Origin of the sequence: Fretibacterium sp. OH1220_COT-178 (genome assembly GCF_003860125.1) — a bacterium.
GTDB lineage: Bacteria > Synergistota > Synergistia > Synergistales > Aminobacteriaceae > CAJPSE01.
Window position 1 is genome coordinate 1 of sequence record NZ_RQYL01000017.1, and the last position, 57,671, is coordinate 57,671.

Below are 57,671 nucleotides of genomic sequence, written 5' to 3' on the forward strand. Positions count from 1 at the left end.
GACCGGATGACCACCGGCCTGCCCTCCAGCCGTATCTCTCCGCCGTCGGGCCGGTAGATGCCGAACAGACACTTCATCAGCGTCGACTTACCGGCCCCGTTCTCGCCCATCAGGGCGTGCACGGTCCCCGGACGCACCTTCAGAGAGACCTTGTCCAGTGCGACCACCCCGGGGAACACCTTTGTGATGTCCTTCATCTCGAGAACGTATTCGCTCATTGCCCCATCTCCCTTTTCCGGTTCGACGGCAAATTCGAAAAAACCCGCCGGGATTCGTCCGGCGGGCGCGTTCGGTTGAACGAAGAAGTGCGCAAAAGGACCAGCTTATTCCTTTCCCACAACGGCATTCCGCAGAGTCGCTGCCGGCCGCTTGGCCAAAAGCGAGCGACTTGGCGCATGATGTTCGCCCGCCACCTGCTTCGCTTCGGCATAAGCGCTCGACGCGCCATTCAAGACCTGACGGTCTTGAAGAGGCGGCCGCCTGAGTCGATATGCGGCAACTGATAAAACCTCTAAGCTACCGACACAGCGCACCGCGTTTGGCGGTCGTCTGCTTATGGGCCTCGCTTCGGCATAAGCGCTCGACGCGCCATTCAAGAAGCGACCGACACAGCATCTGCGGGCTTTCAAGCCCGCAGAGAGCTGGTCGTCTGCTTACATAAACTCCTTATAATTCTCGGCCGTCACCTTGACGTAGGGGATCCAGACGTACTTGCCGTCGGTGACCTCGTAGCCGATGGCCTCCTTGTCGATGGCCTTGCCCTGAGCGGCGGCAAAGGCGATCCGCACGGCCGCCCAGCCCTGGTTCTTCGCATCGTTCAGGACCGTGCCCAGCATGGTCCCCTTGCTCATGGCCTCGAGCGCCGGGGCCGTGGCGTCCACCCCCACGACGGGGATGTACTTCTTGGGGTCGCCCATGTTGTACCCCTCGGCCTTCAGGGCCTCGATGGCGCCCAGGGCCATGTCGTCGTTGTTGCCCAGGACCGCCTCGATCTTGTCCAGCCCCACCGCCGCGATGAAGCCCTTCATCTTGTCGGTGCCCTGGACCTTGTCCCAGTTGGCCGTATCGCTGCCCAGCTCCTCGACGTCGAAACCGCCGTCCTTCATGGCCTTGATGGAGTACTCCGTGCGCAGCGTGGCGTCCTGGTGCCCCTGCTCGCCGCGCAGCATGATGTACTGGATCTTGCCGTCCTTGTTCTTGTCCGCATCCGGATTCTTCTTGAAGTAGTCCACAATCAGCTCGCCCGACTGCGTGCCGGACTCCTCCGCCCGCGCACCGACGTACCAGATCTTGTCGTAGGCCTTCATGACCTCCGCGTCCGGCTCGCGGTTGATGAAGACGATCGGCAGCCCCTCGGCCCTGGCCTTCTCCATCAGGGGGCCGGCGGCCGTCCGGTCCACCGGGTTGACGACCAGAGCGGTGACGCCCTTGGTGACGTAGGTGTCCACCTGGTCGTTCTGGACCGGCTGCTTGTTCTGGGAATCCACGATCTCCAGCTCGCCCCCCAGCTTCTCCATCTCCGCCTTCATGTTGTTGCGCACCCCCGTCATGAAGGTGTCGTCGAACTTGTAGATGCAGGCGCCGACCAGAACATCGGAGGCGAAAACAGCCCCCGCGACGCAGAGGATGGACAGGACCGCAACCGAAAACAACAACCCTTTCCTCATGAAATACCCCTCCCTATTCGTTTTTGTCTCGACCCGTAACAACACCCACAAAATTTCCGCCGAAAAACTTCAGCCCGACCGTCCAAACGAGAAAAACGGAATTCGCCGGAACGCTTTATCCCTACCCTCGGCCGGCGACGCCCGCAGACGCGCCAGCCCCCTCCGGAGGCCTAGGCGCCCGATCAATTGCTGCGCGGCCGCGGGATGGGATTGAGGATCACGTCGCCCATCTCCATGGAAGGGCCGGGCTCCCGGTCGGCGCTGACACCGAACTCCTCCGGCAGGCCCACGGGCGATGCCTTGAAGGTCTCGCGCTCCTCCGCCTGCGCCCGGGGGATCCTGAGCTCGGGCGCACTGGCACGACCCCAGCGTTTGAGGGCCGTACTCCGGGCCGAATCCGAAAGGAGCAGAGGGCTCCACCAGAACCGATCCGTGCTCGGCGTGCCGAAGAAGAGCGCGCTCTTGTCCTCGTCCCACCCCTCCGCGATCCTCACACCGAAGGGCCGGGCCCCTTTCCCGGAGGGATCCGGACGCACCGCCGCGAGCCAAGCCAGGGAACCGCCCATCCAGGGAATGCCGCCGGCCCCGTCGTGGACTCCGAGCTCCGAGGCGTTGGCCCTCAGATACTTGCGTGCCGTCGAGTAGGCGGGTACGGGAATGCCCACCCACCAGCTTCCCGAGGACTCGGCGATCCGGACGGAGTCCGGCCAGCCCTCGGGAAGGCTGTCCGCCCGGAGGTAACGCTCCAGGTGGACCGGCTCGGGGAGCCCTTCCGACACGGACCGATGCAGGTTGATCGCCGTCGCGAGCGCGTAGAGCGTTCCCAGCACCCGGTGCACCTCAGGATCGGGCTCGACGCGAACGGCGTGAGCCGGCGCGGCGAGGGAACACAGAAGCAACGCCGCCAATATGCACAAAGCCACAGAGCAGGAGTGTCGCATGGCCGAAGTTCCCCTTTCACAAAACTCGGACGGCCCGGCCGGGTTGCCGGGAAACGGCGCGGAAGACCGCATACGCTTCTTCCGCTCCTCGGCATTCGCCGCAAATCCGTACCGTATTGTTATTTTATCAGTCTTTACATTTTTCCACAAAAAAACCGCGGAACCTGGGGGTTCCGCGGTCCTCGACGGCAGGGAGTCAAAAAACCGTCATCCTTTTCCTTGCCCGCAGAGCACCAGGGTCAGATCGTTGACGTTCGTCCCGGTCGGCCCCGTGACGACCAGTCCGCCCACGGCCTCCAGTGCCGTGTAGGAGTCGTTGTCCGCCAAGGCCCTCTCGATGTCGAACCCCCGCCCCCTCAGCAGTTCGGCCGTGTTCCCGTCCACGATCCCGCCCGCCGCTTCGGTGGGCCCGTCCGTCCCATCGGAGCCGACGGACGCGACGACCGTCCCGGCCAGCCCCGCGATGCCGCGCGCGGCCGAAAGGGCCAGTTCCTGATTGCGCCCGCCCTTGCCCTTTCCGGTCAGACGAACCACCGTCTCCCCGCCCAGAATCAGGGCGCAGGGCGCTGCCGCGGGACGACCCGTCCCATGCACCTCCCGGGCCAGCGAGGCCAGGAACGCTCCGGCCTCCCGGGCCTCGCAGTTCAGGGTCGTGGTGAGGACAAGGGGCGCGTAGCCCCGCTCCTCCGCGGATCTCTCCGCAGCCGCACAGAGGGCGCTCACGCTGCCCGTGACCACGGCCGTGACGTTGTCCAGACGCTTGGGCGTCTCCTGCTCCAGAAGCCCGATCAGACGGGGACGCAGCGAGAGGCCGTACTTGCGCACGATCGCCAGGGTCTCCTCCGCCGTGGAGGCATCCGGCCAGGCGGGCCCGGAGGCGATGCTGTCCAGCCGGTCGCCCAGGACGTCGGAGAGCACCACCGCATGGACGTGTGCGGGGGCGGCCAGATGTGCGAACCGGCCGGCCTTCACGGAGGAGAGACGTTTGCGGACCCGGTTGATCTCCACGATGTCGGCCCCGCAGGCAAGCAGCTGCTCCGTCACGTCGACGAGATCGTCGAGCGACACCCCGTCCAGCGGACGTTCGAAGAGCGCGGACCCGCCGCCCGAGACGAGAAACAGCACGGTATCGTCGGGCCCGAGCTCCCGCACGTGGGCGAGGAGGGCCTCCGTGCCCCTCAGGGTGTTCTCGTCCGGAAGAGGATGCCCGGCCTCGAAGATATCGAGCCCGGCGATGGGCCCCATCGAGTGCCCGTACTTGGTGACGACCGCGCCGCCGGCGAGCTCCGGCCCCAAAAAATCGGCGGCGGCCCTTGCCATCCGCCACGCCGCCTTGCCGATGGCCGCGACGACGATACGGCCCCGGCCCCGTCGCGTCGAGAATTCCCGAGACGCCAGGGCCTCCCTCACGGCGTTCTCGGGCAGCACCCTCCCGATGGCCTCCCGGACGATGTGCATCGCATCCCGACGCAGGGAATCCACGTTTTGCCGTCCTATCTCGTCCCCCTCCTCTCGAAGGCCCCGAGCACACGGGCCATGACCTCCTCCGAGCCGAAGCTCCCCGCCTTGGCCGGGCCAGACCCCGGGTCTATTGGTGCTCGCCCTTCAGGTAGCGATGAAAAGCCTCGTTGCACCACACCCGGTTTGTATGTAAGCAACCCCAAATTATTCTACAGTTTAACAGTAATGTTTTCGACAACCTTATCCTCCGCTACCAGAGTTGGAATGGCCAACATTGTTGCATGAACTGACACAACCGGCACATCTCCTGCATGTAAAATATTCTCGCTAGATTATAAATTCAAGACCATTTTTGTGACCCCAAGCGGCCGCACCCTTTACCGAGTTAATGTGTAAGTTTAAAATGGGTTCCTCGCCTCAATTTTGGTGTCCGTCGAGAAGTTCCTGCACTTCTGCAACTGTACAGCAATTTGCGTGTGCCAGAGTATTGCGACAGCAACGTAAGAAATCGATGCGTTTTCTAAGGCTTTCATCCGGGAGATACAGCATATACATTCGATCTGCTTTTCTTTGGTGAAGCATATAATGCAGCCCACCGAGGTCAAGATCCTCCGGGGTTTCGACTTCTTTCTCGTATTGCTTCATAGGGCACCCCCCGGAGGATAATTCCTTTAAAGCAACATCGATTTCATCGCGTAGCTGCTGGATAACCCCCATGCGTTCAATCTCAATAAGCGGGAAAAGTACCTGCACTTGTGCCGTCCATAGCCTTTTCTTCAGTTCGGCGACATTTCCCTGCCGTGAGCAGGCAAGAATATGAGTGCTCGCAACGTTACTACCTCTGCGCTCAAACTCTGGCATATCCGCGACACACCGTACCCTCTCCAACGGTTCTTCGTGTTTGAAATCCGTGGTGCCGATCAACCTTTCAGAAACTTCGGCATCCATTCCGCACAGGAGGGCGGCAACATTTGCAATATACTTTTTCCAGTTGTCGCCATAAGGAAATCGTCCGTCCGGATCATCCAGGACAAAACTGTTAAAAAGCTGCAAATCGTAGCCGCCAACGTAATCGCTGAATTTAATACTTTTCAATTGTTTTCTGTTGGGAACAAAAACGTTATCCTTTACCTCCAGCACAAAAAGACCATCTTCAACGGAATGTACTGTATATTTGCTACAGAACTCTATCCACTTTGAAGCACGGTTACCATCAAGCCCCTTAACCCACACGACACAATTTTGAAGGGCCCTATTCTGGACAAGGTAATCCTGGATTGTGACTCCGGCACTCTCACGATACCCGTTTCGTACGGTAGGGTCACGAACAATATTCTCCAGAAGGTACCTGCCGGGTTCCCTATCTCTGGAACATTCTTCGTCATCGTCCAGAAACTGAATGAGTGTATTTGTTGAATTGGCGTGTTGTTTAAATTCCGATTCAGAAATTTGACGCATGGAGTGGCGCCACGGCAAATCTTCCGGAACCGTCAGCACGACCGTGTTTTTATCAAGCAATGCATCTACTGTCTTCAATATGACCGTATGGGGTCCCGTAATACTGTTCCACCAGAAATTTGCCCACTGATCACTTGTCATCATGAGAGACCTCTGCTTTGTTGTTGTCACGAATGTCCTTCTCAATGCTTTCTATGCTGGCTCCTACATAATCGATGAAAGCATGACGCCGCATACGATACGCGACAGACGGGTTGGAATCTTGCCTGGGTTTACTTAAAATCCCCATATCAACCATTTCGTCCAGAAGTACTGTCTGCTCTGAAGAACTTTTTTCCTTCAGGCAATGGATATCATAGGAAGTCACGACCTGTTTGATGTCATCAACCGTAAACCCAAGGCGGCGTTCGCCAGCATAATAGTAATGCAATAAAACGATGCAACGGGCAAGCATGGAATAATGTTCGTCGAGGTCAAGTGACCACTGAAACTTATCACGGATGCTCCTGTTTAAATCCGCAGAGTTCATAATGGAGCCAAGTTGAGCCTCCTTGAGAGGGAATGGCGGGTTGTTGTTGACGTTATAATATTTTTCGTAGTCATCCATGAATGTCTGTACAAGGGTATAGCCGAAGAACTGGAGAATTCCTGGATAGTAATTTGTGTTTGTAAGGATGGTTTCCAGGTGCGGATTTTCAATCTGGAACCCGAGATAGCGCAGCGGCCTTGACAGCAGTTGTATGGCATCGATTGGAGAAAGCGGCTTGATGCAAAGCGAACTCCCTAACTGCCCAAATATACCATTGAGCGCCGTGGCATTTTTAGCGCGACAAACATTATGGAGCCCGGCCAGCACGAATTTGAAGTTATTTTTTGTAACACGTTTTAATTCAATCAATGGCTGCAGAGGGGCATATTTAACCTTACTGATGGCCTCCAGAAAGTTGTCAGCCTCATCTATAAGGAGCAGCATTGATGCAATCTTGTGTTTACGGAACATCGCGCCAATCTGGTCGCATAACCCCTTCAATGTATTGCACGAGGTGAAAGACAACCCCGTTTTTCCCGTAATGTCGCCACAGAGTTTTTCCACAAGCGGTCCTTCCTGCTTGTAATCCTTGATATCGCTGAACACCGCATAAGCCTGATTTTCAGGGGCATGGAAACGGCTTTCAGCACGCTGGAGCAGGGCTGTCTTGCCAAGCTGGCGACCGCCATAAACCACGCAAGCCCCTGTTGGCTGCAGGATTGAGGCAAGTTCACTGCGGCGTCCAAAGAACATCTCCTCTGCCACTGCCCCACCGTCACGCAAAAACGGCTGGTATGTTGTGTATGGCAACGTACACTTAAGCATGGAAGGAAGGCGTTCGGCAGACTGGTGCATAGCAAGATACAGTACAAGCACCCGGTCAATCAACAAAAACGGGCGCTGCCACGATGTCTGTGTATGGAACGTCTCAGCCACCTGTCTGCGCTCCGCCTTATCGAGGAAATGGTCGATAAGGACGATAACAGGCCCACTGGGGTTCTTCATAGAAGCTAGAATCTCTATGATCTCCCTGGCAGGATGCTTCCCGTACAATACGAGAACAGAAAGCGGCGACTTCATCTGTGTTCCGAAAGCAGCAATAGGATGGTTATAATCCGTCCGATTTGCGTCTACCTTTGTTACAAGAAGGCTATATTGCTCTTCCTTCGTACCTGATATTTTTTTGATTCCATTCACTGTAAAACCTAGAGATGAAAAGAATGCCCTGAGCTGACTGTCCGTACCCGCAATATCCTTGCTTACAGGCCAGTTCTCAAGAAAGGTCTGACTGTCATCCCTCAACCTGCTGGTCCAATCGCCGGATGTTGTTTTCGCCTTCATGGCCTGAATAACATAGTCTACTCCAAATTTTTTCAGCGGTTTCCCCGTGTTGCGACGACATGTGTTATAAATAGGCTCGAAGCTTTCATCGGAAAGGAATTCAGACAATCCCTCGCCGCTATCCTGCGTTGCCGTCAATTCATCCTCCGAAAACTGCGTCTCACCGTTATCAAAGCGATTGATATACTCCTCAGCAACAGTAAAGTTTTTGTCCTGCTCCAGCAGCCTTTCAGCCTCTTCCAGAAGCAATGATGTTCCATCTGCATGCAATCTGGCCCTGCGTTCCGACAGATCTTTACGCAGCTCGGACTGCCGTTGCGCAGTAAAATCCTCAATTTGCTGTCCCAGGGCATGCAGAAACTGCCCCCAGCAGCCAAAATCTCTGGGCTCGTCCACATCCTGCTCAGGGGTTGGGAAGAAGTTCTCTCTGTACATTTCCAGGATGTCAAACAGGTTTTCCTTGGAGTCCTCATCAATGCGATAAAAGGTGTAATCCAGTTCAAGGCGATCCTTGAATTCTTTTGTCCTGATTTCCGCCGTTTTTCGGGCACTGATTATGTCCTGTCTGGAGACAGTATGTCCCGGACCGCTCAGATAGTTTTCAATCATCAACAGTTGATGCAGATTATCCTGCATGGAAGAGCCCCGTCTGAACACCTCATCCCTTGCTTCTTTCAGGCTGAGGACCGGCGCGGTGATATGGCGCAACACATTGCGCCAAGGTTCATAGTATTTAACATCGCACAACGACTCGTCCATGACGGGAATACCATCATCGTCCAGAGAAATGATCCCTGTGGACAATAAATCCGCAAAGGGCAAGGTCTCCTCACGATCACCCTGCAGGCGCCGCCGCATAAGATCAAGCATACGGAGCAGAATACACGGTTCGTCTGATCTATACATTGGCGTGAGGTCAGCAGTTAGCTCATTGAGGACACTCAGAATCTCCGTCCTCAGGTTGTAGATTCTGCCGGTATTGTAATGACGGTTCTCTACATCTTCGATTTCGCACCATGTTTTCATAAGTCTCAGACGCCTGTAAAAGGCGTTCAAGATTTGCTGCTTTGCAACGTATTGTAAAGATGTAAGCCTGATCATATTGTTTCCCAGTCTGGTCCTGGCCCATTCCTGATCAAGTTTTTGATCAATTTTTTGTTCTGACAGCTCAAGCGAAGAATCCTCACCCTCATCGCAATACTCAGCAAGGACACTTTTAACAAGCTCTTTTTCGCTTCTGCGGTTTTCGTGTATGATCTCTAAGCAGGTATAAAGATCGCTGCTGTGGCCAAAACAGGCGCTGCACATTTCGGGCAGGCCATTGATTTTAATTCCAACAGCCGTTTTTCTGTGATGCATCAGTGTCTCTGCCTCGGATTGCAGCCTCTCCACAAATGCAGTGCTCTCTGCCTTGTCCCCCAAAAGGCTTAGTACAGTATCTGTAAAACCATCCGCAACTGTATCTTTGACATTACAAAGTGTGTTGAAAAGAGACTTAAGCGCTGGGTAGGACGGGAAAACAGAGTCATAATCTGACAGCAATTGATCCGCCTGGGACCATAACGTGTAATCACGCGTCTGATTGGGGAACAAAAGTCCATACAGATAAGCAGAAAGCATCATACTTTCTGTCTTATTCATGGGGGTGGGGAATGCGTTAAGCAAGTTTATCCCCGTATAATCGACATTGTCCAACGGCAGATTTGTCGCCAGCAAAAGCTGCTGGTAAAGTTTTTTGCTCTTGGGGTAGTTTTTCTCAAACGAAGCCGCCTTGGCGAGAAGGATTGCCCTGGTTATTCCACGATAGTTGACCTCGGATTCAGGTTCATTCCCCGCGCTTTTTAGCAGTGCGAAGATTAACTCCTCCATAAGATCATCGTCAGGAAGAACTTGGGCATCCAGGATAATCTGTGATGCCTTTACTACATCACCATTTCCCAGGGCATCATAGATCGTCTCAAGAGTTGTTGCCTCCCCTTCTGGGGCCTCCTGCCTTTTTTCCGGACTTTCCAGAGCAGCAGGTTCTCCGGTCGAACTAACGTCGGTAGCAGGTTCTTCTGCCTTTTTTGTTTGTCCAGGCATTTTGTTGACAGCGTCAGTAATGTTATCGGGTTCAACCGCATTTGCGACATCAGAAACTGTATCACAGCATCGGGTCAATTTACCATGATTGAAGATGAAGCATTCACGGTTTTTGTAGAAGCTGTCGTTTACTTCCTCCAGAGTATCCGCTATGATCAGGATATTCTCCGCACTGTCTTTAGCATCGCAGACAGACTCAATTATCTGACAGCTGAAGTTTTCCCCTTCCCAGGGGACAACGACGGAGAAATGATTCTCTTTCCATGATATTGAAGCAGTAATCTTGTTGTATTCCTCCCTGGACAGCTGTTCCTTCATCCCATGCAAGTAATTTAACAGCAAATTGTTCTGGCTGACAGCAGAATTTAAGGTATTCTTTTCGATGGTATCACCGCCATGCAGTGGATGATGGCCTAAAGGCAGTGCCCAAAAACTCCTCCCAGACTTACTCAACTTAAGGTTGACGATTGTACTTTTTGCCAGACATCTATGTCCATAGTGTGTCAGACAATAAACGTCCCGCTCCGGTTGCTGAGCATCCGTTTCATAAGCAACAAGGCAGTTCTTTGCGATTAACTCGTCCAATGTGTTTTTGATCGAAATTTTAATTTTAGTCGCGCTAATATCAGGCTTATCTGCTGGATCATCCAGAAAGTCGAGTGCAATTCCAACTTCATAAATCTGATCGACGGTTAATGCACCAAGGTGTGTAAAAAACGGTAGGATAAAGTGAGCCTTATGGTATATTCGCGCTACATTAGAAACATCACCTGTAAAGGATTTCGCGCTGAGGGTCAGTCCATCTTTTACTTTTGTTTTGGCGTGAAACAGTTCCTTCGAAGAGTTCTCATCCGTAATTGCGATTTCAGGTTCTTTTTCCAGAGTCTTAGGATGAAGCCTGCCTTCGTTTGGAGTGGAGTTTCTACCCACATTTTCGTTTATAGTCTGAGAACTGACCGGTTCTGCTGACGTTCCATCAGGAATATAATATTGCCCCATGGCAAGGCCAATTTGCACAACTTGAGGGTAAATGCTCCCGGCCTTCTCAAGAAGCCTAAATTTTTCTTCGGACTGAAGGTTTTTCTCATCAAGGATTTTAAGGAAAATCCTGTGGCCATCTGACGTTTCAACAACTTCTGGGGAAATGGCAGAATAATTGTTTTTGAGCTGTTGAAGCATTTGGGAGGCTTTTTCCTGATAGGGAGCAAGTGCTTGTGAACACTCAGCCATCAATGATCTGACATCAACGAAGCGTTGAAGAACGGTTTCTATCTCCCGCAGCTGTGCTTTGATCTGCTGAAGTTTGCTTGCATCGACGGCCTGTACGCACTCACTGATGGAGCACCCCTCAGTTGGAAGTTCCCCATCAGCGACCATAGATTGTGTCAATGAATAGACGGCGTCATATTGCTCTTGCAGCCTCTCCATTGCTGCATCAAATTCCGAGATGCTCTTCTGATCAGGGACACGTCCATCCTCCAGCAGGTTGAGTATATTGGATAACTGTTCCTTCACTCCATCTGCCATTCTATAAAACTCAGCTACAACATGGCCAAATTCTGCAGATTGCATCACCATTCCCACCTTTCCTGAATATCACGCCGCATTCTATGTAAGAAAGTCAAGGGTTATTTACAAATTCTGTCAATAGCCAGAGAAAAAGTCACCTTTGGTTCCCCCAGTTCCGAGATAGGGAGAGAGTTTTTCCTGAAAGAGCGCTTCCAGGGGTGGTCGGGGGCAGGTTTGTGAGCGTTCACAAGCCTCGCCCCTTTGTCCTTCGCGGTTTTGTTCGAGGCGGCGGGCTTCGGCCTTTCGACCTCCTTCATCTCGATGCGCCGGCCCTTGCAAACGGCCCATATCCTTCCCGAGAGAGTCTCCCTGACCTCCACGGAAGCGTGGGCCATAGAGCCCTTCTCAGGGGTACTGGGGGCATAGGTTCGTCCCCTGTAGGAAAAGCTTCCGCCCCCATCTGTTTTACGCGTTTGGCGTCGAGCGAAGAGGAAATCGGCATCGACCCTCTCCACAGGCTTCACGTAGGCGGTCTCCTGTTCTGCGGGCAGAACGGCAAACTTCCTGTTGTGTTTTGCGATGAGCTTGGGCAGGACCTTGTTGGCTTCATCTATGTCTTTGATGCCAAGGAGTCTCAGTTCCCCGGTCAGCCTGTCCTGCAAGGTGTTCCACAGGCGCTCGATGCGCCCCTTTGCCTCCGGGGTGAGTGCAAAGATCTGATCTATGCCAAGGTCCTTCAACCCCTGTGCGAAGTTGCTCAAGGAGCGTTCTTCGCCCTCTTCTTCGGAGGATTTCTGAGGGGAACGGAAGATCGTGTGCCTGTCGCTGTAAATCTCCATGGGCAGACCATACCGTTCCCGTCCGATGCTCAGAGCGGCGACATATCCTGCGGTGCTCTCGTTCTTGGTGAACCAGGCGCCAACGACCCGTCCTGTGGCGTCATCGATGTAGGCGTGGAGGGCAGCATAGCCCTTCCCCTTGCCGAACCACTCGAACCTGGAAGCGTCGGTCTGCCAGAGCATGCCTGCAGCCTGTTTTCGTGGCCGAGGTCGATGAAGTTTTGCTTTGCGCCTGACGCTTTTCTTGCTTGTGAATCCCTCGGCGCTCAGAATGCGCACGACGCTCGAACGGCTTAAGTCTATCCCTTCGACCTCCTTCAGGCTGTCGGTGAAATGGGAGAAATTGAAGTCATGATACTTTTCCCGGTATAGACCGAGCACTTTGAGTCGGATGTGCTCTCCAATCCTGTGCAGGGGATGTCTGCCTCTGTTCCCGTGAATGATGCCCGCTTCCCCCTGGTCCAGGTACTTTTTCCTAAGTCTGATGATCTGCCTCCGACAGAGCTTTAAGGCCTCCGCCGCCTCCTGGTTGGTCATCATCCCGTTGACCACCATCTCCAAGACCTTGATGCGCTTGATATCTTTTTGTGACAAAGTCACTCTCTCCTGCTCCATGCCGATATTATCCAAAAGACCTACCGCGGCAGAGGGGGGGCCTTTTCACTGAACACTTATAGGTTGACATCATTGAACAACGACGGGACAATGCCTGATTCAGGCCGCGTATCACAAAGCTCTTATCCAAGCTCTCACTGACCTCGTAATCCACTATACAGCGACTGTACCATACGGGCAAACGTACTCCGCATGAAGCCTCTTACTCAAGTTGGGCTTGGGATAAAGCGCAGCAATACTCATCATTCGCAGCAGGCGACGGACTCGTTTGCCATTAAGCCTCGGCACACCGCTGTTCCGGGGGTACTCCGTCAGCTTGCGATACCAAGACCTATTGGTGCTCGCCCTTCAGGTAGCGATGAAAAGCCTCGTTGCACCACAGGGGCCGCACCGCAATCTCCAGGGAGGGGTCGAGCGCCAAAAAGGCCTTGCGGAAGCGCCGTTCCTCCTCTTTGAGGACGAAGGCATGAATGCGATAGCCGCCCCCCGCCTGGGAGCGCACGACGTTCTCCACCACCTCGCGGTAGCCGTCGCCCATGGGCGTGCGCGACGTGTAGAGCGGCTGCCACCAGGCGCCGTGGAGCAGCCCCTTGCCGTCGGGGTTCGCATCGCTCTTCTTGGCGTAGGTCCGGACGAGGGCGTCGAACGCGTCCTTCTCCTTAACGGACCGGAACTCCAGCTTCAGGTCGTACTCCAGGGCGCTGGCGAGGTAGAGGTCCTCCCGCACCTTGTCGACCCTGTAGTAGCGCGAGGGCTCCGGCACGGGGCCCCACTCCAGAAGGTAGCGATAGGACGACGTCTTGGGCTCCAGCGCCACCTTCGCGACAAGGCCCTTTCCGTTCAGGAGGGCGATGAGCTGTTTGGCGTGCCGGATGTCGCTGTGCCCGTACTGCAGGGTGTAGGGGGAGGCGAAACGGACGTCGTAGACATCCGATTTGATGTTGTAGCCGGTCGAGGCCCCCTCGGCGATGGCCCGCACCCCCAGGGTGAAGAGCCCCCCTCCGTCGAAGAGCCGGAAGGAGTCCCAGGCCGACTGGATCCGGCCGTAGATGTCGGGGTCGTCCGACCGGCCCAGGGCACGGGCCCCTCCGTCCGCAAGCTCGATCACGCGATAGAGCAGACGCGCCGCCTCGCGGGAGCTGACGGCCGTCCCGGACGTCCAGGCCTTCTCGTCCCCGACCCAACCGAGGTTTTTCGCCACGACGAGATTTCGGGCGTCCGGCTCCTCCAGCCGGCCCGAAAGCCGTTTGACCTCCTGGGGGGTGACCGTATGGACGAGTTCCGCCACACCGCCCGCCTTCAGGGCGAGGTCCAACAGGGTCAGGTTCCGCGTCGGGCGCTTCGCCCCCTCGGCCCCAAGGTCCTTGGCCATCCGGGCCAGATGCTCCTCGACCGACGCAAGGCCAAGGGCCTCCGCTTTCAGATCGGTGTATTCCGACAGGTAGGCCCTCTCGGGGCCCCAGTCGCCCTTCGCGGCAGCGGTCCCCGACCCCACGAACGACACCGCCAGCACAAGCAGGGCCAGTCTCAAGACTTCCAGTCGCCTTCCGAATCCACTCCTCATTCTGGAACATCCTCCTTTTGATTTACGAGTCCCGAGCCTTAAGGGCTTCACACCCCAACAGCTTCGTGTTTCAATCATGATTATAAAACGTCGGGCGTTTCCTGCAACGGATCATGGAGGTTGGGAAAACGTTCGGGACACCCAAGAGGTTCGGCCAGGGGCCCTGCCCCGGAAGAGGAGGCACGCCGTTCATGAAGGCACTTTCTGTGAAACAGCCCTTTGCGGAGTTCATCGCGACGGGCGAGAAGATTCTGGAGTTGTGGACATGGAAGACCGACTATCGCGGTCCACTTTTGATCTGTGCGAGTTCACAGGGTAATTTGTCGTTGGGACGCGGCGCGACCAAAGAGGAGCGCGAGGAGTTCGAACGCGAGTTTCCCAACGGCGTGGCCGTATGCGTGGTGGACCTGACCGAAATTGAACCGTACCCCTCCAGAACGGAGGCTCCGGAGGAGGCGCTCAAATTCGCGGAATGCGTCGGGGAGAGACAATTCTGCGCAATTCTGGGAGAGGACTTCGATCTGGCCTCGTTTGAGTACGAGGGGTATGCGTGGCTCCTGACCAACCCGCGGCGCGTGCCGAAACCCTTCCCCGTGAAGGGAAAACTGCACCTCTTCAACGTGGAGTACGAGGAATAGACGCGCTGGGCCCCCAACCGGGAAGGGCTCCATGCCCGCTAAAAGCCCACGGCCCAGGGAAGCATATCTCCCCCCCTACAGCACGACCCCCCGGCTCAGCCACGCCCCCAGCGCCGACAGGGTCACGAAGGCGACGAAGAACCACTCGCCCCGGCTCATCTCCCCGCGGCGTGGGGACATCTCGAAGAGCCGAAGGCCGAACTTTTTTCTCCAGGGGACGAACAGCGGCACCTTGCCGCAGCAGGCATCGCCCAGCACATGCAGGAGGCAGCCCAGGAACCAGAAGGCGGCGCAGCCCCAGACCGCCTCCGCTCTCGCGCCGACGAGCCCGGAAAGGGTGGGCACCCTCCCCCCGGCCCCCACGAAAAAACAGAACAGAAAGCCCGCCAGCCAGGGGACGAACCAGTGCGAGCTCCTGCGGTGGTGCCGGTTGCGCCCGCTCCCCCAGATCAGGTACTCGACCGTATCCGGAAAGGCCCCGCCCAGCAGGCCGAAGAGGGCGGCGGGCACCGAACGCGTCAGGGCCCCCAGGACCATGAAGTTCAGAACGCGGTGGCCGGGGCCCGTCATCACATGGCGACCTTCTGCTTGCCGCGCTTCGCCGGCTTTTCGAGCTCCCGAACCTCCAGATAGGGGTACTCCTCCCCGCTCTCGAGCTTGCGGTTCCGCAGCACTCCGGTCACGCGCACCCAGGTGTCCTCGGGCGGAATCTCGTTCCAGATGCAGGCGAAGCCGATGGGCACGTCGTCCGGCCCGCAGCAGGTGGCGATGCGCACGACGGCGAACTTCTCGGGCCCCTCGCCGAAGTCCTCCTCCGAGATGGGCAGGACGAATCCCTCGTACCGGAGCGTCTTGCCCTCGTAGTCGCTCATGTTCATGAAGATGTCCGTGATCATCCCCACGAAGAAGTTTTCGCGGATCACGTAATCCGGCTTGCCGTCCGCAGCTGCGGACGCGGTTGCGGCGACGAAGAAAAGGGACAGGGACCAAAGCGCGGCGCACATCCGCTTCATGGTTGCAGTCGACACCCCCTTTCCGGGACCTAGGCCGTGCGTCCCATCAGGCGCGAAACGAGCACGGCCCCCATCAACGCCGCCACGTTGACGAACACGATGCTGGCACCTGTGGGCAGGTTCCAGATGAAGGACAGCGTCAGGCCGGCGGCGAAGCAGACCAGAGAGATGCAGGCGGACAGGACGACGAGCGCCCGGAAGCTGCTGACCAGCCGGCGCGCCGTCACCGCGGGCAGGATGATCAGGCTCGAGATCAGCAGCGTGCCCATCATCCTCATGCCCAGCACCACCGTAAGAGCCGTGAGGAACGAGATCAGAAACTGGTAGAGCGTGACGTTGATCCCCAGCGAGCGCGCGTAGTCCTCGTTGTACGTGATCAGGAAGAGCCGGTTGTAGAAGAGGACGAACAGGCCCGTGACGAACAGGGAGAGGGCGACGGAGAGCATCACGTCCTCGTTCGTCATCGCCAGGATGCTGCCGAACATGTAGCCGCAGACGTCCAGGTTCATCCCGCGCGTCAACGCGGTGACGAGGACCCCGAAGGCCAGGGCCGCCGAGGCCGCGATGCCGATGGCCACGTCGCCGCCGACCTTCTTGCGCTGGCTCACGAACATGATGACGAACGAGGCCGCGATGACCAGCGGCGTCGAGACGTAGAGCGGCGGCAGATTGAAGGCCAGGGCCACGGAGAGCGCCGCGAATCCCACCTCGGAAAGCCCGTGCCCGATCAGGGAGTAGCGTTTCAGCACGAGGATCACGCCCAGGATGGAGGCGCAGAGCGACACCATCACGCCGACGATCAGAGCCCGCGTGACGAACGGATAGGAAAGGATCTCCAGGACCTCCTGAAACGTCATGCCGGCACCTCCGCAAACGTCCGTCCGGAGGGCCCGGCCCCAAGGAGGGGGTCCCTCCACTCGCCGCTCCGCCACGCCTCCGGAGAGCCCACGAAGAGCAGGCGGCGGGCCATCACCGCCACCCGCGTCGCGCGCTCCCCCACCTCGTCGAGGTCGTGGGAGACCATCACGATCGTGGTCCTCCGCTCCCGGTGAAGCCGGGCGAGGAGGTCGTAGAAGCTGCGCTTGCTGTCGGTGTCCAGACCGGAGCAGGGCTCGTCCAGGAACAGCAGCTCGGGCTGCCGGCACATCGCCCGCGCCAGAAGGACGCGCTGCATCTGACCGCCCGACAGCTTGCCGATGCGCCGATCCGCCAGATCCGCGATCTCGAAGGCCGACAGGGCCGCCGCCGCGGCCGTCTTGTCGGCGTGGGTGTAGAAGGGCGCGCGCCGGCCCCGGCGTTGAGTTCCGGTCATCACGATCTCACGCACCGTCGCGGGGAAATCGCGGTCCGCCCTCTCGATCTGGGGCACATAGGCCGTGCCCTCCAACCCGGACCTCAGCTCGATACGGCCTCCCGCCAGAGGCGTCAGGCCCAGGATGCCGCGAATCAGGGTGCTCTTCCCCGAGCCGTTGGCCCCGACGAGGCACAGGAAGTCCCCCTCGGAGACGTCGAGGGAGACCCTCTCCACCGCGAGGAGGGAACCGTACGCGATGGAGACGTCCGAGAGCGCCAAAAGTGTCCTGTTTTCCGGGCAACTCACATCGGCACCTCGCCTCAACGGGTCAGGGCCTTCTCGACGTTGTCCCGATTGGCCCTCATGATGTCCAGGAAGGTCACGCCCTTCTCGAACTCCTCCCGGGTCAGGTTGTGGGCCGTACTGAACAGCAGCAGCTCGGCCCCCGCCTGCTCGGCGATCGACTGCGCGACCTTGGGGATCACGAACTCCTCGTGGAAGAGGCTCCGGATCTCCTTCTTCTTCATGTACCGGATCACCTGGGCGATGCGCTGCACCCCCGGCTCGCCCTCCGAGGAGCACGTGTCGTAGGCCGTCACGTAGTTCAGCCCGTAGTGCTTGAGGAAATAGAGGTAGGCGAAACGCCCGCCGAACACCAGGGTCCGATGCCTGCCCTTCTTCACGATGGCGGCGAACTCCCCGTCCAGCTCGGCCAGCCGGGCCTTGTACGCCTCGGCGTTCTTCGTGTAGACTTCCGCGTGCTTCGGGTCGGCCTCGATCAGGCCGGCCAGGATCGTGTCCACCATCGTCTGGGCATGGCAGAGATCCAGCCAGATGTGGGGATCGTACTCGTGATGATGGTGATGCGCCTCCTCCGCGTGCTCGTCCCGGCTCCGGACCGCATCCTTTTCGGCAGGGGCGTGATGGTGCTCGTGCTCATGCTCCTTCCGGAGCTCCACGCCCTGCGACGCGTCCACCACGATCAGCCTCTTGTTGTCCAGGCTCCGCACGATGCGCTCCGCCCAAGGCTCCATGTACTTGCCCGTGAACACGAACACGTCCGCGTCGTTCAGCATCTTGATGTCGGACGGACGGGGTTCGAAGGTATGGCTCTCCACCCCGGGGGGCAGAAGCATCCGCACGACCGCCAGGTCCCCCGCGATCTGCCGCACGAAGTCGTACTGGGGAAAGAGGCTGCACACCACCGACAGCTTTTCCCCGGCCTCCGCCGCCCCCGCGGCGCCTCCAGTCCCCAAAGCCAGAGCAAGGGCCAAGGACAAAAACCCCGCCGCAAACGTTCTCGAAATCCTCAAAATCGGTAACCTCCCAAAACGAAATGACATCGGCGTTTCCGTAAAAACGCCCGTACACACGGCCCGGAGACGGTTCACGGACGACGACGCCTGACGCACCCCGGACACGTCCCGTAAAGGATGAGCTTGCTCTCGTCGATCGAGAGGGCATTCTGGTCCGCAAACCGGTGAAAGGCCTCCCGGAGAGGCTCGCCGTCGAAGTGAAGCATCGTCCCGCACGACTCGCAGAGGAGGTGGCAATCCCCCTCCGCCGGCTCGGCCAGGTACTCGAAACGGGCCGGCCCGCCCTCGGGCCCCCGGTAGCGCCGCACGCGCCCCGCGTCCTCGAGCTCGGACAAATAGCGGTAGACCGTCGCCTTGCTGACGGGGGTGCCCGAACCCTTCAGCCGGTCCACGAGCGCCTCCGCGGTCAGGTGAACCCCCTTCATGCCGTCCAGACACCGCAGGATCAAGTTTTTTTGTCTCGTGCACCTTCGGGAATCATGGGGGCCTTTCCCTTCCACCACCGTCCGTGTCCTCCTTCCTGCAATTGAGACGCAGAATCAACAAGACAACAAAATATCTCCATGGAGGCATTTTGTCAAGAAAAAGATCGCCTTGCCATCGAGGAGAATGGAGCGCGAGGGGAGGAAGCCGTCCCCGAACCGAGCGCCCCCGAAAGGGCGCGCCCCCGCCGGTATCGGCGAGGGCGCAGCGGCTAAGGCAGGACCTCGAACAGCTCCGGCTCGCTCAGGGCAAGCTGCGCGAACTCGAGCTGAAGCCGCCGGCGCTCCGGCTCCTCGCCAAACGCACCCGGGGCACCGGCCTTGCGCTCGCAGAGCGCAAAATACCCGTGCGGGACGTACCGGTCCTTCAGGACAAAGGTCATCGGCTCGCGGCCGGGCAGCGCGAACCGGAAGGCGAAGGCCCCGCTTCCCATCGGGGCCCTAGGGGCGCCGAGCCCCTCGGCCCACCCGAAGTCGAAGGCCGCCCGCCCCTCGCCGAAGCCGCGGAACAGATACTCCAGGCCATCCAGAATCCCCGGGCCGCGGGCCCCGGCCGTCACCCCGACCGAGCGGCGCTCGAACGCATCGACGCCCGCGTGCCTTCCGAGCTGGCGCACCAGCGACCAGACCAGACAGAGGCCGCACAGGGCCGCATTTCCGTGATGGCGGCGGAGGCTCTCCACCGTCACCGCATACGTCCCGCGATCGATCAGGCTCAGGGAGCCCGCATCCCCCAGCAGGGGCGGCTCGGCCCCCTCCGGCAGGACCTCGGCCGCCCTGGCGCCGTGGACGACGAAGAGCTCCGAGGGGTCGAGGACCAGGACCGCGGAAGCGATGGCGCGCCGCAGCTCCAGGGCGCGCGCCTCCACGGCCTCCGGGTCCCCACGGCCGTGGTGCAGGTCCTCGGTGACGGCATAGAACTCCTCAGGGACCAGCCCCGGCCGAAGCGAGAACTCCGCGCATCCGCCATCCTGCAGGAACCGGAAGAAGAAGTGTCCCTCCACGGGGGCGGGCACGGTCCCCTGGGGGACCGGAAGGCCCAGATCCAGCCGGTAGCGGTCCCGCGACACGCTCCTCAGGACCATCTCCGCCGCGTCCCGAAACCCGCCGCCCGGAAAGGGGGTCTCGACCGTGCAGCGCTCGCGAACGAAGTTCCCGCCCCCGGGAAAGAGCAGCTGCTGGGCCAGGGTCAGGGCCTTGAACCCCAGAGCGACGCCGGCGGGATACCGCCCCCCGTGAAAGGCGGCGACATCCCCGTACTCGGCAAGCAGCCGAACGGAATCCGACTCGAAGGGGATGGAGAGCCCTTCCGGGGCCAGACAGCCTTCCATCAGCGGACCACCAGAGAGGCGGGGTCCACGAATCGGGTGGCCAGCCCCTCGTCCACGAGGAAGCGCATGGTCCTCTCCAGCTCGGCGAGGTCCTCCGGCCGCACCGTGGGGTCGAAGTCGTAGAGCTTCGCCATTTCCCGCACCTGCTCGGGCGAGAGCCCCGTCTCCTCGCTCGCGATCTTCACGGTCTCCTCCGGGTGCTCCTCGGCATAGGCCAGGGCCCTTCGGTGGACGTCGACCATCCGCTTCGCCAGGTCGCCCTGCTCCTTCAGCGCCTCACCGCTCACCCCGACGACGATGGTGCCCTCGACCAGCCCCTCGCCGTTGAAGAGCACGCGCGCGCCGCCCTCCAGGGCCTTCAGGGCCAGGGGCCCCGCGGCCAGCGCCCCGTCGATCGAGCCGCTCATCAGGGCCGCGACGGCGGCGGGGATCCCCATCTCGATGTGCTCCACCCGAGAGGCCTCCACCCCCTCCCGCTTCAGGCCCGCCAGGAGCAGCTGGTGCAGCACCGTCCCCTTGGGGCCGGCGACCTTTTTGCCCTCGAGGTCGGCGGCGCTGCGGATCGCGGGGTCCTTGACCACCAGACAGAAGCTCTTGGGGGAGCGGGAGTAGATCCCCGCGATGCGGATGTCCAGCCCCTGTGCGGCGGCGATCAGAAGGGACGTCCCGCCGATGCAGTTGGCGACCTGGACCGACCCTGCGGCCATCGCCTGGGACTGCTGCGCACCGGACGTGATCTCCGGGTGGGAGACCGAGTAGCCCAAGGGGCCGAACTCCGCCTCCAGCAGCCCCAGGCGTTTCTCCAGAATGGAGGGGATGTTGAGCGGCGACTTCACGTAGGTGATCGCCAGCGACTTCTCCGCCGCCCCGGCTCCGGCCGAGAGCAGACACAGGGACATGAGAACACCGAGCCCAAGAGCAAAAACCTTCTTCATGATCGTCCTCCTTCATGTCGGGGCCGAGAGGCCCCCTCAAAAAACGGAAGCGCGACGCCGGACCCAGCGTCGCCCAGCTCTATGGCGGCCAGTATCCGCTCGCGCAGCTCCATGCGCGCCTCCGCGGAAAGCTCCCCGTCGACGCCGAACGTCCCCGCGAAGCGCCCCTCCCTCAGCACCACGACACGCTCGGCGAGCGTCAGAGCCTCGTCGATGTCGTGGGTCACGAACACGATCGTCCGGCCCCCCTCCCGCCACAGGCGCAGCAGGTCGGCCTGAAGCGTCCTGCGCGTGAACCAGTCCAGGGCTCCGAAGGGCTCGTCCATCAGGATCAGCCTGGGCCGGCAGAAGAGCGTCCGCCCCAGCGCAACCCTTTGGGCCATGCCCCCGGAGAGCTCGTGGGGCAGACAGCGGGCGAAATCCGCCAGCCCCAGGGTGCGCAGGATCCCGTCCGCGTCCCCGAAGTCCCCGGCCGGCCCGCCGGCCCGGGCGGCAAAGCGGACGTTCTCGGCGACCGAGAGCCAGGGCATGAGGCGCGGCTCCTGAAAGACGTACCCCACCTGCCGCCGCGGAACGGAACGGACGATCCGGCCCCCGGACTCCCGCTCCAGCCCGGCGATCAAACGCAGAAGCGTGGTCTTGCCGCAGCCGCTCCTGCCCACCAGCGCGGTGAAGGACCCCTCCGAAAACTCCAGGCTGACCCCGCGCAGGGCCTCCACCGCTCCGCCCCGGCCGCGGTAGACCTTCGAGACCTCCTCGACGCGCACCACCTCAGGCCCCTCCTTCCGGGGCGCTCCAGGGGAACAGGCGCCCGGACAGGGCCCCGAGGGCCCGGTCCGAGAGGGCGCCGACGCAGCCCAGGACGATGACGCCGCAAAGGATGGTGTCCGACCGGGAGAGGGTCTCGGCCTCGCGGATCATGTAGCCGATGCCCGAGGCGGCGGCCACGATCTCCGCGCCGATCAGCGACCTCCAGCTGTAGGAGAGCGCCAGGCGCACGCCGACGAGGAAATAGGGGAAGAACGCGGGGAACGCGACGTGACGGAAAAGGGCGGGCGGCGTGAACGAGAGCACGCGCCCCACCTCCAGAAGGCGGCGGTCGACCTGGCGGATGCCGCTCTCCACGTTCAGGAGCACGGGAAAGAAGCTGGCCATGACGACGACGGCGATCCGGGACGCCTCGCCGATCCCGAAGCCCAGGATCAGGAGCGGCACGACGGCCAGGGGCGGGATCTGCCGCAGGAAGTTCAGCGGCGGGCGGACGAGGGCGGAGAAAAGGGGCAGCAGCGCAAGCGCGACCCCCGTGGGAAAGGCGATGAGGACGGCGATCCCGAAGCCGCAGAGCACCCGGAACAGGCTGGCCCCCAGGTGGCGGAGCAAAACCCCGTTCTCCAGCAGCTGCACCATGCGCGCCGCGACCACGGCGGGCGAGGGGAACAGAAAATGGTTCCACCCGGGCGCCGTGCTCGCCGCGTACCAGAGGCCGATGATGCCGACGAAGCCCAGAATGGGCAGGATGCGCTTGCAGGGACGGTGTTCGTTCATGATTCCGAATCGTTTCTCCAGCCGGGGGCCGCCGGACCTCCCCTAGACGACGGATCTCCCGGAGGGGTCGGGGCTGCGGCGACGGCGTATTTTGTTTAACAAGACAAACATACTACCACGGAGAAACCCCCTGTCAAGGGAGCGGGGGCAAAGGTGCGCGGGAGATCGGCATGAGAGCGCTCGCGGAGGCCGCACAGACCACGGGCCCGCGCGTTCTCCGCGAACATTCGATTCAGGAAGTCCCGGGCGGTCCCCCGGGAGCACGCCTCCGGGGGGACCGCCCGGGCCTCAGCGCATCTCGTCGACGAGCTGCTGCAGGACCTCCCGAGCGTCGTCCGGAAGCGCGTCTATGCCGCCGCGCTCCTCCGCTCGGGACGAGACGAAGTCCAGGCGGTCCTGGAACCGGGCCCGGAGCTGGCCGCGATAGGCCTCATCCTTCGGATCGATATCGAAGTCCGGGAGCTCGAGCGTCCTCATTCCCGTGAAGCCCCCGAAGGGCACCCACTGCGCCCGCCCCTCGACGATCGCCTCGAGGATGGAGAGGGTGTGGGCGGGCCGGACCTTGGTCCCCATGAAGTCCCCCGTGTTGAGGACGTAGCAGTCCACGCCGTCGGCGATCAGGCTTTTGAAGCGCTCGTAGTCCATCCCCAGGGGATAGGTGCGGAAGGGGTTGGCGTAGGGCTCGCAGACCAAAGCGTTGGGGTCGACCCCGGGCGCCAGGCGTTCCGCGCTGGTGCGCTTGGTGGCGAGGGTCGCCCCCATCACCGCCCCCAGGGAGGACCCCTCCAGCTTCAGGACCGGCGGGATCGTCGGGTCGCGCATCAGCCAGAAGATGGCGTTCAGAGGCTCGTCGATGCGGTCGATGCGGTTGGGGGTCCACAGGCGGGACTTCACGGCCCGGCCGTTCCCGTTGCGCAGGTCCTCCGTGACGGCGATCCTCCTTCCGTCCGGCGTCACGGTGGCCCCGCAGTTCTGCATCGTCACGAGGTACCTGTTGGCCTCGCAGCCGATGGGATAGTCCTGCACCTTGTCGAAGTAGGACGGCTCGAGCGCGATGGCGTACTTGTCCCGGACGTTGACGACCAGGGCGTCGTCGTGCAGGACCGTGATGTCGTACTTGCCGCCGTGGGCCGCGTGGGTGAGGGTGGACTTGCCGGAGCCGGACAGGCCGAAGACGGCCATGACGAACTTCCTTCCCGACCGCGTGGTGTAGCGCTTCAGCCCGCCGTGGCAGGCGGCGTAGCCGTTGCGGGCGGCGATCCCCCAGGCCAGGGTCAGGGTCCCCTTCTTCAGCTCCCCGAAGTAGCGCAGGCCCAGGACGGCCGCGCAGTTCTCCTCCGGCGAGAAGAACGCCAGCCCCAGCGGGAAGTCCGGGTGCGTCCAGTCGGGGTCCGCAAAGATGAAGATGTCGCCGTCGACATCCGAGACCGGCCGGGAACGGGCGTACATCCCGCGGTATCGCTCGTTGTCGTGCTGGAAGTTGAGCATCCAGCTGTAGAGGTTGTTCTCGAAACCCCTCGGCAGGGCCAGGTGCGCCTTCACCATGAAGTCCTCATCCAGCCCGACGTAGGCGTCCGCCGTGTAGAGCGTCCGGCCGCGCAGCCCGTAGACCGCCTCGCGCAGGAGCCCCGCCATCCTGCCGACGTCCACGCCGGGATGCCCCACGATGCGGCGGGCGGCGGCGGTCCGGCCGAAGATCGTGCCGTCGTTGAAGAGCAGGACGTTGGCCCCCGGCGGGAGCTCCAGCTCCTCGGGACGGTAGACGGACATGCCCGTCAGCTCCACCGTTCCGGGACTGGCCTTCGCCAGGGCATAGGCCTCCTTCAGGGCCCTCACCTTCTCGACGTTGTTGCCGTAGAACAGCGTCTCCACCGTGGTCCGGACGGGCGTTTTGTGGACCCTCCCGAAGCTCTCCGCATCGTAAGCGCCAATCGTAGCCATCTCCGCAATCCCCCTTCGTCACAGAGCGTCGCCGGCCCCCCTGCAGCAGGCCCGCGCGTCCGGAGCCCTCCGCCGCAAAACGGAAGAGCCCGGGCAGGCGCAGCCAAAAACTGCCGCGCTTTTCAGGAATATGATACATCTTATCCCTCCAAAATACGCGGTCCCGTTTCGATCGGCGGACTCCGTTGACATCCCCCCCTTTCCTCTCTATAATGGCGGGACAATTTACGAAGGCTGCAAACAGAGTAGGCCATGCGCGTCAAGTGTCCGCAGATGGGATGTCGCTGCGGAACGAAACGAGGGATCGTACGATGCGTGGCTGCGTCCGCTGTTGAGGTTCAAGCTACACTCATCGCGGAGCGCTGTCGAGGACAGTGCTCTTTTTGTTCGCCTCCATCAAGATGAGGTGATCGTCATGCAATACGTCCGTCCCCGCATTCCCCTCCCCCGCCCCGGCGGGGCGCTCCTTCTCCTGGCCGCGCTCCTGCTCTCGGCCGTCCTCTCCGGCCCCGCCCTGGCCCAGGCCGATTTCCACATCGGCATCATGACCGGCACCGTCTCGGCGACCGAGGACGCCAGCCGCGGCGCCGAGAGCCTGATCAACCGATACGGCAGCACCAAGCATGGGGGCATGATCGTCCACGTCACGTACCCCGACCGGTTCGTCTCGGAGATGGAGACCACCATCGGCCAGCTGGTGGGGCTCGCCGACGACCCCAAGATGAAGGTGATCGTCATCAGCCAGGGCGTTCCGGGCACAACCGAAGGGCTCCGCCGCGTCCGGGAACGGCGCCCCGACATCCTGCTGCTCGTGGGCGAGGCCCACGAGGACCTGAACATCGCCGGCACGGCCGCGGACCTGGTGGTGAACGCGGACAGCTTCAGCCGCGGCTACCTGATCCCCCTGGCCGCCAAGCGCGTCGGGGCCAAGAAGTTCGTCCACATCTCCTTCCCGCGCCACATGAGCTTCGAGACCCTGGGGCGCAGGCGCGTCATCATGGAGGAGGCCTGCAAGGACCTGGGGCTCGAGTTCTTCTTCGAGACGGCACCCGACCCCCTCAGCGACGTCGGCATGGCGGGCGCCCAGCAGTTCATCCTGGAGAAGATGCCCACCTGGCTGAACAAGTACGGCAAGGACACGGCCTTCCTGTGCACCAACTACACGCACATCGAGCCCATGCTGATGCGGATCGTCTCCCTGGGCGGCTACGTGGTGGACCTCTTCTCCCCCGTCATGGGGCTGCCCGGGGCGCTGGGGATCGACCTCTCGAAGGAGAAGGGGAACTGGCCCGCCATCCTCAAAAAGGTGGAGCGCTCCGTGGTGGAGGCCGGCGCCGGGAGCCGCATCGGGACGGGGACGTTCTCCTACGACTTCACGAACATCGTGGCCCTGGCGGAGTTCGGCAAGCGATGCGTCGAGGGAAAGGCCCGCCTGGAGAGCCTGGACGACCTGAAGGCCTGCTACGAAGCGCACACGCCGGGCGCCCGGTGGAGCGCCGTGCGCTACGTGGACCCGGGGACCGGCACCCGCCTCAGGAACGTGGTGCTGGTGAACCAGGACATCTACATCCTCGGCCGGGGGTACCTGGGGATCACGGAGGTCGAGGTCCCGGAAAAATACCTTCGCATCGGGCGATGAACGCCCCCGGCAGGGGGGCGCAGGAAAAAACAGGGGCCGGCCCAAAGGCCGCCCCCCTTACACCGTCCCCCCGCGCCCGGTCGTACCGGGGCCGCGTCGGACGAGTTCAGTCCTTTCGGAAGCGGCAGTTGAGCTTGTAGCTCTCGCCGGCGTCCCTCACCTCCAGGGTCAGGTGCACCTCGGTCTCGGATTGCAGGACCAGCGTCATCCCCCCCTCAGGATCGGGCGGCGACCGCCATTTGTTCCTTCCGGCGCGACGAAGTTCGATCCGGCCCGGCCCGATCGGCATCGTTTCCGTCCCGATATAGGTTCCCGCGTGGTACAGATCCACGGTGAACGAGGCCGATGCGACCATCGTCGCCGTATCGCCCGTACGGGTCACGTCCTCGAACTGTGCGCTGGCGGAATCCAGCTTCAAATCGCCCCTGCCCTCGGGGAGCGTCGCCGTTCCGCTGCCGCCGACGGCGGTCCAGCGCCCCTCCAGGACCTCGATGGAGATCTCCTCCCCGGACCCCGGCAGAGGCAGATCCCCGGAGTCGGAGCCGCCCTTCCCCCCTCCGCCGCCGCAGCCGCCCAGCAGGATCAACGAGGACGCCAAGAGACACCACACCCAACCCAGTCTGCTCCCGTTCACACCCTTCGACCTCCTTCTCGAATTCGACCTCGGATCTTCCGAAGAGGCACTTCGTGCCTCCAACAAAAAAGTGTCGACCACGAAACGGACGGGCTCCGTACTCCGCCTCGTATCGGGGCGGAAAACAGGCCGCGGAACCGTCCCCATATGCTGCACGGGCATGCTTCGAAGGAACTCCCCCTACCGGGGAGCGCGCTGGAGGTGTTGGAGGAAAAGTCTTTCAGGCTTCAATCTTACCCTTTCGGGCACGGCTTGTAAACCATCCCCCCGCAAACGTCGGGACCACCGATCCGGCAGGGCGTCGCCTGTGCGGGCCGGGACCGGAAAAGGGCAGAAGACGGCTGAGCGCTTCGCCCGCAAAGGTCATCCCCAGGACGACTCCGAATTGTCCAGGATGGTGCGTTGCGCCCCGACGCCTCTCGTTTCAGGATAAAAATGCGGAGGGGGACCGCCCCCCTCCTTCACGTCCGCTCGCAGCCCTCCGCGATGGCCCGAGTGAGGCGGTCGATGTTGCCGCGGTAGCGCAACAGGGTCGTCCGCCAGTTCGCCAGGCACTCGCGCCCCTCGCCCGTGAGGACGTATACGCGCTTGGGCGGCGAGGCGGTGTGGTCCCATCGCGACGTCAGCAGGCCGTCCTTCTCCATCTTCCGCAGCGTCCTGTAGAGCCCCGTGGGGTCCACGCCCTCGCGGTCCATAAAATCGCTCTCCGCCAGCTTCTTCAAAAGGGAAAAGCCATGGAGGTCCTCACGGCTCAAAAACAGCAGGACCGCGGGCTGAATCAGCCGATCCAGAAAAAAACCCTTGCACGCGCACTTCTGCCTCATCCGACGTCGAACTCCTTTCGGCCTCCATCCTCCTCATCGCCATGAATTATAGCACCGGCAAGGCTTCGCGCTTGACTCCGCTCCGGTCCCCGCCTATAATCACGCCATAACAGACATGGTCCAATATTGGCGATGGGCTTTTATCGACGGCATCCGAAAGCGGGGGAAGATCGAGATGAGGAAGACGGCAATGCGGCGCGCTCTCTGGGCTTTTATGGCGGTCATGACGGTCTGCGCGGCGGCCTGTGCCGCGCCGGCCACCCTGACGGTCGGCAACACGGGCAGCAGCATCAAGCCGGCGATGGTGGTCCTGGCCCACGAAAAGGGCTTTTACCGGGACGAGGGCCTGGACGTGACGATCGTCCCCATCGCCAACCTGAACGACGGCATCACGGCCGTGCAGCTCGGCAAGCTGGACATCCTTCCGCTGGGGATCATCCCGTCCGTGACCTTCATCTCCAAGGGCGCGGACCTCGTGATCTACGGCGGGACCATCGCCGAGGGGTCCCAGGGCGTGACGCTGCCGGAGAACGCGGCGCAGTACCGGGACCTGACGGCGTTTCGGGGCAAGAGGATCGCGGTCGTGCTCCCCGAGACGGGGAAGATGATCATGAAGGACCTGATCCGCAAGGCCGGCGTCGACGTGGAGCGCGAGGTGCAGTTCGTGGTGCTGAACGGATTTCAGTCCGTCATCGAGACGGTCCTGAAGGGGGCGGCGGACATCGGGTTCGTCAACAGCGGGTTCGACATCATCGCCAGAAGGCGGGGGCTCGCGGTAGCCGTGGACCTGAAGGACTGGGCGCCGAACTCCGTGTGCTGCCGGCAGACCACGTCGCGCAAGACGTTCGAGGCGAAGCGGGACGCGCTGGTGAAGTTCCAGACCGCGAACCTCGAGGCGTACAAGTTTTACAAGGAGCGCCCGGACGAGACCGTCGGGCTGCTGACGGCCTACTCCGGCCAGCCGGAGGACTACGTGCGCCACTGCCTGTACGACGACGTGATGGTCGTGACGCTCGACCCGGCCAGCAGGCGCATCAAGGACTTCTACGAGGTCATGAAGGCCAACGGCGACATCGACCCGAACACGCCCCACGGCATCGACAAGGCCATCGACACGTCGATCTACGCCGAGGCGCTGGACGCGATGCAGGCCCGGTACCCGGACAGCCCGATCTTCAAGGACCTGAGAAAAAGATTCGAGCTGGAGAACGACTGATCCCCCATGAACTCGGTGGAGGCACGCGCGCTCTCGTTCCGGCACGGTGACGGCCCCCTCGTCCTGAGGGGCCTGGACTTTCGGGTCGAGGCGGGGGAGTTCGTCTGCCTGCTGGGGCACAGCGGCGGGGGCAAGACGACCCTGCTGCGCCTCGCGGCCGGGCTGGAGCGCCCGACCTCGGGGGAGCTCCTCGTCGGAGGTTCCCCCGTTGCGGGGCCCGGAACGGACCGCGGCATGGTCTTCCAGGAGCACTCCCTGTTCCCCTGGCTCACGGCCAGGGCGAACGTGGCCTTCGGGGTGCGCCAGGCGTTCCGGAGACTGAGCCGGAGGGAGGCCGAGGCGCGGGCCGTGTACTTTCTGGAGCGGGCGGGGCTGGCCGGCGGACTGGACCTCTACCCGCACCAGATGTCCGGCGGGATGCGTCAGCGGGCGGCCGTGGCCCGGATGCTGGCGATGGACGCCCGCGTCTGGCTCCTCGACGAGCCGTTCAGTGCCCTGGATCCGACGATGCGCCTCTCGCTCCAGACCCTGGTCCGCAAGCTCTGGGCCGAGGGGGAGCCGCGCAAGACGGTCCTCTTCGTGACGCACAACGTGGACGAGGCCCTTCGCCTGGCGGACCGCATCCTGTTCCTCGGCGGGGGGCGCATCGCCGGGGACCTGAGGGCGGCGACCGGCGAGGGCACGGACTCGGACGAGGCCCGCAGGTTCGCCCTCCGGACGGAACTGGCCCGGCTGTACCGCGAACACGCCGCGGGGAGGGACGTCGCGTGAAGGGCCTGGCCGCGAACCACGTCCTGCTGGCGCTCCTCGCCGCGCTCGTCCTGAGGCCGGGCGGGTTCGCCTCGGCGCCCCCTACAGCGTTCCTGACGGCCGCCGCACTGATCGAGGGCCTCTACCTCCTCCGATGGGCCCGGAGCCCGAACCGGGCGGCGTGCTCCGGGGTGGCCGCCCTGATATGGGGGCTGCTCATCGTCTGGGAGATCGCCACGACGCGGACCGGCAGCGCCAACCCGATCCTGGTCCCCGCGCCCGAGGACGTCTTTCATGTCTTCTGGACGGCGAGGGCGCTGATGCTGCGCGGCGTGGTCTCGTCGCTGGGGCTGCTGGCCGTGGGGTTCGCCGTATCCCTCACGCTGGGCGTCACCCTGGGGCTGGCGGCCGGGTGGTTCCGGACGCCGGGGGACATCCTGATGCCCATAGCGCGCGTGCTCAGCCCGATCCCCCCGGTCATCTACAGCCCCTACATCGTGGCGCTCATGCCGACCTTCCGCAGCGCGGCGGCGGCGATCCTGATCCTCGGCATCTTCTGGCCGACCTTCATGAACATGGCCGGACGCGTGAAGGCGATCGACCGGCGCATCCTCGACACGGCCCGCACCATGAACGTGAGCGGCCCCACAATGATCTTCCGCGTGCTCCTGCCCTACGTGACGCCGGGCATCTTCGCGGGGCTGCGCGTGTCCCTGTCCACGTCGTTCCTCCTGCTGACCGTCGCGGAGATGAGCGGCGCGGCCAGCGGCATGGGGTACTTCATCAAGAACTACTCCGACTACGCGAACTACACGAACGTCGCGGCGGGGATCATCCTGGTCGGCGTCGTCGTCACCCTGCTGAACCGTCTGCTGACCGCCCTGGAACGCCGCTGCGTCCGCTGGAGGGAGTGAGACGGCCCCGCAGCACAACACGGCGGCCGTGGCGAGGCCCGCCGTCCCGCTCTTGAATATCTCCTACAATTATTGTACATTTGAATTACGATCAAATGCGAACGAAGAAAGGGGGCGCAATCATGGCAAACGGATTGCTTCAGCTGCGCATCGATGACAATCTGAGGCGGGAGGCGGCCGCAATCTATTCCCAGCTCGGGCTCGATCTCCCTACGGCGATCCGCATGTTTCTGACCCGTTCGGTGCAGGTCCGGGGCATTCCTTTCAGTGTGCAGCTGCCCGATGAGGACTATAAAGCGACTGCGGCGCTTGCGGCGATGAAGCGCGTGAGCCGGATGGCGGAAGAAAACGGCATCTCCGACATGACCCCGGACGAGATCGACGCGGAGATCGCCGCGGTGAGGAGCACAAAGCCATAAATGAAGTTGTATGCGGTGATCGACACCTCGGAAATCAGGTGAGTGAAATAACGGACGGCCCCCAAGGCGGGGCCGTCCGTTATCTCACTCATCCCGCCCATCGATGCAAGCGGGCCGCAGCGTCGCCATCCCCCGCCGCATCGACACGCCTCATTCCAATTCTAAATCATTTGTAGGCGATAAGTAGTGAGCCAGCGAGGCGTAGCGAGCTGTGCGAATCTCTTAGAGGCTTCATCAGGCGGCTGGTTGTGAGCGTCGAAGACGAAGCCACTAGGCTTCGCTTCGACGTAAGCGACCGACACGACATTTTAGGTCTTAACAGCCCAAAAGTGTCGGTCATCTGCTTAAACGAAGCATACGAATGATTGGGAAATGGAATCACACCTGGCGGCTGCCGGGCTTGACCACCGCCACCCCATCCCTGCACAAGGGGCAGTCGGCCTCCTCCCACCGCTGCGCCTCCATGGCCATCAGGGGCCTGAAGGGCACGCCGAAGTCCGCGGTCCCGCCCGAACGGTCGACCACCGATCCCACGCCGACCACCACGGCGCCGGCCGCCCTCAGGAGCTCCACGACCTCCTTCACCGAGCCCCCGGTGGTCACCACGTCCTCGACCACCAGCACCCGCTCGCCCGGTTTCACGTGAAAGCCGCGCCGAAGCGTCATCCTTCCGTTCTCCCGCTCGGCGAAGACGTTGCGCACCCCGAGGGCGCGCGCCACCTCGTAGGCCATGATGACGCCGCCCAGGGCCGGTCCGGCCACGACGTCGATGCGCTCGTCCCCAAACAGGCGCGCCAGCGCCCCGCAGAGCTCCGCGCTCTCCTCGGGGTGCTCGAACAGGGCGGCGCACTGCATGTAGCGGTCGCTGTGCTGGCCCGACGTCAGCCTGAAATGCCCGGTCCTGAGGGCGCCCAGACGGGTCAGGACCGCCTCGGTTCTCTCCTGCGTGCCGTTCATGTCTCGTCCTCCTCGCTCACGAAAGTCTTCCGGGCCCGGCCAGGGCCCTCTTCAGCTCGTCCCTCATCCGCAGCGCCTCGTCCCGCGCCGCGGAGACGAAGTCGTCGGTGCCGGCCTTTTTGTGCGCGCAGATCAGGCTGCGGGACGCCGCGACAACCGCGCCGCCCCCGAAGGCGTCGAAGCAGCCGGCCAGCCCCTCCGCCGAAGCCCCCTGCGCCCCGTAGCCCGGGAGCAGGAAGAACGTGTGCGGCATCCGCCGGCGCAGCAGCGCGCCCTGCTCCGGGTAGGTGGCCCCGACGACCGCGCCGACGGAGCTGTAGCCCTCCGTTCCGACGAGGAACGCGCCCCACTCCGCGGCCTTCGCCCCCACGCGCTGGTAAAGGGGCTCGCCGCCCTCGGTGACGAGGTCCTGGAACTCGCCGGACGAGGGGTTCGACGTCTTGACCAGCACGAAGATCCCCCGGCCCGTCGTCCGGCAGTCGTCCACGAAGGGCACCACGCCGTCGCTGCCCAGGTAGGGGTTCACCGTCAGGAAGTCCGCCGCGAGGGGCGCGTCCGAGGCCAGGTACGCCCCGGAGTAGGCGGAGGCCGTCGCTCCGATGTCCCCGCGCTTGGCGTCGAGGATCACCACGTAGTCCAGCCGGCGCGCCTCCTCCACCGTGTCGCGCATGCAGGCCAGGCCGGGGAGCCCCATCAGCTCGTAGTACGCCGCCTGGACCTTCACGCAGGGGATCAGGTCCTTCAGGCCGTCCAGCAGCGCGAAGTTGAAGGCGCGGACCGCCTCGGCCGGCCCGCCCGCCTCGAGATGGGGCCGGGCGAACGATTCGGGGACAAACTCCAGACGGGTGTCGAGCCCCAGGGCCGAGGGGTTGCCGCACGCGCCGATCGACCGGATCAGGCGGTCTATCTGCATTCCGCGCCGCCCTCGTACACCGGGCGCCCGCCCAGGAAGGTGAAGCGCACCGCGCCCGTGAGGGTGCGGCCGGCGAAGGGCGTGTTCCTTCCGCGGCTCCGGAACCGCGCCGGGTCCACGGTCCACTCCGCCCGCGGGTCGATGATCGTCACGTCGGCGCGCCCCCCCACCTCGAGGGTGCCCGCATCGAGCCCCAGGACCCGGGCCGGGGAGCGCGTCAGCCTGTCCAGAAGCTGAGCGGGCGTCATGTGGCCGGGCAGCACCAGCGCCGTCCAGCAGACCGCCAGGGCCGTCTCGAACCCGGAGATGCCGGGCGACGCCAGGGCGAACTCCACGTTCTTGTCGTCCTCGTGGTGCGGCGCGTGGTCGGTGGCGATGCAGTCGATCGTGCCGTCCTTCAGGGCCTCGATCAGGGCCAGCCGGTCCGCCTCCGTGCGGAGCGGCGGGTTGACCCGCGTGTTCGTGTCGTAGCCCTGGAGCCACTCGTCGGTGGCGTAGAGGTAATGGGGCGCGGTCTCGCAGGTGACGGGCCAGCCGCGCCGCTTGGCCTCACGGATCAGCTCGGCGCCGCCCGCCGTGGAGACGTGCGCCACGTGCAGCCGCGCGTTCTCGAGCCCCGCCAGCATGCAGTCCCGCGCGATGACGGTCTCCTCCGCGGCCCGCGTGGCCCCGGGCAGCCCCAGCGCCGTGGACCAGTGTCCCTCGTTCATGACGCCGCCGTCGGTCAGGTCCTCGTCCTCCGGGTGCGAGACGATCGTCATCCCGAAGCGCCCCGCGTACTGGAACGCCAGCCTCATGCGCTGCGCGCTGACGACCCCCCGGCCGTCGGAGAGGGCCACCGCCCCCGCCTCGGCCAGCTCGCCGACCTCGGTCAGCTCCGCTCCCTTCAAGCCCTTCGTCATGGCGGCGATGGGGTGGACTCGGGCGCTCCCCCGCTCCGCCGCGCGCTTGAGGATGAACTCCGTCACGACCGCGTTGTCGTTGACGGGGTCGGTGTCCGCCGTGCAGCAGACGGACGTGAACCCGCCGGCCGCCGCCGCCGCGGTCCCGGAGGCGATGTCCTCCTTGTGCTCGTAGCCCGGTTCGCGCAGACGACAATGGAGGTCCACCAGCCCCGGACTCACCAGAAGCCCCGACGCGTCGATCACTCGGGCATCGGGCGCCTCGAGCCCCGCACCCACCGCGGCGATCCTGCCGTCCCGCATCAGGACGTCGCCCTTCTCCAGCCCCTTCACGGTCAGGACGTCGCCGCCCCGGATCAGAATGTCCTTCGTCGTAGCCATGCCGTTTTGTCCCTCCCTCATGCCCTGGCCTCCTCGGCCCGGAAGCGCGTCAGCAGATACAGCAGCGCCATCCGCACCGCAACCCCGTTGGTGACCTGCCCGTCGATGATCGACTGCGGCCCGTCCGCGACGTCCGACGCGATCTCGACGCCCCGGTTGATGGGGCCGGGGTGCATGACCAGCGCGTCCTTGCGCGCCAGGGCGATGCGTTCCTCCGTCAGGCCGAAGAACTTGTGGTACTCGCGGACCGAGGGGAAGAGCCCCTTCTTCTGCCGCTCCAGCTGGATGCGCAGCCCCATCACCACGTCCGCGCCCTTGACGGCGTCGTCCACGCGGCAGGTGGCCTCGCAGCCCAGGGACTCGATCTCCACCGGCATCAGGGTGGCCGGCCCCGCAACCACAACCCTGGCCCCCATCTTGCCGAGCCCGTAGATGTTTGAGCGCGCCACGCGGCTGTGGGTGACGTCACCCACGATGGCGACCCGAAGGCCCTCGAGCGACCCGAACCGCTCCTCCATCGAGAACATGTCCAGCAGGGCCTGGGTGGGGTGCTCGTTCGTCCCGTCCCCGGCGTTGATGACGGAGGCCCTGACGTGCTTGGCCATCAGGTGCGGCGCGCCCGTCATGGGGTGCCGCAGGATCATGACGTCGGTCCCCATGACGTCGAGCGTCCGCGCCGTGTCGACGAGCGTCTCGCCCTTGGCCACGCTGGAGGCCGAGGCGGTCATCCCCGAGGCCGTGCCCGACAGGTACTTGCAGGCCAGCTCGAAGGACAGGCGCGTGCGCGTGCTGTTCTCGTAGAAGACGGTGATGACCGATTTGCCCTGAAGGTGCGGGGTCTTCTTGTTGTTGGAGGTGATGACCTGCTTCATCACCTTGGCGGTGTCCAGAATCTCGCGAATTTCGTCGGCACCGGTGTTGCGCAGGCCCAAAAGATCCTTGGAACGCAGCATGTCAGTTTCCTCCCTCGCGAAGGGGCGCGGCCCCGTCCTCGTTCATGTCCATCAGGACGACCGCCTCCTCGTCGTCGAAGGGGGCCAGGCGCACGGAGACCATCTCGCTCCGCGAGGTGGGGACGTTCTTGCCCACGTAGTCGGCCCGGATGGGCAGCTCCCGGTGCCCGCGGTCGATCAGCACGGCCAGCTGGATCGTCCGGGCGCGCCCCACCTCGACGATCGCGTCCATAGCCGCGCGCGCGGTGCGCCCGGTGAACAGCACGTCGTCCACCAGCACGACGTCCCTGTCCGTGATGCCGAAGGGAATGTCCGTCCCGTTCAGGACCGGATGCTCCGCCAGCAGCGACAGATCGTCCCGGTAGAAGGTGATGTCCAGGCACCCCACGGGAACGGCGGCGTTCTCCACCCGGCCGATGTGCTCGGCGATCCGCCGCGACAGGGGGACCCCCCGACGCTGAATGCCGATCAGGACGACGTTCTCCGTCCCCTTGTTCCGCTCGATGACCTCGTACCCGATGCGCTGGATCGCTCGGTCCATCGCCCGGGCGTCCATGATACGCGCTTTCTCCCTCATGAAGGCCTCCTCCTCGGTTCTCTCCTCGGCGGGGCCGGAGATGACAAATGCCCCGCCGTCCCAGGACGACAGGGCATGAATATCCCCAAAAAGAAGGAATAATTCCGACACCGCCGCCTTTTCGGCCTCACCGGACCGAACTTAAAGGACGCTTGTGTTCAAAACTCTTTGGGGACTTTACCACGAAAATAAATGTTTGTCCATTAAAAATTGGCCTCAAAACGTCAATATTTATGTGCTATGATATCGAATTCGGAACTCGTGTTGCATCAAAAAACAGAGTCCCCAAGGTCTTCATCATGGAGCTGCCGTTTCATGCTGCGGCGCGAGCAAGGCAAGGAAGTTTTCCGAGCAACGGGGAGGAGAAGGGAGATCGGTTGTTAATGTCAAGGCAATTCTGGAAAAGGGGCCTTCGGGCACTCGCCGCTCTGGTGCTGGCGGCGATGTTTTTCGTGCCCGTCGGCGCGGAGGCGATGCAGTATCATGTGACGCAGGCAGGCGCAGGGATGAAGAACGGTGACGGCTGGGGCAACGCCCTCGGCGAGGCGGAGTTTATCGGGGCACTTCAGGCCTCCCGAGCCGGCGACGTCTTCTGGGTGGCCGAGGGTTCGTACCGGCCCTCCACGACGGGCGACGTAGGCGCTTTCTTCGTCTTGAAGGACGGCGTGAAGTTCTACGGCGGATTTGACGGAACGGAGACGCAACTGTCCCAGCGAGACTGGAAGACCCACGTCACCGTCCTGACCGGCGATTTGGGAGGCGGAAGTCACAGCAAGCGTTCCGTCGTGCGGGCCGAAGGCTGCAGCCCATCCACGGTTCTGGATGGCTTCTCCATCGACGAGGGGCAGTCCGACTCAGATGTGAGCGGCGGAGGGATGATCATCTCGGGCGGAGCTCCGACCCTGGAGAATTGCACGTTCAGGAACAACAAGGCCAAAAATGGGGCGGGGCTGTATGTCCGCAACGCCAGCCCGTCCGTGGCGACCTGTGAGTTTCTGTCCAATACAAGTTACGGTCTCCCCTCGGACACATTCCGTGGCGGAGGGCTCTGCATTGAAGGCGGCAATCCGGTAGTGACAAACTGCCTTTTCCAAGGAAACACACTCAACGGCGACAAGAGCTACGGCGGCGGCCTCTGCAGCCTCGGCGGCAGCCCCGTGATCGTCGGCTGCACGTTTATCGGCAATCAGGTGGTCGGAATAAACGATGTCCCCAAGGGAGGCGGATTGTACGTTGAAGACGGCGACCCCATCGTGGCCAACTGCACGTTCAAGGACAACAGGACCGAAGGAGGCCATGGCGGGGGGGCAAGTTTCGCGGGCAGCGGCCGTCCCATTGCAGTCAACTGCACCTTCAATGGCAACAGCACACAGGGTGCCTCCGACAAGGCCGGAGGTATCGATGCCGTACCCGGAACGCAGGTCGCCAACTGCATCCTTTGGGGTAACGGCGACAAAGAGCTCTCCGACTCCGTTACCCCACGACACTGCGTCATCCAGAACTGGACGGGCGGCGGAACGGGCAACACCGCCAACGATCCCAAGCTGGCCGCCGGCCTCGCCGACAACGGCGGGCCGACCCAGACCCTCAAGATCGAGGTCGGCAGCTCCGCCAAGGACGCGGGGACTCTGGAGGGGCTGAGCGAAAGGGTCAAATTCCTGATCCGTATCGACCAGAGGGGGCATAAGCGCGACGCAACCCCGGACATCGGGGCCTACGAGGCAGACAGCTCCGGCCTTCCGACCCGGCACTTCATCTCCGTGCAGCCCGGCCAGGGCGGCTCCGTGCGTCCCGTACCTCCGGCCCAGCTCGGATCCTACGGCGGCGTGGAGGTGGACCCCAGCGGCAGCGTGAGCTTTACGATATCCGCCAACACGGGCTACGTCATAAGAGACGTGACGGTGGACGGCACGTCGGTGGGCGCCGTTTCCACCTACACCTTCAGCAACGTTACGGAAGACCACGCTCTGACAGCGGCGTTCCAGCACGTCGCATCTCCCGGTCCCAATCCTCCGGCCCCGGGACCCAACCTTCCGCAGCCGCCCGCATCCCCAGATGTCCCGCCGGTTTCCCCGGACATCCCTCCGGCATCGTCCGACGTGACGCCGGCTCCGGACATCCCCACCTCCCCGAGGGCCTGGACGGTGACGCTTGTTGAAACGGAGAGCCGGGACATCCTGCGGTCGGTCTTGACCGTCCCGTTCCGGTCGCCCCGGCGCATCGAAGCCGTCAGTGCAGACGTTCGTGGCTTCGAGCCTGGGTCCACGAGGACGGAGCTCGTTCTGAAGGCGAAGCCGGCCGCGGCCGCCTTGGGCGCGACGACGGTCAACGCCTGGTCTTATCTGTTGCGCGTGACGGGCAGCGTACCCCGAGCCGCCCTGAAGGACGCGGCGGTGACGGCGCTCCGCTATCGCTTCGAGAGCGAGACGAAAGTACGTACCCTTTCCTTCCCGAACGGCGGCATTTCCATAAGCGATATGGCTCCCGGGAAGGACGACAGCCCCAAATCCGGCAAGAGCGGCGGCGGATGCAGTGCGGGCTGGGGCGGCATGGCCCTGCTGGCGCTCGCGACTCTGGGCATCCGGCGCAGGCAGTAGGCCGGTTTCCCAGACAACCCTACGAAACGAGGCGACTCCTGGGCCGCCTCGTTTCGTATTTGTGAAAAACAGTGAAAGCCGAGAACCGCCACATCAGTCTCTCCGGACGCGATGGCACGCCACGAAATGACCGGGTGACACCTCCGTCAGCTCGGGGCGGAACTGGCGGCAGTGCTCGTCGGCCAGCGGACAGCGCGGGGCGAAGCGGCAGCCGCCCTGAAGGCCGATGGGGCTGCCCACCTCCCCGCTCAGGCGCACCCTCCGCGCGCTCATGGGGTTGTCCGGATCCACGTCCGGGATCGACGACAGAAGCGCCCGCGTGTAGGGGTGGAGCGGCCTCTCGTAGAGGGGAGTCGTGGCGGCCAGCTCCACCAGGGCCCCCAGGTACAGGACGCCCACTCGATCGGAGATGTGGCGCACCACGGCCAGGTCGTGCGCGATGAAGAGCGAGGTCAGCCCCAGGTCCTTCCGCAGCTCCACCAGAAGGTTGACGATCTGCGCCTGGATCGAGACGTCCAGGGCCGAGATGGGCTCGTCGCAGACCAGAAACTCCGGCTCCACGGCCAGCGCCCGCGCGATCCCGATCCGCTGGCACTGCCCTCCGGAGAACTCGTGCGGGTAGCGGGAGCGGAACTCCGGCCTCAGGCCCATCCGCTCCAGAAGGCGGCAGACCCGCTCCTCGCGCTCCCGCTCGTCCCTGTACAGGCGGTGGGCGTCCAGCCCCTCGGCCACGATGTCGCCAACGGTCATCCGCGGGTTCAGGGAGGCGTAGGGATTCTGCAGCACGATCTGCGCCCGCCTCTTGAAACGGAGACGCTCCGCGCCCCTGGCGGCGTGGACGTCGAGCCCGTCGAAGAGCACCCGCCCGGACGTCGCGGAATGGAGCCCCAGGATCGTCCGCCCCAGCGTGCTCTTGCCGCACCCGGACTCCCCCACGATCCCCAGGGTCTCCCCTCGGGCGACCGTAAAGCTGACGTCGTCCACGGCCCTCAGGGTGCGCCCCCCGGGGAGCCGGAAATGCCGGCAGAGCCGCTCTACGCGCAGCAAGGACGGGGCCGTCCGCGTTTCCGTCCGGCTCACGCCGCTCCCTCCTTCCGTGCGTCCCTTTTGGGGCACATTATCCCCTCCGGCACCGCGACGTGCGGCGCCAGGGGATGGCGCAGCCAGCAGCGCACCCGGTGCTCCCCGGACACCGAAAACTCCGGCGGCGCGGCCCGAGTACAGATCTCCATGCAGGTGTCGCAGCGCGGAGCGAAGGGACAGGCGGGCGGGGCGTCCGGGGCCTCGATCAGGTCGGGAGGCGTCCCGGAGAGGGAGTAGAGGTTCGGACGGCCCGATCCCCCCGGACAGGGCACCGAGCGCAGGAGCGCCCAGGTGTAGGGATGGGCGGGCCTGAGGAGCAGCTCCCGCTTGGGGGCGGTCTCGACGATCCGTCCCGCGTACATCACCTGAATGCGGTCCCCCACCTCCGACGCGACGCCCAGGTCGTGCGTCACCAGCAGCACCGAGAGCTCGAAGCGCCGCTGCAGCTCCCGGATCAGGTCCAGGATGTCGGCCTGGGTGGTGACATCGAGGGCCGTCGTGGGCTCGTCCGCGATCAGGACGCGGGGCGTCCCGATCAGGGCCGACGCGATCATGACGCGCTGGCGCATCCCCCCGGAGAGCTCGTGCGGGTACTGCCTCATCCGCGTCTCCGGGCTGGATATCCCCACGGTGTGGAGCATCTCGAGCACCCGAAGGCGCCGCTCGCGGGCCTTCAGCCGCGTGTGGAGCAGCAGGGTCTCCTCCACCTGTTCCCCGATCGTCAGGGTCGGGTCCAGACAGGTCGAGGGGTCCTGGAAGATCATCGCCAGGTTCCGGCCCCGGACGCGCTGCATCTCCCGCTCCGTCCTCCCCAGGAGGTCCTCGCCCCGAAACAGAATTCTCGAGCCCGCGGAGATCTCGGCCGTCTCCTCCGGAAGCAGGCGCATCAGGGCCCGGGCCGTCATGGACTTCCCGCAGCCGGACTCCCCGACCGTCACGAGCGTCTCTCCGGCACCCAGTCCGAAGGAGACGTCCCGGACGGCATGGAGGCGCCCGTCCCGGGTGTTCAGAAAGACGTTCAGGTCCCGGACCTCGAGGATTTTTTCGTCCACGGCTCAGTCCCTCGTTCGGGGGTCCAGCGCGTCGCGAAGCCCGTCGCCCAGCATCTGGAAGGAGAGCATGGTCAGGCTGATGAAGAGCGTGGGGAAGAACAGCTGCCAGGGATGGAAGAGCATCTGCTGCTGCGCGCCCGACGCCAGCGCGCCCCAGCTGGTCATGGGCGGCTGGATGCCCAGCCCGATGTAGGACAGGAAGGCCTCACCGAAGATGAAGAGCGGGATGTCGAAGGTGACCGCCACGATCATCACGCCCATGATGTTGGGGATCAGGTGCTTCCACAGAATTTTCCACGTCGAGGTCCCCAGCGCCCGGGCCGCCAGGACGAACTCCTGCTCCTTGATCTGGAGGATCTGGCCCCGGACCAGGTAGGCCATGTTGCACCAGCCCGTGAGGGTCATCGCGATCAGCAGGCTCGCCATCCCGCGCCCCAGGATAAGCGACACCAGGACCGCCAGGACCAGGTAGGGGATGCTGGAGAGCACGTCCGCCACGCGCATCATCAGGTTGTCGACGGAGCCGCCGAAGCCCGCGGCGACCCCGCCGTAGAGGAGCCCCAGCAGGATGTCGATCAGCGCGCCGGCGACGGCCACGATCAGGGACACCCGGCCCCCCACCCCAACCCGGGTGAAGAGGTCGCGCCCCATCCTGTCCGTCCCGAACCAGTGGGCCCGGGACGGACCCTGATTCTTCTCGGCCATGTTCAGCTCCTCGTGTCCGTAGGGCGTCAGCGCCGGGCCCGCGACGCAGAGCGCCACGATGAGCGCCAACAGCACCGCGGACACGAGGGCCGCCCGGTTCCGCCTCAGGCGGCGCCAGGCGTCCTGCCAGTAGCTCACGGACGGCCTAAAGGCGAAGGCGGCCTCGTCGGGCCGAGGGGCGAACCGAAAATCCTCCGGGCTCAGGGACTCGGCCGTCCCGACCGTTCCCGCGGGGCGGGACGGATCGCCCTCCCTCGCCGCTTCCGGGGCGGAGCGCATCACATTCATGCCGCACCTCCGCCGTCGCGGGCGAAGCGGATTCTGGGATCGAGGAGACCGTAAAGAACGTCCACGGCCAGCATCGACAGAATGTAGACCGCCGAAAGGAAGACCGTCTGGCCCATGATCAGGGTGTAGTCCCGGTCCCCGACCGAGGAGACGAAGTAAAATCCCAGCCCGGGCACGGAGAACAGGCGCTCCACCACGAAGGCCCCGCCGAACATCAGGGCGATCTGGGGCCCCAGCAGGGTCACGATGGGCAGAAGGGCGTTGCGCAGCACGTGGCGCCGGACCAGGCGAAAGCGGCTCATCCCCTTGGCCCGCGCGGCCAGGATGTAGTCCTGGCTCAGGACGTCCAGGCAGCTGGCGCGCATGAAGCGGGCGTACTGCGCCGTGGAGTAGAAGGACAGGGCCAGGGCGGGAAGCACGACGTGCGCGACGCTCCCCCAGCCCGTGACGGGAAACCAGCCCAGCCGCACGGCCAGGAAATACTGGAACAGCGAGGCCAGCACGAAGTTGGGGATCGACACGCCGAGGATCGCCAGGAGCATGACCGCGTAGTCCAGCCCCTTCCCGCGATGGAGCGCCGCCACGACGCCCAGCGCGATCCCGAGGCCAGCCCCCCAGAGGATGGACGTCAGCCCCAGCACCCCCGAGACGGGGGCGTAGCGGGCGAGAATGTCCCCGACGCTCCGTCCCCGGTAGCGCAGCGACTCTCCCAGGTCCCCCTCCGTCAGCAACCGCTTCCAGAAGAGCCCGTACTGCTCCAGCAGGGGCCTGTCAAAACCGTAGCGCTCGAAGGTCTGCCGGCGCAGGGCCTCGGGTAGCTTCTCCGTCATGGCCTCGATGGGGTTGCCCGGCACGGAGTGGATGATGAAGAAGGTCGCGCTCGACGCCACGAACAGGGCGACGAGCGCATAGACCAGCCTTTTGAGAACGAAGCGCGACATCGAAGCGTTTCCCCTGGCCTCTGCTCTGAAAGGACGCTACTTTTCGATGGAGACGGTCTTGTAGAGCATGGCGGTGAAGAGGGGCGCTTCGAATCCCTTGACGTAGGGATGGAGGTAGTTGAACCCGGTGGAGTAGGCGTAGGGGGCGATGGTGCCCTCGTCCAGCAAGAGGCGCTCCGCCTCGGCGTAGTTCTTCGCCCGCAGGGCCTTGTCGGCGCTTTGCCCCGCCTCCCGGACCAGGGCGTCGTACGTCCCGTTCGACCAGCCCGTGGGGATGGTCCGGGTGCCCGTGATCCACAGGTCCATCATGGCCGAGGGGTCGTTGAAGTCCGCGTAGTAGGATTTGTAGCCCATCTGGTAGTCCAGGTTGCGGTTGCGCTCCTGGAACACGGGCCACTCGACGGGGTCGAGCTCCAGGGTGACGCCCAGGCGCGTCTTGTAGGCCTGCTGGAGGTACTCCGCGAAGTCCCGGGTGGCGTTGTAGCACATCAGGGTGACCTTCAGCTCCTCGGGGGCCCCGCTCATCCCCAGCTCCTCGAGCCCCTCGGACAGGAGCGCCCTGGGGTCGGGATGGGCCTCGGCCATCGCCTTGACGGGCTCCCCGGCCAGCTTGCGGAAATTCTCGCCGTCCAGACCCATCGCCGGCGGCAGCCAGCCCCAGGCGGCCGGCTCCAGCCCCTGGGTGAAGTCCCTGTGGATCTCCTCCCGGTCGAGCGCGAGGCTGAACGCCTGGCGCACCTTCCTGTTGGAGAACGGCGGGACCTGCTGGTTGAAGAAGACGTACTTGGTCTCGGGCATGTAGACGACCTCCTTGACGTAGCCCCCCTTCCGAAGGGGCTTCTCGTCCAGCTTCTTCGCCCATTCCACGGAGTAGACGGAGGTGATGTCCAGCCCTCCGTTCTCGAAATCGCCGATCTTGGCCGCCTCCTCGGCGACGATCTTCATCACGAGCCGGTCCAGCTTCACGCTCTCCGCGTCCCAGTACAGGGGGTTCTTCACGAAGGTCAGGGAGCTGTTGTGAACCCACTCCTCGAGGTTGAAGGGCCCGCAGCCCACGATCTTGTCCGCGTCCGTCCCGTAGGCGTCCCCGTGCTTCTCCACGACGTCGCGCCGCGCGGGGAACATAGCCGTGCCCGCCGCGCTCTGGAGCAGATACGGGACCGGGTGCTCCAGGCGGATCACGAGCGTCCGGTCGTCGGGGGCCTCGACCCCGGCCTCGGAGAGGGGCTTCTTCCCCAGCAGGACGTCGCCCGCGTTTCGGATGAAGCGGATCTTGCCCGAGATGGGGGACGCGGTCGCGGGGTCCAGCACGCGGGAGATGCCGTAGACGAAGTCCGCGGCCCGCAACGGCTCGCCGTCGGCCCACTTCATCTCCCTCAGGCGGAACGTCCAGGTCAGGCCGTCCTCGCTGGTCTCCCAGGACTCCGCACAGGCGGGGGCGACGACCTCGCGGCCGTCGCGGACGACGACGGCGGTCAGCCCCTCGATGACCTGGGAGCCCACCAGCGCGGAGTAGTAGTCGGAGACCCGGGCCAGGTTGAAGGAGTCCGGCTCCCCGTCGATGGGCACGCGGAGCTCGCGGGACGCATCCCCGGCAAGGGCCGCTCCGGCAAACGCCATCGAAACGATCAGGCAAAACGACAACAGAGAAACTCTCCATCTTCCAGTCATGGTCGATAACTCCTTTCGGTCCTCGGCCGCCCTCCGCGAAAGGACGGGGAACGGCCCACCGGACGGGACGAACGCAGAAACCCAACGGGCAGGAGCAACGGTGCTCATGTTTTTCCGGAATCCATTATATCAGCGCGCCTCGGGCGCCGATCGCCCCCGACGCGCCTGCTTTTGCGCCAGAAGCGCCGCGCCCAGCGCCCCGGCGAACTGCGAGTCCGGGCTGACCCGCACGGCGCAGCCCAGCCGCCTCTCCAGGAGGCCGACCAGATTCCGGCTCCTGGACACCCCTCCGGTGAAGGCCACGGGCTCGTGCAGCCCCACGCGCCGCAGCATCCCCTCCGCGCGGGAGGCGACGGAGTCCAGCAGCCCCAGCGAGAGGGCCCGCTTGTCGACCCCCCGGGCCAGGAGCCCCACCACCTCGGACTCCGCGAACACCGTACACATGCTGGAGACGGCGTGGGGCTCGATATCCGGCAGCGCGCTGAAGTCCTCGAGCGTGCAGCCCAGCATCATGGCCATGTTCTGCAGGAAGCGCCCCGTCCCCGCGGCGCACTTGTCGTTCATCAGGAAGTTGACGACGTTCCCGTCCCGGTCCAGGGCGATGGCCTTGCTGTCCTGACCGCCGATGTCCAGAATCGTGCGCACCCCGCAGCGCTCGTCCCCGTCCCGAAACAGGTAGCGGGCCCCCATGGCGTGGCAGGAGATCTCCGTCACCCGGCCGTCGGCCTTCACCGCGTTGCGCCCGTAGCCGGTGGCCACCGTCCGCCCGAGCCCCTCCGGATCAAGGGCGTTCCGCCGGAGCAGCTCGGCACACGCCTCGTCCCCCGCCTCGCCGGGGTTCCATCCCGTGGGGGCGACGCGGCGGTCGATCCATTCCCCGTCGCGCATCAGAACGGCCTTGACGGCCACCGAACCGATGTCGACCCCGATCGTCCAGAGGGGCCGCGCCGGCGCGCCCCCCCGATCCCTCGCCTCCATGCCCCGCCTACCCCATCATCTCGACGAAGGCGCCCATGCGCGTGGCGAGCTGCTCGACGTCGCCCTGATAGTAGTCCGTCTCCACGGTGATGCAGGGGACCCCGACGCGCTCGTGCACCTGAAAGGTCTCGACGTTGTACGTGTGGCACGCCTGGAGGATGAGGTCCACCACCCCCTCGGCGGCGTAGTCGCCGACCAGGCCCTCCAGCAGGTCCAGGCGCTTGTCGTTCGGCGTCATGCAGGAGCAGGGGATGCCCAGGTACTTCCGGGCCAGGGCCTCGTAGGGCGGCAGCGACTCGTCCGTCAACTCGTAGGAGGGCTTGATGCCCCCGCAGTTCTCGAAGGCGACGATCACGCCCCCGTTCTCCTCGATGGCGTCGAACACCTTCTCCACGCTCTTTCCGGTGGGGCAGCCCGTGACGATGATGCGCCGCGCGTCCGGGGACACGCGACGTTCGCCCGCGTCGTAGTTCTCGCGCAGCCTGAGCGTCAGGGTGCGGATCAGCTCGAGCGCCTCGGGGTCGCCGAAGGAGAGCCGGAAGAACTCGTTCACCATATGGACGTCGCGCCCCGAGATCGGGGCCGGGTTCCGCCGGGAGAGCGCGTAAAACTCCGTCATCGTGCGGCGCTCCTCGTTGCGCCAGGCGATCTCGCGCCTCAGCGCCTCCTCGGTGATCGTGACGCCGAGGGCCTCCTCCAGCCTGCGGGCCAGGCGCTCGATCTCGACGCGCCACTGCTCCACGGCGTCCTCGGAGACGGTCTGGGGGAGCTGCATGACGTAGGTCGGCTTCAGCCGGTTCAGCAGCTCGTACATCTTCTTCTTGCCGTCGCAGGTCGTCTCCCCCACGACCAGGTCGCAGAAGTGGAAGTAGGGGCAGGTGTCGGTCAGGGCGAAGCCGTAGCTCGCCTTGATCAGCGGGCACAGGTTGCGCGGCAGATGCTCCTCCGCCGCCGCGATGGGTTTTTCGCTGGTGGCGCAGAGGACGGCCGGGATGGCTCCCGCGGCCCGGATCACCTCGTAGGGCGTGTAGGCGCAGTAGCAGCCCACCACCTTACGCCCCGCCTCCACGGCCTCCTTGATCCGCACCGGCCCGGCGGGGATCGCCTCCCTCATGGTCTCCAGGATGGTATCGATGTCGTGCATGGCACACAGCCCCCCTATCGAACGTCTACGCCGCGGGTCCTGCGCCGTCGCGCGGCCAGGGCGTAGAACGAAACGGAAAACACCAGCACGAGGCCGTGCACGAAGCGCGTCCAGAAGCCGGACCACCCCGCGCTGACGACCCCCGCCTCGATCATGCCGATCACCGCGGTGCCGGCCATCGTCCCCCACACGCTTCCGCTTCCGCCGTACACGGAGGTCCCGCCGATGAAGACGGAGGCGAAGACCAGCAACAGGTACCCCTCCCCCTGGGTGGGCCACCAGTTGGCGAGCTCCAGGCACGCCAGAATGCCCGAGAACGCGGACATCAGCCCCAGCAAGGCGAACACCCCCACGCGGGCGCGTGCCACGGGAAGCCCCATCATCCGCGCAGCCTCCCGGTTGTCGCCGATGAAGCGCAGCGTGTCCCCCCAGGCGGTGCGGTGCAGGAACACGGCCGTCACGACGGCGAGCCCCGCGGCCCAGAGAAACTGCGCCGGGACCGTGCCCCCCGCGCGCCCGACGAACAACGAGGCGGCGGGAAGCCCCCGGACGAAGGGGAGCGCCACCGCGAGCCCACCGGAGAGCAGCATCACGCAGCCCCTCCAGAGGAAGTCGAACCCGATCGTCACGACGATCGAGGGCACCCCCGTCCCGACGACGACCAGCCCGTTGATCAGGCCGATGCCGGCGCCCACGGCCAGCCCGGCAGCGAGCCCCGCCAGCGGCGAACCCGTGGCACGGGTCACGACGGCGAACAGGAAGCCGGACATCGCCATGTTGGACGCGAAGGAGAGGTCCATCTCCCCCGCCACGACGACCAGCGTCATCCCCATCGCGACGATCGCCACGAAGGGGATGGTGGTCATGAACGAGACGTAGATGTAGCGCGAGAGAAACGTGGCGGGCGCCGTCAGGACGAAGAACCCCCAAAGCAGCAGGAGCACCGCCGTGATGGGGAGCTGGGGCGCGAGGCGCGAGCGGAGGCCCGGCGAGGCGGTCATCGTGCGGCCTCCCTGAGGCGGGCCACCAGTCCGTCCAGCGTCAGCCCGCCGCGCGTCCAGTCCCCGGCGTTGCGCCCGTGCGAGAGGACGACGAAGCGGTCCGCGACCGCCCAGACGTGATCGATGCTGTGGGTGATGAACACGACGGACTTGCCCTGCGCCCGCACCCCCCGGATGAAATCCAGCACCTTGTCCACCTCGCTCAGGGCCAGGGCCGTGGTCGGCTCGTCCAGGACCACGAGCTCCGCCTCGAAGAGCATGGCGCGCCCGATCGCCAGCCCCTGCCGCTCCCCGCCCGAGAGCACGCCGGCCCTCGTGTCCGGGGTCAGCCGGGTCCCCCCGAGCCCCATCCGGGCCAGGAGCTCCGCGGTGATGCGGCGCTCCTCCTCCGCGTCGATCAGCCCCCAGCGGGTCCTCAGATGCCGCCCCATGAAGACGTTCCGCCAGAGGGACTGCTGCAGGCCCAGGGCCCGATCCTGATAGACGGTCTCGATCCCCATGACACGCGCTCCCGACACGTCGAACCGCGCCATATCGACGGCACGGCCCCCGAAGGAGAAGGTCCCGGAGTCCGCCCGGTGCAGGCCCGAAAGGACCTTGATCAGGGTGGACTTCCCGGCCCCGTTGTCGCCCAGGAGCCCCACGATCTCCCCCGGGTTCACGCAAAAATCCACGCCCCGCAGGGCCTCGACGCTCCCGAAGGACTTACGGATGCCGCGCAACTCGACCAGCGCGGCACCCGAGCCCTCCTCCCGCTTTTCCTTTCGGTCCAATATTCAGCGCACGCCCTTCTCCGCCAGAGGGGCGATCCTCTCGATGTTCTCCTTGTCCACGAATCCGCCCGCCGTGTCGATCACCAGGCCGCCGAAGCCGCAAAGGTGCGACTGGACGAGGTTCACCACGGCCAGGTACCCGATGAGATAGGGCTGCCCCTCGCCCACCAGGTCCAGGTAGCCCGACCGCAGGGCCTCCGCCGTCGCGGGCGAGAGGCTGAACCCCGCGACCGCCACCCGATCGGGCTTCATCCCCGCGGCGCGAAGGGCGTTTCCGGACTGCGCGGTCAGGGCCCCGTGGTCGATGACGACGAGCCTGCAGTCCTCGTTCGAGGACAGGTATCCGGTCAGGACCGGTCCGCCGAGGGTCGCGTCCTTGTTGATCTCCGGGGAGATCTCGATGTAGTCCGCGGTCAGCCCCGCCCTCTCGAACACGTCCAGGATGGCCTGGGCGCGTCGGCCGCGGCCGGGAAGGCTCTTGAGCCCCCAGACGAGGACGCGGTCGCCCTTCTCGAGCCCGAACTGCGCGACGCAGCGCTCGGCCAGCATCTTGCCCTGGTTGTAGTTGTCGGGGCCGATGAGCCCGAACCCGCGGGCCTGATACTTCCGGTGCAGGCGGGGCAGCGGCGTGTCGACGCAGGTGACGAGGGCCCCCTGGGCATAGGCCTGGTCGATCAGGGGCTCGTAGGCGTCGTCGCCGGGAACCCCGATGACGACCATGCCGTCCGGCTTCGAGGCCAGCCCCTGACGGAAATTCTCCAGCATCTTCTCGGCGCTCCAGTCGGAATAGACGAACGTGATGTCGACGTCCAGGTCCTTGGCGGCCGCGGCCGCCCCGTTCTGGAGGACCGTTCCGTAGGACTCGCCCGGACCGCCGCCGGTGTCGAACCAGATTTTCAGCCTCTTCTCGGCCTCCTTGGCCGGCGCACCGAGGGCCACGGACGGGAACAGAACGAACGCGAGCAAAAGCAGGGCGATCCTCTTCACACAAACGCACTCCCCTTCGAAAAAACAGGACGAAAGCGCATCCCTCCCGGCAGGAGAGCGCGCGACAAAACGCTCCGTACCCTGAAGGGCACGAGGCATCCACATTCAATACAGACAATACGAGCGTCGATGGGCAACCCCGCAGAGGGGTCAACGAACGGTACGGCGAAGGGCGAAGCTTATGACAGGCTCAGGCTCGAACGAGGAGCGAACGGCCTTTCGAAGGACCGCACCGAACGATGCATCCCGTGCACCGCGATCCGGCACGTCAGGAATAACCGAGCATGGCGATCCTCCTCCTCCGAAAATCTCGGCGCCCGCACCCCCCGGGTACGAACGGCCGGCGGTTCCCCCAGGATGGAGGGAACCGCGCGTAAGTATGCGCCAAACGGGGCGGAAAAGTCAAGGGGAATTGCCGCGGTCGGCCCTTCTAGTCCCGGGCCGAGCGCCCGCGCTCCAGGATGCGCGTCGTGGAGAGCCCCTCCACCAGCGGCAGGATGACCACCTCATCCGCGTACTCCCGGCCCGGCAGGTCCTCGGCCCTGTAGTCGCCGCCCTTGGCCAGCACGTGAGGGCGCAGCCGTTCGAGCAGCGCGGCGGGCGTGTCCTCGTCGAACACCACCACCAGGTCCACCGGCCGGAGCGCCGCCAGCAGCCGCGCCCGGTCCTCCTCCGCATTGACGGGCCTCGTCGGCCCCTTGAGCGCCCGCACGGACCGGTCGCTGTTCAGCCCCACCACCAGGCGGTCCCCCAGTGAGCGGGCCCGCCGGAGGCTGTCCAAATGCCCGGCGTGCAGCACGTCGAAGCAGCCGTTGGTGAAGACCACCCGCAGCCCCTCGTCCCGCCAGCCGCGCACCAGCCGGGCCGCCGTCGGCGCGTCCGCGACGGGGCTGAAGAGGTGCGCCGCCTCGCGCGAGCACTCGGCCAGCAGCTCCCGGTCCGAGACCGGACAGGTCCCCGAGCGGGTGACCACGAGCTGCGCCGCCTCGTTGGCCATGCGGGCGGCGGGCTCCAGGCCGAACCCCGCCGCGGAAAAGGCCGCCAGGACCGCGATGACGGTGTCCCCGGCGCCGCTGACGTCGAAGACCTCGACGGGCCGCGCCGGAATGTGGACCGCCCCCTCCCCGATCAGGCTCATTCCCTGCGAGGAGCGGGTCACCAGCAGGCGGTCGATCCCCGAACGGACACGAGCAGCCTCCCCGGCCGACTCCACGCCGACGTCCCGGTTGTCGACGGGGACGCCGCAGACCGCCGCCAGCTCGCCCAGATTGGGCGTGGCGACGGACGCGCCGCGGTACTTCGACCAATCCGAGCCCCGCGGGTCGACGAACACCGGCACGTCAAGGGAACGGGCCAGCGTCACGACCGCCGCACAGAGCTCGGGGGTGCAGAACCCCAGCCCGTAGTCGGAGAGCACCACGGCCCCCGCCCCCCCGGCGAGGGCTCGCTCCAGGAAGCGGAGCGCCGCCTCTGCCTGCTGCTCCTCCACGGGCTCGATCGTCTCCTGGTCGAACCGAGCCACCTGCTGGCCCCCGCAGATCAGGCGGCTCTTGGTCAGGGTCGGGGAGCGGCGGGGCAGGAGTTCCGCCTGGATGCCGAGCGCCTCGAGGTGCGAGCGGACGCGCTCCGCCGGAGGATCGGACCCGACGGCGCCCGCCAGCAGGACGCGGCAGCCCAGTCCTCGGAGGTTCGCGGCGACGTTGCCCGCACCGCCCAGGTTGTCGCTCTCCGAGCCGCAGACGACCACGGGGATGGGGGCCTCGCGCGACACGCGGGAGGTGGCGCCGGAGAGGTAGCGGTCCAGAACCACGTCGCCCAGAACCGCCACGGCGACGTCGGCCATGCGTCCCGAGCGGAGAAAGTCGATCAGGGGTCGGAGGGACGACAAGCGGTCCGGCACGTCAGTCCCCCCCGCGCTCCGCAAGCACCGCCGGGCGCCCGATGGAGAGGTAGTCGAACCCGCGGCGCCGCATTTCGGACCGGGAGTAGAGGTTGCGGCCGTCCACGACGACGGGCTGCCGGAGCAGCCGCTTGATCCGGTCGAAGTCCGGCTGACGGTAGATGTCCCACTCCGTCACCACCACGAGGGCGTCCGCGCCGTTCACCGCATCGTAAGGCTCGTGGACGTACACGAGCCCCCGTCGGTCGCCGAGGACCTCGCGGGTCTCCTCGATGGCCCGGGGATCGTGGGCCTGCACCCGGGCTCCGGCCTCCAGAAGGCTGCGGATCAGGGTCTGGGCCGGGGCCTCGCGGGTGTCGGAGGTCTTAGGCTTGAAGGCCAGCCCCCACAGGGCGACGGTCCTGCCGGAGAGGTCGCCCAGCCGGGCCGAGAGCTTCTCGAACAGCACCCCCTTCTGGCGCTCGTTCACCTCGTCGACCGCGGTGAGGATGCGGGGCTCGTAGCCCGCGTTCCGCGCGAAGTCGCGCAGCGCCCGGACGTCCTTGGGGAAGCACGAGCCGCCGTACCCGCAGCCCGCGTAGAGGAACTTGGAGCCGATGCGGCTGTCCGTCCCCATCGCGCGGCGCACGTCCTCCACGTCGGCGCCCACGCGGTCGCAGACGCCGGCCATCTCGTTCATGAAGGAGATGCGCGTCGCCAGCATGGCGTTTGCGGCGTACTTCGCCATCTCCGCCGACGCGATGTCCATGAAGAGGAGCCGGGACGGCTCCAGGAAGGAATAGAGGGCGCTCAGGCGCTCCCGGGCCTCAGGGCAGTCCGTGCCCAGCACGACCCGGTCCGGCTCCAGGAAGTCGCGCAGCGCGGCCCCCTCGCGCAGGAACTCCGGGTTCGAGGCCATCGACAGGACGAACCCGGCCGAGCGCGCCCTCAGCTCCTCGCCGATCCACGCCTTGACCCTGGGGTTGGTGCCGACCGGGACGGTCGACTTGACGACCGCCAGCAGGTCGCCCGTCATCCCCCGGCCCACGCTCCGCGCGGCGCTCTCGACGTAGGAGAGGTCGGCGCTGCCGTCGGGGGCCGACGGGGTCCCCACGGTGATGAAACAGACGTCCGCGCCCCTCAGGGCCTCCCCGACGTCCGAGGTGAAGGAGAGCCGCCCCTCCGCAATGTTGCGGACCATCATCTCCGCCAGGCCCGGCTCGTAGAAGGGCACCTCGCCCCGCCTCAGGGCCTCCACCCGCTCCAGATTCGTGTCCACGCAGACCACGGTGTTGCCAAACTTGGCCAGGCACGTCCCCGTGACCAGCCCCACGTATCCCGTTCCGATCGCCACCAGCTTCATCGATCACATCTCCGCCTTCGCAACAATCTACGGAGCACCGCCGCGGACCCCGAAAGGCCCGGGCATCCCCGCCCCCCGCCTCCGACGCCGAAAAACTCAGTCCTCGATGACCCCCATCGCGTCCGAGGACTCGGGAAGGATCTGTCCGCCATCCACCACGAGGGCCTGCCCCGTGATGAACCTGGCCTTGTCGGACCCCAAAAAGGCCATGGCGTAACCGATGTCCTCGGGAGTCCCCAGGCATCCCAGGGGGATCGACTTCGTCATGGTCTCGAGGTATTCCTCGCCGAGCCCCTGAAGCCCCTCGGTAAGGACGTTTCCGGGCTGCACCGCATTGACCCGGATGCCGTAGGGCGCCAGCTCGATGGCGGCCGAGCGCATGAACCCCAGCTGGGCGGCCTTGGTGGCCCCATAATGGCTCCAGCCGGTGAAGCCCGTGATGGGCCCCGTGATGGAGGAGGTGATGAGGACGGCCCCGCCGCCCTGCGCCTTCATGATCGGGACGGCGGCACGCACGCAGAGGAAGAGCCCCTTGACGTTGACGGCGTTGATCTGGTCCCACTCCTCCTCGCTCATCTTGGCGATGGTGGACATGGGGAAGATCCCGGCGTTGCTGCACAGGACGTCCAGGCTCCCCATGCGCGAGGCCGCGTCCTTGACGAGGCGCTCGGCGTCGTCCGCCCGGCTCACGTCCGCAGGGCAGGAGAACACCTCGCCATAGGCGGAGAGGTCCCGAACCGCATCGCGCAGCTGCTCCTCCCCGCGGCCCGCAATCATCACCCTGGCCCCCTCCGTCAGGAAGGTCTTGGCGATTCCCTTGCCGATCCCCTTGCTGGCGCCCGTCACCAGCGCCGTCTTTCCCTCGAGCAGTCCCACGACGATCACCTTGCCTTTCTCGCTTGATACAGGGTATTAAACCAACTCTCGCGAATTTAGACAACCGTTTTTCGGCCCGTTCCGCGCAGGGAGAGGCGTATCTCAAAACAAGGACAACCGCAGACGGTGCTGTTTCATTCCGACCGAGGGAACCCATGTACCTCGGAGCACTTTTGATGCTTTTGGGATGAGCGTAACGCCGTGCAGTCTTTCTCTGCACCTGGCTGTCCGTACAAATATATACGGCGGTGGGGTCCTTCTTCAAATTTTTCACGAAAGGAGGAGTCGAACCGAAGGCATTTTCGTAACCAAAAGGGAACTCAAGCCTTCCTCATTTGTGTACATCAAGGGCTTTTACAACTCCAAATAGCCTACATTGTCCCCGATGGTACTCTGTAGCAGGACGAAAAAGAAGCTATGTTTACCTCATATCATGATTTCTTCGCTTATCGTGTCTTTTTTCTTGACTAGAGCCCACAAAAAAACGTCAAAATGTTGCTTTTAATTCGACGAGAAGTATAATGTAATCATCTTGTATTACAAGTTGGACTTGCTTGTGAGCTGTTTTTGTCTTGGATTGCTGTTTGTTGACGGCAATAGAAGCTCGTATTTCTAGGCGTCTGGAACTTTATCAGCGTTTCTCTGGCTCTCGGAATTTAAGCAGAACACAATAAAATCTTGAGGAGGAGCGGATCATGAGGAAAGCAGTGGCAGTCTTTGGCGTTGTCGCGTTATCGATAATGTTTGTGGCCTCCGGATGCCTCCGTGCAGGAGCGAACGAGCTGGTGTTTCAATTAGCCATGGTGGATCCTGAGACTTCTCCATACTACAAGGGAGCAGCAAAAGTTGCTGAAGAGGTTGCAGCGGCCACCGATGGAAGGATCAAGATCAAAATAGCCGCCGGTGGTACGCTTGGAGGGGAGCGCGACACCGTTGAGCTTGCAATGACGGGTGATATTGACATTGCTACGGCAGCGAATTCAGTGATGACTAATTTCATCCCCGAGATGAGTATCTTGGATCAAGCCTTTTTATGGTCCAACGCAAAACAAGCACATGCGGCAGTGGATGGCCCCGTCGGAGTGCTCATTCAAGAAAAAGCAAAGAAACTCGGTCTGCATGTGATCGGCTATATGGAGTCCGGGTTCCGGAATGTCTTTTCGGTAAGGCCCATAGCAAAGATTGAGGATTTTACCGGAATCAAGATTCGAACCATGCAGAATCAGTACCACATGACAGCGTTTAGCGCCTTCGGGGCAATGCCTGTCGCAATGGCGGCCGGGGAACAGTTTACGGCACTACAGCAGGGAACCATCGACGCAGCGGAAAACGCAATTGCAAACTGCTGGAACAATGGCTTCTATGAAGTTACGAAGAACATCACATATTCCAATCACGCATTTGTCTACATCCTCCTCTGCATGTCAAACGAGGCGTGGAACAAAATCCCGGAAGATTTGCGTGAACCTTTCCTTTCAGCAGTTAAACGGGGTTGTGATGCCGAGCGCCAATATCTCGTCGAAGCCAACGAGGATGCCACAGAGAAACTCAAGGGAGCCGGCGTCGCCTTTCACAATATCGACCACATGACATTGAAAACCGCCTACGAGAAGGCAGCCAAAGAAAAAGGGCTGAAGTTTGATCCTGCATGGGAAGCTGCCGTTACCGAAGTCCTCGCCTCAGTTAAATAAAGGCCTGTTCTGAGAACGACCGGTTTAAAAGGCAACGGAATCTCTATTAGACTGAGGGCCTCCGTTGCCTTAATTATTGATCGGCGACTGGGGGAATCATGAAGCGTATTTTGAGTTTCTGCCAAAAGATGGAGAATGCGATCCTGGTTGTTACGTTTTCGTCCATGGTGTTGATGTTTTTTGTCCAGGTTCTTAACCGAAATATCTTCAAGTTACCCGGACTAGCTTGGCTTGAGGAGTTGGCGACGTATTGCCAGATCTACATGGTGCTGATCGGCACGGAAATCGGTCTTCGAGACGGTACTCAAGTATCCGTTACAGCTGTTATTGACTGTCTGAAAGGACGAGCCTACAAAATCGTCCGAATCCTGGCAAAGATCATCGTCATCGTGTTCTCCGGAACACTCGCATTCAGTACGATCCGGCTCCTTCGAGTGCAATTACTGAGCGGCCAGACATCCTCCGCAATGGGCATTCCCATGGTAATTCCCTATTTTGCACTGACTCTGAGTTTTACTGTCATTACGCTGGTACAGAGCGCAAGCCTGGTTGGAATGCTGAAGGATTGCAATCCTCACCTCATAGGCACAAAGGAGGAAAGCTCCGAGAAGGAGAGGGAGGAGAACATATGACAGGCATCTTGTTGTTCGGCAGCTTCGCGTTGTTTCTAATTCTCGGGGTTCCCATCGCCCTGTCGCTGAGCGCAGCAACAATGTTCACGATCGTGGCGAGTTCAGACGTGTCGGCTTCAATCTCCACAGTTGCTCAAAGGATCTATGGAGGCTTGGAGTCCACATCTATCATGGCCATAGCTTTTTTCGTTCTGGCGGGCAATTTGATGACCAAAGGTGGAATTTCGCGTCGTATCGTGGATTTTGCGAATTCCATTATTGGTGGAGTCCGTGGAGGCATGGCACTTGCCTTAGTTTTGGCATGCGCTTTCTTTGCAGCGCTCTCTGGCTCTGCCCCGGCAACAGTAGTAGCTATCGGAGTCATGCTTTACGACGATATGGTGCGTATCGGATATCCTCCCAAACGAGTGGCAGGACTTCTGGTTATTTCAGGAGGATTGGGCCCCATCATTCCCCCCAGCATCATCATGGTGATCTACGCAACGCTCACGGGAGCATCGGTTGGAAATATGTTCCGCTCCGGAATGCTGATTGGTATTATCATCATGCTGGCGCTAATGGGCGTGGGGGCCTACTATGCCTATAAAGAATCCTGGCCCAAAGCGAGGAAGAAATATTCTATCGGCGAGTTCTGGGTCTCCGCTATTAAGGCAATCCCTGCCCTGATGCTGCCAATCATCATATTGGGCGGAATTTACAGCGGTTTTCTGACTCCCACGGAGTCAGCTGCAGTTGCGGTTGTCTGGGCATTGATCGCCGGAATGTTCATCTATGGAGAAATTCATGCATCAGATCTCGTGCCAATTCTTCTGCAATCGGCAAAGAGTTCTGCGATGATCCTTTTTATCATCGGAACCTCGACAGCCTTCTCCTGGCTTTTCACTTTTACCGGACTCTCCCGTTCGCTAGTCGCCTCCGTTTCTGCGATGAATCTCGGTCCTTCACTTTTTTGTGTCGTGGTCGCGGTTGTCTTGCTGGTGTTTGGAACCTTCATGGAGGGTATTGCCATAGCTGTGCTTCTGGTCCCCGTGCTCTGGCCAATAGCTCAGAACATGGGTATTGATATCATCCACTTTGGCATGATCGTGTGCATCTCAAACGTTATTGGAACAATGACCCCTCCCGTAGCCGTAAACATCTTCGCAGCATCTTCCGTAACGAAACTCAAGATGGGGGATATCTCCAAGGCAGGCATCCCTTTCTTTGTCGCTTACCTGATGGTTTTTGTGTCCGTGGTCTTGGTCCCCGCACTGAGCAAAATAATGGTGCGATAACACCCCACCTCGGACGATTTTAGACGCCCTCGGCAAAGAACACGCAGAGAGTCTATCATGTCGCTTCAAGCAAAGTTAAGTGTCATCCAACAGGTTTCAGAATATCTGAAGGCACATATTCAAGATGGAAGCTGGCCTGTCGGGAGTAAGATTCCGTCCGAGAATACCTTGGCCCATATCCTGGGGGCCAGTCGTGCAAGCATCCGGGTTGCCATACAGCAGTTTGTCGGCGTGGGGGTGCTTGAAAGCTGGCAGGGCAAGGGGACTTTCGTGAAGAGGGACATTTTGGATGTGTTTCCCAGCAAAGACTCTGTCCTGGCACAAAAGACCTACATGGATATCGAGAAGGTCTTAGAATTTCGCAGCTTTCTAGAACCCGAAGGATGCCGTATCGCCGCTAGGAATCCGACACCTGAATTGATACAGGCGCTGGAACGGCATTTACGGAATATGATGGATAATATCGGTAACAGGAAGGTTTTTGTAGAACAGGATATCCTGTTTCACAAGTGCATTGCGCAAGGTTCAGGCAATATGCTTCTGGAAAAAAGCCTCTCAGAGGTGTTTAACGCAACCTTCTTGTTTCATCTTCAAATGAACGAAATATTTGGTTATCAGGATGGAATTTATTATCACTCTATCATTTTAAATGCGATTCGAAATAAAAAAACCAAATTAGCCCGAAAGTTGATGGATGAGCATATACAACAAGCCATTGCCCATTTGAAAGCTCAATAGCGACCGGTCTCTTAGGGCAAAAAGACAAAATTCCGTTGCGGTTCTTTGTAGAGTCGTTTGAGACGAATGTACAACAGGAGGACCTGGAGATGAATCCAAACCGTTTGCGCATGGAACGTTGGAGAGTACAATCCCCCGAGGAGCCAGGGTTCCACCCTGTGATCATTCCCGATAAAAGCGAATGCCGTGTAGCACACGTATACCGACTAAACTTACAAAAAAACAAAGATTTTCTGATTGAATCCGGTAATTTGGAACTGCATCCCATCCTTATAGATGGCAACACATATTTGGGTGGACATCCCTCGCTCGATCAGGAAATGAATAAATTTGATTCTTTCTACATCCCGGCACAGACTTCCGTAACCTTAACAGCCTTGGAGGATAGTGTGTTCTACATTGCTGGAGCTCCCTATGA

At 63.1% G+C, this 57,671-nt stretch carries 51 protein-coding genes and 1 riboswitch (1 of these 52 running past the window's edge); of the genes, 12 read left to right on the forward strand and 39 right to left on the reverse strand.

The features are described 5' to 3' along the window. The 8 genes from EII26_RS07765 to EII26_RS07800 all read right to left on the reverse strand — a co-directional run. The coding region (locus EII26_RS07765) for an ATP-binding cassette domain-containing protein (RefSeq protein WP_124888589.1) at positions 1-218 on the reverse strand (218 nt) is incomplete at its 3' end. 435 nt (positions 219-653) lie between these two features. After that, entirely contained in the window at positions 654-1,667 is a 1,014-nt protein-coding gene (locus EII26_RS07770) for a galactose ABC transporter substrate-binding protein (protein WP_124888590.1), read from the reverse strand. Positions 1,668-1,849: 182 nt separating this feature from the next. Beyond that, on the reverse strand, positions 1,850-2,590 hold the full coding sequence (locus tag EII26_RS07775) for a hypothetical protein (RefSeq protein ID WP_124888591.1): 741 nt from the start codon (positions 2,588-2,590) through the stop codon (positions 1,850-1,852). 225 nt (positions 2,591-2,815) lie between these two features. Continuing rightward, positions 2,816-4,090, reverse strand: a complete 1,275-nt coding sequence (locus tag EII26_RS07780) for a glycerate kinase type-2 family protein (RefSeq protein WP_124888592.1) — start codon at positions 4,088-4,090, stop codon at positions 2,816-2,818. 396 nt (positions 4,091-4,486) lie between these two features. Then, positions 4,487-5,671: a hypothetical protein gene (locus EII26_RS07785; RefSeq protein WP_124888593.1), complete on the reverse strand. Its 1,185-nt coding sequence runs from the start codon at positions 5,669-5,671 to the stop codon at positions 4,487-4,489. Then, the gene (locus EII26_RS07790; protein WP_124888594.1) at positions 5,658-11,057 is read right to left on the reverse strand and encodes a hypothetical protein; all 5,400 of its coding nucleotides are present in this window, start codon (positions 11,055-11,057) and stop codon (positions 5,658-5,660) included. Before EII26_RS07790 ends, EII26_RS07785 begins: the two co-directional genes overlap by 14 nt. Before the next feature lie 50 nt (positions 11,058-11,107). After that, complete coding sequence (locus tag EII26_RS07795) at positions 11,108-12,442, reverse strand: ISNCY family transposase (protein ID WP_124888595.1); 1,335 nt, start codon at positions 12,440-12,442, stop codon at positions 11,108-11,110. A gap of 331 nt (positions 12,443-12,773) precedes the next feature. Next, positions 12,774-14,006 (reverse strand): hypothetical protein, encoded by a 1,233-nt coding sequence (locus EII26_RS07800; RefSeq protein WP_124888596.1) that lies wholly within the window; start codon positions 14,004-14,006, stop codon positions 12,774-12,776. Between the two features lie 191 nt (positions 14,007-14,197). Here EII26_RS07800 and EII26_RS07805 point away from each other — a divergent pair, with 191 nt between their 5' ends. Then, positions 14,198-14,644 carry an ASCH domain-containing protein gene (locus tag EII26_RS07805; protein ID WP_158612203.1) on the forward strand — a complete coding sequence of 149 codons (447 nt, stop codon included), beginning with the start codon at positions 14,198-14,200 and terminating at the stop codon, positions 14,642-14,644. Between the two features lie 75 nt (positions 14,645-14,719). Here the strand turns inward: EII26_RS07805 and EII26_RS07810 are convergent, their stop codons facing one another. From EII26_RS07810 to EII26_RS07860, 11 genes are all read right to left on the reverse strand, one after another. Beyond that, positions 14,720-15,214, reverse strand: coding sequence for a metal-dependent hydrolase (locus EII26_RS07810; protein ID WP_124888598.1), 495 nt, complete (start codon positions 15,212-15,214; stop codon positions 14,720-14,722). Beyond that, complete coding sequence (locus tag EII26_RS07815) at positions 15,214-15,657, reverse strand: TIGR03943 family putative permease subunit (protein ID WP_124888599.1); 444 nt, start codon at positions 15,655-15,657, stop codon at positions 15,214-15,216. The genes EII26_RS07810 and EII26_RS07815 overlap by 1 nt, the downstream gene beginning before the upstream one ends. Positions 15,658-15,686: 29 nt before the next feature. Further along, positions 15,687-16,514, reverse strand: coding sequence for a metal ABC transporter permease (locus tag EII26_RS07820; RefSeq protein WP_124888600.1), 828 nt, complete (start codon positions 16,512-16,514; stop codon positions 15,687-15,689). After that, positions 16,511-17,257 (reverse strand): metal ABC transporter ATP-binding protein, encoded by a 747-nt coding sequence (locus EII26_RS07825; protein WP_158612204.1) that lies wholly within the window; start codon positions 17,255-17,257, stop codon positions 16,511-16,513. Before EII26_RS07825 ends, EII26_RS07820 begins: the two co-directional genes overlap by 4 nt. 14 nt (positions 17,258-17,271) lie before the next feature. Then, the gene (locus tag EII26_RS07830; protein WP_158612205.1) at positions 17,272-18,264 is read right to left on the reverse strand and encodes a metal ABC transporter solute-binding protein, Zn/Mn family; all 993 of its coding nucleotides are present in this window, start codon (positions 18,262-18,264) and stop codon (positions 17,272-17,274) included. A gap of 74 nt (positions 18,265-18,338) precedes the next feature. Continuing rightward, positions 18,339-18,770, reverse strand: a complete 432-nt coding sequence (locus EII26_RS07835; RefSeq protein WP_342447305.1) for a Fur family transcriptional regulator — start codon at positions 18,768-18,770, stop codon at positions 18,339-18,341. 191 nt (positions 18,771-18,961) lie between these two features. After that, complete coding sequence (locus EII26_RS07840) at positions 18,962-20,080, reverse strand: hypothetical protein (protein WP_124888604.1); 1,119 nt, start codon at positions 20,078-20,080, stop codon at positions 18,962-18,964. Continuing rightward, on the reverse strand, positions 20,080-21,015 hold the full coding sequence (locus EII26_RS07845) for an ABC transporter substrate-binding protein (RefSeq protein ID WP_124888605.1): 936 nt from the start codon (positions 21,013-21,015) through the stop codon (positions 20,080-20,082). Before EII26_RS07845 ends, EII26_RS07840 begins: the two co-directional genes overlap by 1 nt. Continuing rightward, positions 21,012-21,785 carry an ABC transporter ATP-binding protein gene (locus tag EII26_RS07850; RefSeq protein WP_124888606.1) on the reverse strand — a complete coding sequence of 258 codons (774 nt, stop codon included), beginning with the start codon at positions 21,783-21,785 and terminating at the stop codon, positions 21,012-21,014. The genes EII26_RS07845 and EII26_RS07850 overlap by 4 nt, the downstream gene beginning before the upstream one ends. Before the next feature lies 1 nt (position 21,786). Next, positions 21,787-22,560 (reverse strand): ABC transporter permease, encoded by a 774-nt coding sequence (locus EII26_RS07855; RefSeq protein WP_124888607.1) that lies wholly within the window; start codon positions 22,558-22,560, stop codon positions 21,787-21,789. Positions 22,561-22,848: 288 nt separating this feature from the next. After that, positions 22,849-24,501: a phosphoenolpyruvate carboxykinase (ATP) gene (locus tag EII26_RS07860; protein WP_124888608.1), complete on the reverse strand. Its 1,653-nt coding sequence runs from the start codon at positions 24,499-24,501 to the stop codon at positions 22,849-22,851. A 239-nt stretch (positions 24,502-24,740) separates the two neighbouring features. After that, positions 24,741-24,834: riboswitch (THF riboswitch) on the forward strand. Between the two features lie 82 nt (positions 24,835-24,916). On the opposite strand from EII26_RS07860, the gene EII26_RS07865 reads away from it, so the two are divergent. Further along, entirely contained in the window at positions 24,917-26,140 is a 1,224-nt protein-coding gene (locus EII26_RS07865; protein ID WP_124888609.1) for a DUF3798 domain-containing protein, read from the forward strand. Positions 26,141-26,246: 106 nt separating this feature from the next. On the opposite strand, the gene EII26_RS07870 is transcribed toward EII26_RS07865, so the two are convergent. After that, positions 26,247-26,774, reverse strand: coding sequence for a hypothetical protein (locus EII26_RS07870; RefSeq protein WP_124888610.1), 528 nt, complete (start codon positions 26,772-26,774; stop codon positions 26,247-26,249). 461 nt (positions 26,775-27,235) lie between these two features. Then, positions 27,236-27,598, reverse strand: a complete 363-nt coding sequence (locus tag EII26_RS07875) for a PadR family transcriptional regulator (RefSeq protein WP_124888611.1) — start codon at positions 27,596-27,598, stop codon at positions 27,236-27,238. Positions 27,599-27,773: 175 nt separating this feature from the next. Here EII26_RS07875 and EII26_RS07880 point away from each other — a divergent pair, with 175 nt between their 5' ends. From EII26_RS07880 to EII26_RS07895, 4 genes are all read left to right on the forward strand, one after another. Beyond that, complete coding sequence (locus tag EII26_RS07880) at positions 27,774-28,814, forward strand: ABC transporter substrate-binding protein (protein ID WP_158612206.1); 1,041 nt, start codon at positions 27,774-27,776, stop codon at positions 28,812-28,814. A 6-nt stretch (positions 28,815-28,820) separates the two neighbouring features. Next, positions 28,821-29,585 carry an ABC transporter ATP-binding protein gene (locus EII26_RS07885; protein WP_124888613.1) on the forward strand — a complete coding sequence of 255 codons (765 nt, stop codon included), beginning with the start codon at positions 28,821-28,823 and terminating at the stop codon, positions 29,583-29,585. Further along, positions 29,582-30,478, forward strand: a complete 897-nt coding sequence (locus tag EII26_RS07890; protein ID WP_124888614.1) for an ABC transporter permease — start codon at positions 29,582-29,584, stop codon at positions 30,476-30,478. Before EII26_RS07885 ends, EII26_RS07890 begins: the two co-directional genes overlap by 4 nt. 122 nt (positions 30,479-30,600) lie before the next feature. Beyond that, entirely contained in the window at positions 30,601-30,897 is a 297-nt protein-coding gene (locus EII26_RS07895) for a type II toxin-antitoxin system RelB/DinJ family antitoxin (protein ID WP_124888615.1), read from the forward strand. Between the two features lie 378 nt (positions 30,898-31,275). On the opposite strand, the gene pyrE is transcribed toward EII26_RS07895, so the two are convergent. Genes pyrE through pyrR form a run of 5 tightly spaced genes read right to left on the reverse strand, consistent with a single transcriptional unit; the run spans position 31,276 to position 35,580 of the window. Further along, positions 31,276-31,854 (reverse strand): orotate phosphoribosyltransferase, encoded by a 579-nt coding sequence (gene pyrE, locus EII26_RS07900; protein WP_124888616.1) that lies wholly within the window; start codon positions 31,852-31,854, stop codon positions 31,276-31,278. 16 nt (positions 31,855-31,870) lie between these two features. Then, a complete protein-coding gene (gene pyrF, locus EII26_RS07905) occupies positions 31,871-32,767 on the reverse strand; it encodes an orotidine-5'-phosphate decarboxylase (protein WP_124888617.1) in 897 nt (298 codons plus the stop codon). Further along, entirely contained in the window at positions 32,758-34,071 is a 1,314-nt protein-coding gene (locus tag EII26_RS07910) for a dihydroorotase (RefSeq protein WP_199735128.1), read from the reverse strand. The genes pyrF and EII26_RS07910 overlap by 10 nt, the downstream gene beginning before the upstream one ends. Then, entirely contained in the window at positions 34,068-35,003 is a 936-nt protein-coding gene (locus tag EII26_RS07915; RefSeq protein ID WP_124888618.1) for an aspartate carbamoyltransferase catalytic subunit, read from the reverse strand. The genes EII26_RS07910 and EII26_RS07915 overlap by 4 nt, the downstream gene beginning before the upstream one ends. 1 nt (position 35,004) lies before the next feature. After that, positions 35,005-35,580 carry a bifunctional pyr operon transcriptional regulator/uracil phosphoribosyltransferase PyrR gene (pyrR, locus tag EII26_RS07920; RefSeq protein ID WP_124888619.1) on the reverse strand — a complete coding sequence of 192 codons (576 nt, stop codon included), beginning with the start codon at positions 35,578-35,580 and terminating at the stop codon, positions 35,005-35,007. A gap of 383 nt (positions 35,581-35,963) precedes the next feature. Here pyrR and EII26_RS07925 point away from each other — a divergent pair, with 383 nt between their 5' ends. Further along, complete coding sequence (locus EII26_RS07925) at positions 35,964-38,177, forward strand: right-handed parallel beta-helix repeat-containing protein (RefSeq protein ID WP_158612207.1); 2,214 nt, start codon at positions 35,964-35,966, stop codon at positions 38,175-38,177. Between the two features lie 93 nt (positions 38,178-38,270). On the opposite strand, the gene EII26_RS07930 is transcribed toward EII26_RS07925, so the two are convergent. The 13 genes from EII26_RS07930 to fabG all read right to left on the reverse strand — a co-directional run bounded on the left by EII26_RS07930 (position 38,271) and on the right by fabG (position 52,918). Further along, positions 38,271-39,257 carry an ABC transporter ATP-binding protein gene (locus EII26_RS07930; RefSeq protein ID WP_124888621.1) on the reverse strand — a complete coding sequence of 329 codons (987 nt, stop codon included), beginning with the start codon at positions 39,255-39,257 and terminating at the stop codon, positions 38,271-38,273. Next, positions 39,254-40,312 carry an ABC transporter ATP-binding protein gene (locus EII26_RS07935; protein ID WP_124888622.1) on the reverse strand — a complete coding sequence of 353 codons (1,059 nt, stop codon included), beginning with the start codon at positions 40,310-40,312 and terminating at the stop codon, positions 39,254-39,256. Before EII26_RS07935 ends, EII26_RS07930 begins: the two co-directional genes overlap by 4 nt. A gap of 3 nt (positions 40,313-40,315) precedes the next feature. Beyond that, positions 40,316-41,305, reverse strand: a complete 990-nt coding sequence (locus tag EII26_RS07940) for an ABC transporter permease (protein ID WP_233572669.1) — start codon at positions 41,303-41,305, stop codon at positions 40,316-40,318. Beyond that, positions 41,302-42,246 (reverse strand): ABC transporter permease, encoded by a 945-nt coding sequence (locus tag EII26_RS07945; RefSeq protein ID WP_124888623.1) that lies wholly within the window; start codon positions 42,244-42,246, stop codon positions 41,302-41,304. Before EII26_RS07945 ends, EII26_RS07940 begins: the two co-directional genes overlap by 4 nt. A 36-nt stretch (positions 42,247-42,282) precedes the next feature. After that, entirely contained in the window at positions 42,283-43,917 is a 1,635-nt protein-coding gene (locus EII26_RS07950; RefSeq protein WP_158612208.1) for a peptide ABC transporter substrate-binding protein, read from the reverse strand. Between the two features lie 129 nt (positions 43,918-44,046). Continuing rightward, positions 44,047-44,895, reverse strand: coding sequence for an acyl-CoA dehydratase activase (locus tag EII26_RS07955; RefSeq protein ID WP_124888625.1), 849 nt, complete (start codon positions 44,893-44,895; stop codon positions 44,047-44,049). A gap of 7 nt (positions 44,896-44,902) precedes the next feature. Then, complete coding sequence (locus EII26_RS07960; protein ID WP_124888626.1) at positions 44,903-46,039, reverse strand: double-cubane-cluster-containing anaerobic reductase; 1,137 nt, start codon at positions 46,037-46,039, stop codon at positions 44,903-44,905. Between the two features lie 14 nt (positions 46,040-46,053). Further along, positions 46,054-47,040, reverse strand: coding sequence for an ABC transporter permease (locus EII26_RS07965; protein WP_124888627.1), 987 nt, complete (start codon positions 47,038-47,040; stop codon positions 46,054-46,056). Further along, positions 47,037-47,813, reverse strand: a complete 777-nt coding sequence (locus EII26_RS07970; protein WP_233572670.1) for an ATP-binding cassette domain-containing protein — start codon at positions 47,811-47,813, stop codon at positions 47,037-47,039. Before EII26_RS07970 ends, EII26_RS07965 begins: the two co-directional genes overlap by 4 nt. 3 nt (positions 47,814-47,816) lie before the next feature. Continuing rightward, positions 47,817-48,800 carry a sugar ABC transporter substrate-binding protein gene (locus EII26_RS07975; protein WP_233572671.1) on the reverse strand — a complete coding sequence of 328 codons (984 nt, stop codon included), beginning with the start codon at positions 48,798-48,800 and terminating at the stop codon, positions 47,817-47,819. A 430-nt stretch (positions 48,801-49,230) separates the two neighbouring features. Next, a complete protein-coding gene (locus tag EII26_RS07980) occupies positions 49,231-50,700 on the reverse strand; it encodes a PfkB family carbohydrate kinase (protein WP_199735129.1) in 1,470 nt (489 codons plus the stop codon). 1 nt (position 50,701) lies between these two features. After that, positions 50,702-52,042 (reverse strand): UDP-glucose dehydrogenase family protein, encoded by a 1,341-nt coding sequence (locus tag EII26_RS07985; RefSeq protein ID WP_124888628.1) that lies wholly within the window; start codon positions 52,040-52,042, stop codon positions 50,702-50,704. Between the two features lie 96 nt (positions 52,043-52,138). Further along, entirely contained in the window at positions 52,139-52,918 is a 780-nt protein-coding gene (fabG, locus tag EII26_RS07990; protein WP_233572672.1) for a 3-oxoacyl-ACP reductase FabG, read from the reverse strand. Between the two features lie 695 nt (positions 52,919-53,613). Here fabG and EII26_RS07995 point away from each other — a divergent pair. From EII26_RS07995 to EII26_RS08015, 5 genes are all read left to right on the forward strand, one after another. Beyond that, positions 53,614-54,609, forward strand: coding sequence for a TRAP transporter substrate-binding protein (locus EII26_RS07995; protein ID WP_124888629.1), 996 nt, complete (start codon positions 53,614-53,616; stop codon positions 54,607-54,609). Positions 54,610-54,773: 164 nt separating this feature from the next. Next, entirely contained in the window at positions 54,774-55,241 is a 468-nt protein-coding gene (locus EII26_RS08000; RefSeq protein ID WP_233572673.1) for a TRAP transporter small permease, read from the forward strand. Further along, positions 55,238-56,515, forward strand: a complete 1,278-nt coding sequence (locus tag EII26_RS08005) for a TRAP transporter large permease (protein WP_124888631.1) — start codon at positions 55,238-55,240, stop codon at positions 56,513-56,515. Before EII26_RS08000 ends, EII26_RS08005 begins: the two co-directional genes overlap by 4 nt. Positions 56,516-56,572: 57 nt before the next feature. Next, positions 56,573-57,253: a FadR/GntR family transcriptional regulator gene (locus EII26_RS08010; RefSeq protein ID WP_124888632.1), complete on the forward strand. Its 681-nt coding sequence runs from the start codon at positions 56,573-56,575 to the stop codon at positions 57,251-57,253. A gap of 89 nt (positions 57,254-57,342) precedes the next feature. Further along, a protein-coding gene (locus EII26_RS08015) for a 5-deoxy-glucuronate isomerase (RefSeq protein ID WP_199735131.1) crosses the window boundary here: on the forward strand, positions 57,343-57,671 show its 5' end (the start). The gene runs 466 nt beyond the window's last position; the window shows 329 of its 795 coding nt (coding positions 1-329); it begins with the start codon at positions 57,343-57,345; its stop codon lies off the right edge, out of view.

Excerpts from the sequence above, each read along its gene's own strand:
- EII26_RS07770 (WP_124888590.1), bottom strand. The coding sequence starts at position 1,667 with ATGAGGAAAGGGTTGTTGTTTTCGGTTGCGGTCCTGTCCATCCTCTGC.
- EII26_RS07785 (WP_124888593.1), bottom strand. The coding sequence starts at position 5,671 with ATGATGACAAGTGATCAGTGGGCAAATTTCTGGTGGAACAGTATTACG.
- EII26_RS07790 (WP_124888594.1), bottom strand. The coding sequence starts at position 11,057 with ATGGTGATGCAATCTGCAGAATTTGGCCATGTTGTAGCTGAGTTTTAT.
- EII26_RS07795 (WP_124888595.1), bottom strand. The coding sequence starts at position 12,442 with ATGGAGCAGGAGAGAGTGACTTTGTCACAAAAAGATATCAAGCGCATC.
- EII26_RS07800 (WP_124888596.1), bottom strand. The coding sequence starts at position 14,006 with ATGAGGAGTGGATTCGGAAGGCGACTGGAAGTCTTGAGACTGGCCCTG.
- EII26_RS07805 (WP_158612203.1), top strand. The coding sequence starts at position 14,198 with ATGAAGGCACTTTCTGTGAAACAGCCCTTTGCGGAGTTCATCGCGACG.
- EII26_RS07810 (WP_124888598.1), bottom strand. The coding sequence starts at position 15,214 with ATGACGGGCCCCGGCCACCGCGTTCTGAACTTCATGGTCCTGGGGGCC.
- EII26_RS07815 (WP_124888599.1), bottom strand. The coding sequence starts at position 15,657 with ATGAAGCGGATGTGCGCCGCGCTTTGGTCCCTGTCCCTTTTCTTCGTC.
- EII26_RS07820 (WP_124888600.1), bottom strand. The coding sequence starts at position 16,514 with ATGACGTTTCAGGAGGTCCTGGAGATCCTTTCCTATCCGTTCGTCACG.
- EII26_RS07840 (WP_124888604.1), bottom strand. The coding sequence starts at position 20,080 with ATGGAAGGCTGTCTGGCCCCGGAAGGGCTCTCCATCCCCTTCGAGTCG.
- EII26_RS07845 (WP_124888605.1), bottom strand. The coding sequence starts at position 21,015 with ATGAAGAAGGTTTTTGCTCTTGGGCTCGGTGTTCTCATGTCCCTGTGT.
- EII26_RS07855 (WP_124888607.1), bottom strand. The coding sequence starts at position 22,560 with ATGAACGAACACCGTCCCTGCAAGCGCATCCTGCCCATTCTGGGCTTC.
- EII26_RS07860 (WP_124888608.1), bottom strand. The coding sequence starts at position 24,501 with ATGGCTACGATTGGCGCTTACGATGCGGAGAGCTTCGGGAGGGTCCAC.
- EII26_RS07865 (WP_124888609.1), top strand. The coding sequence starts at position 24,917 with ATGCAATACGTCCGTCCCCGCATTCCCCTCCCCCGCCCCGGCGGGGCG.
- EII26_RS07875 (WP_124888611.1), bottom strand. The coding sequence starts at position 27,598 with ATGAGGCAGAAGTGCGCGTGCAAGGGTTTTTTTCTGGATCGGCTGATT.
- EII26_RS07880 (WP_158612206.1), top strand. The coding sequence starts at position 27,774 with ATGAGGAAGACGGCAATGCGGCGCGCTCTCTGGGCTTTTATGGCGGTC.
- EII26_RS07885 (WP_124888613.1), top strand. The coding sequence starts at position 28,821 with ATGAACTCGGTGGAGGCACGCGCGCTCTCGTTCCGGCACGGTGACGGC.
- EII26_RS07895 (WP_124888615.1), top strand. The coding sequence starts at position 30,601 with ATGGCAAACGGATTGCTTCAGCTGCGCATCGATGACAATCTGAGGCGG.
- pyrE (WP_124888616.1), bottom strand. The coding sequence starts at position 31,854 with ATGAACGGCACGCAGGAGAGAACCGAGGCGGTCCTGACCCGTCTGGGC.
- pyrF (WP_124888617.1), bottom strand. The coding sequence starts at position 32,767 with ATGCAGATAGACCGCCTGATCCGGTCGATCGGCGCGTGCGGCAACCCC.
- EII26_RS07910 (WP_199735128.1), bottom strand. The coding sequence starts at position 34,071 with ATGAGGGAGGGACAAAACGGCATGGCTACGACGAAGGACATTCTGATC.
- EII26_RS07915 (WP_124888618.1), bottom strand. The coding sequence starts at position 35,003 with ATGCTGCGTTCCAAGGATCTTTTGGGCCTGCGCAACACCGGTGCCGAC.
- pyrR (WP_124888619.1), bottom strand. The coding sequence starts at position 35,580 with ATGAGGGAGAAAGCGCGTATCATGGACGCCCGGGCGATGGACCGAGCG.
- EII26_RS07925 (WP_158612207.1), top strand. The coding sequence starts at position 35,964 with ATGTCAAGGCAATTCTGGAAAAGGGGCCTTCGGGCACTCGCCGCTCTG.
- EII26_RS07940 (WP_233572669.1), bottom strand. The coding sequence starts at position 41,305 with ATGAATGTGATGCGCTCCGCCCCGGAAGCGGCGAGGGAGGGCGATCCG.
- EII26_RS07945 (WP_124888623.1), bottom strand. The coding sequence starts at position 42,246 with ATGTCGCGCTTCGTTCTCAAAAGGCTGGTCTATGCGCTCGTCGCCCTG.
- EII26_RS07950 (WP_158612208.1), bottom strand. The coding sequence starts at position 43,917 with ATGACTGGAAGATGGAGAGTTTCTCTGTTGTCGTTTTGCCTGATCGTT.
- EII26_RS07955 (WP_124888625.1), bottom strand. The coding sequence starts at position 44,895 with ATGGAGGCGAGGGATCGGGGGGGCGCGCCGGCGCGGCCCCTCTGGACG.
- EII26_RS07960 (WP_124888626.1), bottom strand. The coding sequence starts at position 46,039 with ATGCACGACATCGATACCATCCTGGAGACCATGAGGGAGGCGATCCCC.
- EII26_RS07965 (WP_124888627.1), bottom strand. The coding sequence starts at position 47,040 with ATGACCGCCTCGCCGGGCCTCCGCTCGCGCCTCGCGCCCCAGCTCCCC.
- EII26_RS07985 (WP_124888628.1), bottom strand. The coding sequence starts at position 52,042 with ATGAAGCTGGTGGCGATCGGAACGGGATACGTGGGGCTGGTCACGGGG.
- EII26_RS07995 (WP_124888629.1), top strand. The coding sequence starts at position 53,614 with ATGAGGAAAGCAGTGGCAGTCTTTGGCGTTGTCGCGTTATCGATAATG.
- EII26_RS08000 (WP_233572673.1), top strand. The coding sequence starts at position 54,774 with ATGGTGTTGATGTTTTTTGTCCAGGTTCTTAACCGAAATATCTTCAAG.
- EII26_RS08005 (WP_124888631.1), top strand. The coding sequence starts at position 55,238 with ATGACAGGCATCTTGTTGTTCGGCAGCTTCGCGTTGTTTCTAATTCTC.
- EII26_RS08010 (WP_124888632.1), top strand. The coding sequence starts at position 56,573 with ATGTCGCTTCAAGCAAAGTTAAGTGTCATCCAACAGGTTTCAGAATAT.